Here is a 56,720-nt window from a genome sequence, read left to right on the forward strand (position 1 = left end):
TGGCGGACTGCCTCCCTTGCGGAGGGCGTGAATTGAAACCGGACCGTGTTTGTCGGGACCAAGGGCCTGATGCGTCGTCTCCCCCGCCGAGGCGTGGATCGAAACGCTACCAACGATGAACGGACGGCAAAGCGCGTCTGTCGCCTCCGGCACGGGGGCGTGGATAGAAACCCGACGGCGGCAGCGACTTCGGCGTCCGAGAGCGTCGCTTTCCTCGCGCCGGCGTGGAACGGCGCGGATCGATCCGCCCGGACGGGGACCCGGTTTCCGCCGGCGGATCGGCAGTGCCGGAAAGGCGTCCGCCGGTCCCTTGCCGCAAGCGGGGAAGGGACCGGCAGGGCGGATGAGGGGCGGGCGCCTTAGCCGAAGCGTCCCGCCGCGTGCGCCAGCATGGTGTAGACCTTGCCGGTGTCGGAGGTGAGGTAGGTCTGGGTCATCACCTTGTCGCGGTCGTTGCGGGCGACATCGGCGAGCAGCTTCTCGAAGTCGGAGATGTAGCGGTCGACGGCGGTGCGGAACTCCGGCTCCCGCTCGTACTTGCGCTTGATCTCGTCGAAGGTCTGCTGGCCCTTCAGCGTGTAGAGGCGGCGGGTGAAGACGTCGCGCTCGCCGCGCTGGTAGCGCCGCCACAGGTCGACGGAGGCGTCGTGGTCGATGGCGCGGGCGATGTCGACCGACAGCGAGTTCAGCGATTCGACCACGTGGCGCGGGTTGCGGCTGTCGGCCGGGCGGGTCGCCTGGGCCTCGCCGCGCGGCTGGCCGAACTGGCTCTCCTCGCGCGAGGCGCCGCGCAGGAGGTCGCGCATCCAGCCGCCCTCGCCGGAGGAGGGACGGGCCTCGGCCTCGGCGGGAAGGGGCTGCGGGTGCGGCGGCTGCTGCGGCACGACCGTCGCCGCGGCGGCGCGCTCGAGGCCGAGGCTGCCGCGCAGCGGCAGGCTTTCCTCGCGGCGCGGCTCGGCACGCGTCTCCTGCGCCGCCGCCGGGCGGATGACCGGCTGGGCGGCGGGGCGGGCGACCTCGAGGGCGGCCGAGGACTTGCCGATGATGTCGGAGAGGTCCTGCAGCGCCTTGATCTGCTCGCTGACGGCGCGGCGCATCTGCGCGGCGTTCTCCTTGGCCTCCTCGGGCAGGTCGAAGGCGCCGCGCTTCAGCTCGCCGCGCGTGGCGTCGAGCTCGCGGCGGATCTCCGCGGCGGCGCGGCGGATCTCCTCGGTCGCGCCGGCGAACTTGCCGACCGCTTCCTCGACGGCGCCGCGCAGCGCCTCGCGCATGACGAGGGTCGCCTCCTCCGACTTCTTGCCGGATTCGCCGAGCATGCGGTCGACGTCGGAGAGCGAGGCGCCGACGCTGCCGCGCAGCCGGTTCGCCACTTCCTTCGTGCGCTCCTCGGCGCGGGTGAAGGCGCCCTCGACCGACTGGCCCGCCTCCTCGCCGGCCTTCACCAGCGATTCACGCAGCGTGCCGGCGGCGACTTCCGCGCGCTTCTCGGTCTCGCTCAGGATGCGGCCGACGTCTGCGAAGGCGCTCTGCAGGCCGCCGCGCAGATTGCCGGCGATCTGGCCCGAGCGCTCCTCGGCGCGGGCGAAGACGCCCTCGACCATGCCTTCGAGCGAGCGCATCGTCTTCTCGATCTCCTCCGAGCGCTGGACGAGGCCGACGGAGAGCGCGCGCAGCGCGTCCTGCCGTTCCTCGAGCGTCGAGGCGAGGTTGGACTGGGCGGCCGAGAGCAGGTCGGAGGCCTGCGCCAGGATGCGCGAATGGTCCTCGAAGCGGCCGACGATGCCGCCGATCTGCGACAGCGTGCCGGCCGAGATGTCGGCCAGGCGGTCGACCTTGCCCTCGAGCAGGCGCGACGAGGTCGAGACCATGTCGGCGGCGCGCTCGGCGGCGGTGGAGAAGCGCTCGCTGGTCTGCGACAGGCTCTGGTCGACGGCCGAGAGCGTGCGGCTCGCCTCGTCGACGAGGCCGGCGATCGCGCCGTTGCTCTGCGACAGGCGCGAGACGAGGCTCATGACGCTCGCCTGCAGGCCGTTCTCGATGTCGCGCATCACGCCGGCCGCCTCTTCCGTGCGGCCGGAGATCGCCGCCAGCGTGTCGGCCGTGCGGGCGGAGATGGCGTCGATCAGCGCGGTGTTCTCGCTGCGCAGCCGTTCGGCGCTTTCGCGCGCGGCGGCGCCGATGCGCTCGGCGGCCTCGCGGCCGGTCGCCGCATAGCGGTCGACGACGGGGCGGGCCTGCTCGTCGATGAGGCGCGAAAGCTCCTCGGTGCGGCTGGCGAGCATCGAGTTCAGCTCGCGCGTGCGCTCGTCGAGGGCCGCGCGGATCGAGCTGCCGCGGGCTTCCAGCGCCTTCTCGACGTCGCCGGCACCGGCCTTGATGGCTTCGGCCTGCGACTGCAGCCGGCCTTCGGTCTCCGCGAAGCGGGCGGCGGCGGCCTCGGTCGTCTCGGCGACCGTGCGGGCGAAGGCCTCGTTGCGGGCGCTGATGCTGCCTGCGAACTCCTCGCCGGTGCGGGCGAGGACCTCTGCCGCACGCTGCGCCTCGGCGCCCATCTCCTCGGCCGCGCGCGACACGGCGCCGCGCAGCGACTTGCTGAGATGGGTGAATTCCTCGCCGGTGCGGGCGATCGACTGGGCCGAGCGGATCGCCTCGGCGTCGAGGTCCTGCGCGGCCTGCGAGACCGCCTCGCGCAGCGTCTGGGCGAGGCCTGCGGCCTTGCCGTCGATCGTGCGGTTGACGCTGTCGAGGCCGACGGTCAGCGCCCGGTCCATGGTGCCGAGGCGCTCCTCGATGCGGCCGGTGCGTTCGTCGATGGTGGCGGCGATGCGTTCGGCGGCCTCGCCGGTGACGCGCTCGATGTCGCCGACGCGGCCCGACAGCACGGCCTCGATGCGGCTCGCGGCCCCCGTGCTCACGCGCTCGATCTCCTCGGCGCGGCCGGTCAGCGCCCCGTCGATGCGGCGGCTCGCTTCCTCGGTGACGCGCTCGATGTCGCCGACGCGGTCGCTGAGCGTGCCGTCGATGCGGCGGCTCGCCTCGTCGGCCATGCGTTCGAAGTCGCCGACGCGGCCGGCGAGTGCGGCGGCGATGCGCGCCGTCGCCTCGTCGCCGATGCGGTCGACCTCGGCCGCCGGGCGCGCCATGGCCTCGGCGATGCGGGAGGAAACGTCGTTGCCGACCCGGTCGAGATCGGCGAGCCGGTCGGCGAGCGTGTCGGAAATGCGCGCGGCGGCGGTGTCGACGATGCCCGAGACGGTGCCCAGGCTGTCCTCGACGCGCTGCTCCAGCCGGCCGAGGTTCTCCCCGATGCGGTTGCCGGTGGCGTCGAGGCGGATGCCGACGCCGTCGATCGTCTGCTCGATGCGGCTGCCGAAGGAATCGGCGGTGGCGGCGATGCGCGCGGAGGTCTCGCCGAAGCGCTCGGCCACGGCGCCGACGCTTTCGCGCACGCGCTGGTCGAGGGCGGCGGCGCTGCCGTCGATGGCGCGGCTCAGCGCCTCCTCGTGCTGCTCGAGCGTCATCTCCAGCATGCCGGCGCTGGTGGCGATCGACGTGCCGATGCTCGTCACCTGGTCGTTCAGCGTGTCGTCGAGCTGGCGGCGGCCGTCGGCGATGGCGAGATTGATGGCGTCGATGCGGTCGTCCAGCGTGGCGCGGATCTGCTCCTGGGTGGAGATGAGGGAGCCCGCGAGCTCCGCGGCGCGGCCGGACAGCGCCTCGGCGATGCTCGCGGCACGGCCGGAGAAGGCGTCGGCGAATTCGGCGGCCTGGCCCTGCAGCACGCCGCCGAGCTCGCGGCTGCCTTCCGACAGCGCGGTCTCGACCCGGTCGGCGGCGGCGTCGATCGCCGAGCGCATGGCGCCGGTGCTTTCGGTGAGGGCGGCGGCGAGGCCGGAGGTGCGGTCGGTCACGACCTCGTCGATGCGGCTTGCCGCCTCGTCGAGCGCGCTCTCGACGCGCCGGGCGGCGGAGCCGACCGACTGCTCGAGCCGGCCGCCGGTCTCGTCGAGCATGGTGGCGATGGCCGCCGTGCGCTCGGACAGCGCGCCGTCGATGCGGCTGTGGCCGGCGGCGAGCACCGAGCCGATCTCCCCGGCGCGGGCGCCGAGCGCCTCTTCCATGCGGGTCTGCGCGGCCTCCAGGCCGGAGGCGATCGCCGTGCCGTGATGGTCGAGCGCGCCGGTGAGGCGGCGCTCGCTGCCGGTGATCGTCTCGGCGAGCGCGTCGGCGCGGGCGCCGAAGCCGGTCTCGATGCGGTTCTGCACGTCGGCGAGGCCGCCGAGCAGGGCGGCGGACTTGTCCGTGAGCACCGAGCCGATGCGCTCGTGCGCGCCGCTGACGGCGGCGGCGATCGCGTCGGCATGGCCGGCGACGGCGCTTTCGAGCACTTCCTGGCCCGTGCCGAGCGTGGTGGCGAGCGCCAGCGACTGGTCGGTCAGCGTGCTGCCGATGCGCTCGATGCTGGTCGTCAGGATGCCGTCGATCGCCTCGCGGCCGCCGGCGACGGTCTCGTTGATGCGGGCGAGGCTCTCCATCAGCTTGGAATCGAGCGAGCCGGCGCGCCGGTCGAAGGCCTCGGCGAATTCCTCCACGCGCTGGTCGAAGGCGCCACCGATGCGGTCGACCGTCGCCTGCATGCGCTCGTCGAAGAAGCCGGAGCGCAGGTCGAGGTCCATGATCGTGTCGTCGACCGCGTTCTTGAGGCTCTGGCGGAAGGCGGCACCCTTCTCGTCGAGGGCGGCGTTCATCGACTGGAGCACGCCGTCGAGGCCGCCGGTGACGGCCTGCTGGCCGACGCTCAGGCTCTCGCTGATCTCGCGCGTGCGGGCGATCAGCGTCTCGTTGAGCTGGCGGGCGCGGTCGTTGAGGGCGGCGTTGAGCTTCTCGGTGTTGGAATCGAGCGTCGAGGCGCGCGTCTCGAACTGCTGGAGCAGGGCGCGGCCGCGGCTGTCGAGCGTGCCGGCGAGCTCCTCCAGCCGCGTGTCGAACTCGGTGGCGAGCGCGAGGCTCGAGGCGTTGAGCGTGGAGAGCAGGCTGTCGGCGCGGGCCGACAGCATGGCGCCGATCGTCTGCGTGGCGCTGTCGGATTTCTCCATCAGCATGGCCGCGCGCGTGTCGAGCATGGAGGCGAAGGCCTCGCCGGAGGTGGCGATGCGGCTGGCGATGCTCTCGCCGGCGCTGGAAAGCTCGTCCTTCAGCTGCTCGTGCGCGCCGGAGATGGAGGAGCGGATGCGCTCGGCATGGCTGACGATCGCCTCGCGCTCGGCGCCGAGCTCCTGGACGAGCGTGCGCACGCGCAGCTCGTTGTCGGCATAGCTGCGCTCGAGCGCGTTCACCTCGGAGTGGACGAGCGTCTCCAGCTCGGTGGCGCGCGCGATCGTGCGCTCGATGCCCTCGTTCATCGCCGAGACCTCGCGGCGCACGGCCTGGCCGACGGACATGATGCGGTCGGCGGCGACCGTCTCCGGCTCGGAGAGGCGCAGCGCCACCTCGGCCATCGAGCGGGCGGCGTTGCGCAGCTCGTGGGCGCGCGAGATCATCACCGCGAAGGCGAAGAACAGCATGATCGGCATGACGATGGCGACGACCATGCCGATGGCGCCGGGCAGCGCCACGAGGTCGGCGACCGAGCGGATCTGCCAGATGCCCGGCGCGTAGAGGAGGTTGGCTACGCCGAGGCCGCCGATCACCCACAGGATGGAGACGAGGATCGCCATGCGGATCGAGCCGCGGCCGGAGCGCATGTCGAGCGACTTCAGGATGGCGGCCGGCGACTTGCGCGAGGCGTCGTTGGCGGGGGCGAAGACGGGAGCCTTGGGCGCCGGCTCCGGGCCGAGGCTGCGCGGCGGGGCGTCGGCGGCGGCCGTCTGGCGGGCGGACGCCTTGTCCTTGCCGGCGGCGTTGGTCTCCGCGGCGTCCTTCCTGACGGGCGTTTCCGGAGCCAGATCGTCGAAGTCGATTTTGAGAGCCTCTTCCAGGGCCCGGAAGGCCTTGTCGTCGATAGACTCGGTGGACTTGTTCGTCGCCATGCGGATACGCCTCGTTACCATGTCCGGAGCCGGTTCCACGCGTCCTGCCGCTGCTCAGGCGAGTGCGAACCGTCTCGGTCGGCGTCCGGTCTTGCCGCGGACCCTCATGGTGCGCGGCGTCCGGGGTCGCCCTTCATTCCAAATTCGCTCCATAAGCTGCAACCGGCGAGCGGAATATCTCCGGAAACGGCTTATCCACCGGGGAAACTCCCGGCCGTACCGTAGTGACACATTAGCCGGTATCACACAATTGATTGCGATCTCCCTTCCGGCGAAACTTAACAGGAAGTTAATGTCGGGCCTGCCGGTATCGTGATGGAATAGCTGCAAAAACGGCAATTTTTCAGCCGTTAACCATAGTTTGCGATTCATGCCCCGATTGCGCCGCCTTTTAAGCCGATAGGCGCCGGGCGCGGCGCAGACTGGCGCCCCGGCCGGCCTGCGGGCGCCGGGACAGGCGTGCGTCACAACGAAACAACGAAAACGGCCACAGGACAAGGAAGACGACGATGGCAGCGCTCAGTATCGCATTCGAGGCGCCGGACAATTCGGGCGGGCAGGGCAACGGCCCGGCACGGCCGATCGACCTCGTGCACCTCGCCCGCCAGACCATGGGCGACAAGATGCTCGAGCTGGAGGTGCTGCAGATGTTCGCGCGCCAGGCGCGGCAGGGCATGAAGGAACTGGCCCAGGCCGAGGGCGAGGCGCGCTCCGCCGTGGCGCACCGGCTGAAGGGCTCCGCCCGGTCCGTCGGCGCCGTCGCCGTCGCCCATGCGGCCGAGACGCTGGAAGCCGCGCCGGCCGACGCGGCGGCGCTGGCCGCCGTCGCCGCGGCGGTGGTCGAGGCGGAGAACTTCATCCTCGGCCTCTGCCGCTGAGCAGCGCGCCGGGACGGCGGCCGGGGGCGAGTTGACTGCGCGGGGCTTTTGTTGGAAGTAACCCGCAGGACCCGGCAGCCCGGCCTTTCCTCGGGCGCCGGCCGGTCATTCGCCCCTTGCCGGGCTGCCCACAGGAATCCGGACTATATCATGAGCAAACTCACCATCGTCGCCTTCGACGGCACGCGCCACGAGCTTGACGTCGCCAACGGCTCCACGGTCATGGAAAACGCCGTGCGCAACTCCGTGCCCGGCATCGAGGCCGAGTGCGGCGGCGCCTGTGCCTGCGCGACCTGTCACGTCTATGTCGACGACGCCTGGAGCGCGGCCGTCGGCCCGCCGGAGGCGATGGAGGAGGACATGCTCGACTTTGCCTACGACGTCCGCCCGACGTCGAGGCTCTCCTGTCAGATCAAGATGTCGGACGCGCTGGACGGGCTCGTGGTGCACGTGCCCGAGCGGCAGGCCTGACATCTTCGTTTGTTTTTTCGCAATTCGCGGCAGGCAGAACCGCTGCACGCTTTTGCTGGAATCGCCTTGAGGAGCGCGTGATGGAGGACGGCGACGCGGACGTGGTTCTGGTCGGCGCCGGCCCGGCGGCGCTCTTCGCCGTCTTCCAGCTCGGGCTCTACGGTCTGAAATGCCGCTTGGTCGACAGCCTCGACCGGGCGGGCGGCCAGTGCGCCGTGCTCTATCCCGACAAGCCGATCCACGACGTGCCGGGCTTTCCTTCGATCGACGGGCTGGCGCTGACGGCGCGCCTGCTCGAACAGATCGCCCCCTTCTCGCCGGCCTTCAGCTTCGGCCGCACGGTGCTCGCCGTCGCGCAGCGGCCGGACGGTCGCTTCGCGATCCCGCTCGACGGCGGCGGGACGCTCTCGGCGAGCGTCGTCGTCGTCGCGACGGGCCTCGGCCGGTTCGGCGCGGACGGCGCGCTGGAGGCGGGGCCGGCGGCGGACTGGCCGTTCGAGCGGGCGGGCGACGCCTTCCGCGTCGACGCCGAGACCTTCGAGACCTCGCAGCCGGGCGTCTTCGCCATCGGCGACGCCTGCCGCTATCCGGGCAAGCTGCGGCTCATCCTGTCCGGCTTCCACGAGGCGGCGCTGATGACGCAGGCGGTGCGGCGCATCTGCTTTCCGGGCGGCCGCACGGCGCTCGAATACACGACCTCGTCCTCCCGCCTCAAGAAGAGAATCGGCAAGGCGGCGGCACCGCAAGAATAGACGGACAAAAAAAGAGCCTCGCCGGTCGGTCAGGACGAGCGAGGCCAGGAGGGCGCATCGCAGGCAGGAGAGGGAGGAAACACCTGCTGCTTGAACGAGGACGCGCCAGGAGAACCTGTTACAAACCGTTTCATGCTGCTCCGGGAAGGAAAAACCGTCTTCCCGTTCATCGTTGGACTCAGAATATGACAATTCGCATGTCCGCGCCATCGCTAGAATTCGTGAGTAATTTTCTGGGTCCGGACGGCCCCGCGGCGGCGCCATCGGCGGATTCATTAACGAAACGGCAGGAAATACATGATCGCGCCCGCGGAAACGGCGCGGCTATTGCGTCCGGCTCTTCAGCCGGTGGGTGAGGAGCCGCATCATGCGCGCGTTGAAGTTCTTCGCCTCGACGCGGTCGAAACGGGCCTGGTCGGCGTCGTGGGCGGCGACGGCATCGGCCGTCGCCCGGTCGACGCGGGCCTGCATGCGCTCGCAGTCGGCCTCCGGCCGCAGCTTCGTCAGCGTGCGCTCGAGGCCGCGGGCGTGGTTGCGGGCGATCTCGGCATGGCGCTCCTCGTGGCGCTTGATGTCGGCGCTCAGCGTGTCCCAGATCAGGGCGAGCGAGGCGGGCGCGCGCTTGCGGTTCTTCCAGCGCGGCAGGATGATCTGGGTGGAGAGCGTCACCTTCGCCTCGCCGACGGCGCAGCCCTTGCCGCGCCGGACATAGGTGACGGAGCCGCCCCACTTGATCTTCGTGGCGCCCGGATGGCGCGCGCCGCTGTGCTTCATCAGCGGCCCGTGCTTGGCGAGCTCGGCGTCGAGCTCGGCGGCGGTGCGCCCGCCGACCGGGAAATAGGAGAAGGTCTTCGTCGTGATCGTCTCGGCCTGCGCCGGACAGGGAAGGGTTGCGGCAAGGGCGGCAAGGACGGCGAGGCGCATCACGGTCTTCATTCGGTCCAGCATTCCTTTCGCCGCCGCCGGTCGAACCGGCCGGTTGCACTCGCCCCAACCTTGGGGCATAGCCACGCCGAGCGCAACACCCTTTCCCGCCGCGGAGGATACCGCCGATGTTTTCCCCCTTCGACCCGTTCCGCTGGACGCTCGCCCACGGCCGCGACCTGGAGCTCGGGCCGCGCGGCATCCTGATGGCGATCGTCAACGTCACGCCGGACTCCTTTTCCGACGGCGGCCGCTTCGACAGCGCCGACCGGGCGGTGGCGCAGGCGATCCTCTGTCTGGAGGCGGGGGCGGAGATCGTCGACATCGGCGGGGAATCGACCCGGCCCGGGGCCACCCCCGTCAGCGCGGCGGAGGAGCAGGCGCGCATCCTGCCGGTGATCGAGGCGCTGGCGAAGACGACCGACGCGATCCTCTCCGTCGACACCTGGCGCGCCGAGACGGCGCGGCTCGCGGTTGCCGCCGGCGCGCATATCGTCAACGACGTGCACGGCCTGCAGCGCGAGCCGGACCTCGCCCGGGTCGCCGCCGAGACCGGCGCCGGGCTCTGCATCATGCATACCGGCCGCGACCGGCAGAAGCTTCCCGACGTGGTGGAGGACCACTATCTCTTCCTCGGCCGCTCGCTGGAGATCGCGCGTGCGGCGAGAGTGCCGGAGACGGCGATGGTGCTCGATCCCGGCTTCGGCTTCGCCAAGGACACGGAGGAGAACCTGGAGCTGATGGCGCGCTTCGGCGAGCTCTACGGCTTTTCGAAGCCCCTCGTCGCCGGCACGTCGCGCAAGCGCTTCGTCGGCGCGGTGACGGGCCGCGAGGCGGACGACCGCGACGTCGCCACCGCGGCGACGACGGCGCTCCTGCGCATGGCCGGCGCGGCGGTCTTCAGGGTGCACGATGTCGCAATCAACAGGGATGCGCTCGCCATGGCGGATGCTATGCTGGCCGCCGGGCGCAGGGCCCGCGCGTGCCATTGAGCGGAAACAGGACGGGACGATGACGACCACCTACACGATCTTGCTGAAGAACTGTGCCTTCTTCGCCCGGCACGGCCTGCACGACGCCGAGGAATTCCTGGGCCAGCGCTTCTTCGTCGACGCGGAGCTGGAGGTGAAGCCGCTGAAGCCGCTCACCGACGACGAGATCGATTCGACGGTCGACTACGGCATCGCCTTCCAGGAGATCGAGAAGATCGTCACCGGCCGCCGCCGCTATCTGATCGAGGCGCTGGCGCAGGAGATCGCGGCCGTCCTTTGCGCGCGCTTCCCGCAGATTTCGCGGGCGCGCATCACCGTGCGCAAGCCCAACGCGCCGGTCCCCGGCGTGCTCGACTACGTGCAGGTGACGGTCGACCATGTCGTCTGACGGCTTCCGCCGCGCCGCGCTCGGCCTCGGCGGCAATGTCGGCGATCCGGTCCGGGCGATGGCGGAGGCGCTGCGCGCGCTCGATGCGCGGGCCGACTGCCGCGTCGTCGCGGTCTCGCGCCTCTACCGCACGCCGCCCTGGGGCAAGACCGACCAGGACTGGTTCTTCAACGCCTGTGCCCTGGTCGACACCCGGCTTCGCCCCGAGGCGCTGCTCGACGCCTGCCTCGGCATCGAGAAGGCGATGAAGCGGGAACGCAGGGAGCGCTGGGGGCCGCGCACGATCGACATCGACGTGCTTGCCTACGAGGACGTGGAGCAGGCGGGCGGGCGGCTCGAGCTGCCGCATCCGCGCATGACCGGGCGCGGCTTCGTGCTGATGCCGCTCGCCGACATCGCGCCGGACCTCGTGGTCTCGGGGCGGACGGTCGAGGACTGGCTCGGGGCGGCGGACGTCGCGGGCATCGAGCCGGCGGGCGCCGGCCCGGACTGGTGGCGGGAAGGTCTTACTTGATCGCGCCGACGGCGGCGGTGTCCATGTCGCGGTTGAGCGACATGCCGATCACCGGGACCATGCGGTTTTCGACCTTCACCGAGATGGTGATGTTCATCGTGTTCTCGCCTTCGAGGCGGGCGATCATCGCGCCGTTCAGCTTCTGGCGGTTGATGCCGACGACGACCTTGTTGCCGGAGACCTGGCCGTGCGTGATGTCGAGGCCCTTGCCGGCGGCGCCGTCGAGGAACTTGCCCTTGTAGCCGCTGCCGGCCTGGGTGATCAGCGCCGACATCGGCTGCTTGAAGACGCCGACGCGGCAGAAGCCGTCGAGCTTGATGCCGGCCGCCTTGGCCTCCGGCGTGTCGCCGGTCAGGTTGCAGTTGAACTTGGTGCCCTTGTACTTGCCGGCGACGATCTCGCCGCGCCCCTGCCAGACGCCGGCGACCTGCTGGAAGAAGGCCTTGTCGCCGGCCTTCCTGGACGCGGGGCCGGCGGACGCGGGGCCGGCAAAGGCGGCGGCGAGGAGGGCCGCTGCGGAAACGCGGACGATCAAAGAGGTGCGCGGATACATGAACGTTCCTTGATGGCTTCGGCCGAGGGCCTGCTTGGTTGCAAGCAGGTTTGCGCGAAAATGGTTAATGGACGGTTTCCGGAACGCTGCAATCCCGGTGATTCACGTCTCTTCGCGGCGGCCGGCGCCCGGAGAAAGGTCGCCGATGAAGTCGCCGATGCCGGGCCGGCGCAGCGCCCGGAAGGGCATGGGCCGGCAGAGGTCCATCGCGGCGATGCCGATCCGCGCCGTCATCAGCCCGTTGACGACGCCCTCGCCGAGGCGGGCGGAGAGTTTTGAGGCGAGCCCGTGGCCGAGCACCTGCTGCACCAGCCCGTCGCCCATCGCGATGGAGCCGGTGACGGCGAGATGGGCGATTACGTCGCGCATCAGCCGCAGCATGCCGATGCGGCCGGGCCGTCCGCCGTAGAGCTCGGCGACGGCGCGGATCATCCGGCTGCTCTCGTAGACGACGTAGCCGATGTCGACCAGCGCGCGGGGGCTGACCGCCGTGACGATGGAGACGCGCTTGGCGGACCCCAGGATCAGCGCGCGCGCCTCGCGGTCGAGCGGCGCCATCAGCTCGCGTTCGGCAAGCGCGATCAGGTGGGCGGCGTCGATGATCTCGCCCTCGGTCTCCTTGAGCCGCGCGCGGCCGCGCGCCGTCTGCGGCCGGAGGGCGACGAGGTGGACGAGCCGGGCGACGATGGCGCGGCCGGCGGCGGGCACGGGCGAGAGCGCCGCCTCGGCGACGTCATGCTTCAAGTCCTGCACGGCGGCGAGGCGGCGAAGCCCGATCATTTCCCGCAGCACGATGGCGAGGAGCGCCAGGACGGCGATCGCCGCGGCCGCCATCGCCAGGTAGCCGAGCCAGTCGGCGCGGGAAAACAGGTCGCGGATCAGCGCGTCGACCCAGAGGCCGAGAGCGAGCGAGACGAGGAGGCCGAGCGCGCCCATGGCGATGCGGCCGAGGGTGAGGCGGCGCGGGCGCGGGGCGGCGACGGGCGGCGTGAGCTCCGGCAGATCGGCGGTGGTGGCGATGAACGGGTCCTCGGCGTCCGGCGTCAGCGTCACGGCGCCGTCGAAGGCGGCGGGCCTGCGCGGCGTCTTCGGCGGCTGCGGCGCGGCGTCGGCGGGGAGCGGGAAGGCGGCGGGCCTGCGCGGGCGGTCGTTCATGCGAGCCGGTCTCCGATCAGATATTGCAGCGCGCGGTCGAGGCGGATGTGCGGGACGGAAAGCTTCAGCCCGCCGCCCGTCTCCTCGATATGCGGCGGGCGGAAGCGCACGAAGTTGAGGGTGTGGCGGGAATCCGATTCAGGATCCTCGAAAAGCGAATCCGGATCCTCCGGCAAGTCCCCGGGAAATATGGCGGTTTTCCGTTCGCCGTCGAAGGTCTCGCCGTCGATCGTCTCGCCGGCCATCGGCGTGCCGACGATCACCGGCAGATCGTGACCGTCGTGCTTCACGGTCGCCTCGCGTGTGGCGCGCACGGAGGCGAGCGCCATCACCTCGATGCCGGCGCCGGAAAGGCCGATGCGCTCGATCGCGCGCTCCACCAGCCGGCGCGTGACGGCCTCGAGGCGCGGGTGGCTCTCGTGGTGCAGGTGGTCGGCCTTGGTGGCGGCGATGACGACGCGGTCGATGCGGCGCGTGACGAGCGAGGAGAGGAAGCCGTTGGTACCGGAGCGGAAGCAGGCGAGCACGTCGCCGAGCGCGCGTTCCAGGTCGCGCACGGCCTCCGGGCCGCGGTTGATCGCCTGCAGCGCGTCGATCAGCACGATCTGCCGGTCGAGGCGGGCGAAGTGCTCGCGGAAGAAGGGGCGCACCACGTGGGTCTTGTAGGCCTCGTAGCGGCGCTCCATCATCGCGGCGAGCGAGCCCTTTTCCAGCCGCCCCTCGGGCAGGCCGGGGAGCGGCGCGAAGGTCAGCGCCGGCGAGCCTTCGAGGTCGCCCGGCATCAGGAAGCGGCCGGGCGGGAGCGTCGAGAGCGAGCGCTCGTCAGCCTTGCAGGCGCGCAGATAGGCGGTGAAGGCCTCCGAAAGGGAGCGCGCCGTCGCCTCCTGCGCGTCCGCCGCCGGATCGACGGTGGCCGACAGCGCCAGCCAGTCGCGCGCGAGCTCGGCGCGGATGCCGGAGCGCGCCAGCGCGACCGTCGTCTCGCTGAAGGCGCGGAAATCCTGGGAGAGGAGCGGCAGGTCGAGCAGCCATTCGCCGGGATAGTCGACGATGTCGATGGAAAGCCGGCCCGGCGAGAACAGCCGGCCCCAGCCGCTCGCGCTCTCGTAGTCGAGGGTGATGCGCAGCTGCGAGATCGCCCGCGTCGACTCCGGCCAGACCCGGTCGGCGACGAGCGCGCGGATATGGTCCTCGTACTGGAAGCGCGGCACGGCGTCGTCCGGCTGCGGCTCCAGCCTGATCTTCGAGACGCGGCCGGAGCGGACGGCCTCGAACAGCGGCAGGCGGCCGCCGTTCAGGAGATTGTGGACGAGCGAGGAGATGAACACCGTCTTGCCGGCGCGCGAGAGGCCGGTGACGCCGAGGCGGACCGACGGGTTGACGAGGCCCGCGGCACGGCCGGCGAGCGTGTCGAGCGCGAGCAGCGCTTCGTCGGTGAGGGTGGTCAGGCTAGGCGGCACGATCTCTTTCCAGCATCGGGGGCGATATAGGGAGCGGATGCGGCCGGGAAAAGAGGTGGCGGCCTCAGGCGGCCGGCCGCGGCGTGACGAAGCCGGCGAGGCAGGCGACGCCCTGGCGCTCCTCGGTCGGCCGGTCGTCGAAGTCGAGGATGGCGAGCCCCGCCGTCGGATAGCCGAAGGGGGCGGCGGTCTCGGCGATCTCCTTGCCGACGAGGCGGTGGAAGAATTCCTCGATCATCGGGTTGTGGCCGACGATCATCACCGAGGTCTCGGGGCGGGCCGCGAAGGCGATCTCGGCATAGGTGTCGACGCCGCCGGAATAGAGCGAATCGGCATAGTCGATATCGAGCTCCTCGCTGATCGTGCGGCGGAAGGGCTCGGCCGTCTGCCGGCAGCGCGCGGCGGTCGACGAGATGACGAGGCCCGGCCGGTAGCCCTGGTCGGCGGCCTCCTCCGCGATCACCTCGGCCTCGGCGAAACCCTCGTCGTCGAGCACGCGCTCGAAATCGGTCTGGCCGGGGGAGGCCCAGGCGGCGCGCGCGTGGCGCAGCAGATAGAGGCGGAATGCCGGAATGCCGAGAGATGCCAAATCGATCCTCCCCTGGGGCGCTGCGCGTCTGCCGATCTTCTTGTCTTCCCCGCGCGCAAAGATCAACCGGTTTTGCGCGCTGCTTTCGTCGCATCCGCCGGCAGGCTATGGCGGGAAAGCGTCTCCTCCAGCGTCTGCGGCCGTGCGAAATAGTAACCCTGCATCATGCGGCAGCCGAGGCGGCGCAGCGCCAGCACCTGCTCGTGCGTCTCCATGCCCTCCACCACGCAGACGCAGCCGACGTTGCGGGAAAGGTCGACGATGGTGCGCACGATGCTGCGGGAAAGCTCGTTGGTGGCGATGTCGACGATGAAGCTGCGGTCGATCTTGATCTTGGTGAGCGGCAGCTTGTGCACGTAGTTGAGGCTCGAATGGCCGGTGCCGAAGTCGTCGAGCGCGATGCCGATGCCGCGCGCCTTGAAGCGCATGAGGTTCTCGCGGGCCAGCTCGAAATTGCGCATGACGGCGGTCTCCGTCACCTCGATGTCGAGGCGGGCGGGGTCGACGCCGCTCTCGGCGATGATGTCGAGGAGGCCGTCCACCGTGCGGTTGGAGACGATGTCGCGCGTCGACAGGTTGATCGACAGGCGCACGTCGTCCGGCCAGGCATGGGCGGCCGCGAGCGCCTTGCGCATCAGCACCTCCGTCAGCCGGCCGATCAGGCCGGAACGCTCGGCCGCGCGGATGAAGGCGCCCGGCGGCACCGCGCCGACCAGCGGGCTTTCCCAGCGGGCGAGCGCCTCGTAGCCGGAGACGCGGCCGGTATCGGCGTCGACCTGCGGCTGGAACACCAGCGACATCTCCGCCTCCAGGTCGGCGGCGCGCAGCGCCTGCTGGATGCGGCCCTGCTCGTTGATCTCCGCCTCGTGCTCGGCGGAGAAGACGACGGTCGTGCCGCGGAAGTTCTGCTTGGCGAGGTAGAGCGCGAAGTCGGCGCGGTCGAACAGGCGGTCGGCGGTCGTGCCGGCCTCGCCGAGGATCGACACGCCGAGCGAGCCGGAGATGCGCGCCGTGAGCCCATTTAAGATATAGGGCTCGGCAAGCACGAGGCAGATCTCCTCGCCGAGCGCGCGCAGCCGCTCGGGGCAGCCGCAGCCGAGGATGATCAGGCCGAACTCGTCGCCGCCGAGGCGGGCAGGGAAGATGCCGCGGCCGGAGAAGGCCGAGAGCCGTTCGCCGACCTCCATCAGCAGCCTGTCGCCGACGCCGTGGCCGAAGGTGTCGTTGACCGGCTTGAAGCCGTCGAGGTCGACGAGGCCGAGCGCCACGGCGGTGCCGTCGGCCTCCGCCTCGGCGAGGCGCCGCTCCAGCTCGGTGCGGAACTGCCGGCGGTTCGGCAGGTTCGTCAGGCTGTCCAGGTTGGCGAGGCGGTGGTTCTCGTCGCTGAGCCGCTGGGTCTCCGCCTGGCGCGCCGTCAGCTCCTTCTGCGAGCGGATGAGCGCCTCGAAGTCGCGGTAGTAGGTGAAGAGGATGAACACCATGGCGACCGCGACCAGCGCGACGTTGAGGGCGAGCGCGATGAAGACCGGATTGCCGGTGGCGCTGAAGAAGACGGTGAAGGGGACGAGCACGATCGCCGTCAGCATGAGGGCCGCCGCGCGCAGGTGCATCAGGCAGAAGATGCAGCCGATCACCGTGTTGGCGACGTAGAAGGCGACATGCGCGCGCTGCAGCGCGTCGCCATAGGGATAGAGGCTGATCGACCAGGCGAAGAACACCGCGCCGAGCACGACGGTCAGGCGCTGCGTCGCGCGCAGCTTGGCGACGGCCTGCCCGTGCCTGTGCAGGCGGTTGCGGCTGAGCCGCCAGTTGACGAGCCTGAGCACGCAGACCGCGTAGAGGATGCCGGGAACGCCGAGCGTCAGCAGGGCGGGCGCCGTGTCGAAATGCGTGGCCGTGAGCGCGACCGTGTTCGTCACGAGGATGAAATAGAGCAGGGGAACCTGCTTCGTGAAGGCGGCAAGCTGCGCCTGGACGAGCTCCGGATTGTCGGATTCGATCGATAGGATGCTTTTCAGACTGCCAAACATCAAGACGTGCCCCTGACCCCGGGTCAACAAAACACGATTTGCTGAAATAAATCTGAATCGGCGCCGGCGGCTGCAACAATGTGCGCATCCGGGCCGTTTCCCCCGAGGCCGGATCTGCCCGCTTTCGCGGCAGCGGCGGGGACGGGAGAAAAGCCCGGGCGCCCGCCGCGCGCCGCTTCGGCGGGCCCGTCCGGGCGGTCTTCGCCATCCCGTTGTAATCCTGATGAAATATTAGTCTGACAAAGGTCAGGAAAGCGGCATCGGCAAAAACCGCCGGCATGCCGCGGAAGGCTTGAATCGGGTTTTCCGTGGGGATATACAGCGCCCCTTGAGATGTTCTTCAGGAGAATCGCGTTGAGTGAGAAGATCGATCTTAGTACTTTCGTCCTCGACGAGGGCGAGGAGTTCATGAACGCCAACCAGCGGGCTTATTTTCGAGCGAAGCTGAACGCCTGGAAAGAGGATATCCTGCGGGAAGCGCGCGAAACCCTTGACCACCTGGCGGAAGAAAGCGCCAACCATCCGGACCTCGCGGACCGGGCCTCCTCCGAGACGGATCGTGCCATCGAGCTTCGGGCGCGGGATCGCCAGCGCAAGCTGATCGCCAAGATCGATGCCGCGCTCCAGCGCCTCGACGAGGGGACCTACGGCTACTGCGAGGAGACCGGCGAGCCGATCGGCCTCAAGCGTCTCGACGCCCGGCCGATCGCCACGCTTTCGATCGAGGCGCAGGAGCGCCACGAACGCCGGGAAAAGGTCTATCGCGACGAGTGACGACGCCGGTGCGGGCGAGGAGGTCCGCATCCGCCGGAAATGACCGCGGACGGTCCGCTGCCGAGTGATCGGGGCGGCCGCGGGAAAGGAGCGGGCCGGCACAGGACCCGCGCCCTGAAAAAAAGCCGCTCGGCCCCGGCCGGACGGCTTTTTTCTTGCCGGGATTCAGGGAACGGGCGCGTCAGCCCTTGCGGTTGGCGGCGATCTCGCCGAGCAGGCGGGCCATTTCCGCCTCCGCCTCCTCGCGGGTCTTCGTGGCCGGCTGGCCGGTCGCCGTCAGCGGCACGGCCTGGCCGGCGGTCTGTACGGCCTGCGGTGCCGCGCGCACCGTGCCGGTCGCCGCCGCGCTCGTCATCTCGGCCTCCAGGAGCTTCTCGAACTCGCTGACGACGGCCGGATTGTCTGCCGCGTTCGCGGCGGGGCGCGCCGCCGGCACGGGGTTCGCCGGCCGCTGGGCGGCCGCGGCGGGATTGGCCTGGCTGAGATTGGCCTGAGCGAGATTGGCCTGAGCGAGATTGGCCTGGGGCGTCGCCAGCACGCGCTGGCGCGCCTGGTCGAGCATCGCTTCCGCGCGGCGCTCGGGCATGCGCTGCGGCGTCTCGGCGACCGGGCGGACCGCCTCGGCCTGGCGGACCGCCTCGGTCTGGCGGATGGTGGCGGCGGGCTGTGCGGCGCCGCGCATCGCGGTCGCGCGCGCCGCGGCGTCGTCCTCGGCGGCATAGAGCACCTTGCCCATGGCCGACACGCCGTCCGGCGTCGCCGCCGGGCGGCGCTCGGCCGCGACCGCTGCCGCCGCGCTGCGGGCGGCGGCGGGCGTCTCCTCGGCCCTCGCCGCGACGGGCTCGGCCCGGGCGACGGGCTCGGCCTTCGCGGCGGCCTGCGGCGCCTCGGCCGCCTGGGCGCCGACGATGCGGCTCTCGATGACGATGTCGGTCGGCCCGCCGATCATCACCAGGTGCTCGACGTCGTCGCGGCGCACCAGCACCAGCCGGCGCCGGGTGTCGATCGCCGCCGCGTCGAGCACGGCAAGCCGCGGCGTGCGGTTGCGCCCGCCGCGGATGAAGGGGGAGGAGGGGCGGCCGCGCACGATCCACAGCACGAGCGCGAGGCAGGCGAGGCCGAGCAGGACGACGATCGCCGCGACGATGAACTTCGTGCCGTTTTCTGCAAGAATGTCTTCGAACATGGGCGGTCACTCCTTTTCGGCACGATGGGGGCATTTGACGGCTTTTTTCGGGCTGGTACAAGGCTGGCGGGCCGGTTGTCCAGCGGCGATTTCGACCGCTGGCGGGCCGGCCCGCGCGGGCGCGGGAATATTCCCTGTGAATTCGCGGTCTTGCTTCCCCTCGGCGGCTTTTTGCGCTTCCCTCGGGCGGATAAACATGATTCTGGGTCCTGCGAGCGGACTCTTGCGCACGAGGGATCGATGTCGAACATCAGGCGGCCAGGCGAGGATTACCTGCCGATCGTGGACCGGGGCGTCCGCTCGGCGGTGGTGCTCCGCGTCGTGCTGCTCGCCCTCGTGCTGGCGGCCTCGGCCGCCGCCTTCATCGTCTTCAAGAACCAGCTCGACAACGAGCTGGTCCTCGGCGTCCTCGGCGTGCTCGCCATGGCGGGCATCTTCTTCGTCGTCTCGGCGCTGATCGGCTTCGTCGAGTTCATGCCGCAGGCGGCGCGCTCGGACGAGCTTTCCCGCGCCTTCCTCGATTCCCACCCGGACGGCACGCTGATCACCGACCGCAAGGGCCGCATCGTCTATGCCAACGCCGCCTACGGCGCGCTGACCGGGGCGGCCGGCGAGGCGGAGGTGCAGACGCTGGAGACGCTGCTGTCGCGCAACCGCGATTCGACGGAGGCCGTCTACCGGCTGACGAACGGGCTGCACGAGGGCAAGGAGGGGGCGGAGGAGTTCCGCCTGATGAAGCCGCTCAACCCGGGCGCCGGCGGCCCCGCCGGCGCGCACTGGTACCGTCTCAAGGCGCGCGTGCTGCCGGGCGGGCAGAAGGGCCTGCCGCTCTATATCTGGCAGATCTCCGACATCACATCGGAACGCGACGACCAGGAGCGCTTCTTCAAGGAGTTGCAGAACGCCATCGACTATCTCGACCACGCCCCGGCCGGTTTCTTCTCCGCCGGCCGCAAGGGCGAGATCGTCTATCTCAACGCCACGCTCGCCGAATGGCTCGGCCTCGACCTCACCAAGTTCCATCCCGGCGCGATGACGATCGCCGACCTCGTCGCCGGCGAGGGGCTGGCGCTCATCCAGTCGGTGCAGGCCGAGCCCGGGCTGATGAAGACCGGCACGCTCGACCTCGACCTGCGCAGGGCGAACGGCCAGAGCCTGCCCGTCCGCCTCGTCCACCGCGTCTCCTCCATGCGCGACGGGGCGCCGGGCGAGAGCCGGACGATCGTGCTCGCACGCGAGGGGCGGGGCGAGAACGATCCGTCCGCCTCCGTCGCCTCGATGCGCTTCACGCGCTTCTTCAACAACACGCCGATGGCGATCGCCTCCGTCGACGGCGACGGCCGCATCCTCAGCACCAACGCGCCGTTCCTGAAGCTCTTCTCCGGCGTCGTCACGCGCGACGACATCGACCGCGGCGTCCGGCTCGAGACCATCGTGCACGCCGCCGACCGCGGCCGCCTCCAGGCGGCGCTCGAGGCGGCGCGCGACCGGCAGGGCGACATCGCGCCGATCGATTCGCTGCATCCGGCCGACGACGGCCGGCATTTCCGCTTCTACGTCAACGCCGTGATCGACCAGAGCGAGGAGGCGCCGGAGGAGGCGGCCATCGTCTACGCCGTCGAGATCACCGAGCAGAAGGCGCTCGAGACGCAGATGGCGCAGACGCAGAAGATGAACGCGGTCGGCACGCTCGCCGGCGGCATCGCCCACGACTTCAACAACGTGCTGACGGCGATCCTGCTCTCCTCCGACCACCTGCTGCTCTCGGCGCGCCCCTCGGACGCGAGCTTCGCCGACCTGATGGAGATCAAGCGCAACGCCAACCGCGCCGCCGTGCTGGTGCGCCAGCTCCTCGCCTTCTCGCGCAAGCAGACGATGCGCCCGACCGTGCTCAACCTCACCGACGTCATCGGCGACCTGCGCATGCTGGTCGACCGCATGACCGGCACCAATGTCAGGATCGACGTCGAGTACGGCCGCGACCTCTGGCCGGTGAAGACGGATCTCGGCCAGTTCGAGCAGGTGCTGATCAACCTCGCCGTCAACGCGCGCGACGCGATGCCGGAGGGCGGCACCATCACCTTCCGCACCCGCAACGTGCCGGCCGGGGAGGCGGCTGCCCGCAACCTGCGCGACCTGCCGGCGGGCGACTATGTCGAGGTCGAGGTGGCCGACGAGGGCACCGGCATTCCGCCGGAGATCATCGACAAGATCTTCGAGCCCTTCTTCACCACCAAGGAGGTCGGCAAGGGCACCGGCCTCGGCCTGTCGATGGTCTACGGCATCGTCCGGCAGTCGGGCGGCTACATCTATCTCGATTCCGAGGTCGGCAAGGGCACGACCTTCCGCATCCTCATGCCGCGCCACATCGAGGAGGCGGCACCGGCGGAGGTCGAGGCGGGCGCCGGCGGCGGGCAGCAACCGGCGGCAGCCGCCGCGCAGGCGGCGGAGAAGGAACCGCGCGACCTCACCGGCGGCTCGGCGGTCGTCCTGCTCGTCGAGGACGAGGAGGCGGTGCGGCGCGGCGGCAAGCGCATGCTGGAGACGCGCGGCTACACCGTCCACGAGGCGGGCTCCGGCGTCGAGGCGCTCGACATCATGGAGGAGCTCGGCGGCGCGGTCGACATCGTCGTCTCCGACGTGGTGATGCCGGAGATGGACGGGCCGTCGCTGCTGCGCGAGCTGCGCAAGTCCTATCCGGACCTCAAGTTCATCTTCGTCTCCGGCTATGCCGAGGACGCCTTCGCCCGCAATCTGCCGGCCGACGCCAAGTTCGGCTTCCTGCCGAAGCCGTTCTCGCTGAAGCAGCTGGCGGAAGCGGTGCGGGAAATGCTGGATTCGTAGGGCTTGCGGTAGCCCCTCATCCGGCTGCCGCCACCTTCTCCCCGCAGGCGGGGAGAAGGGGAAAACGGCGCGCCCATCGTTCCTCGCCCCGCTTGCGGGGAGAGGATGCCGGCAGGCAGGTGAGGGGCACCTATCGATTCTCCGTCAACCTATCCAACCCCGTCACCCTCACCACGAAGTCGGCGACGGCGGTCGTGTCGTCGAGGCCGAAGACGGGAAGCGCGGTGTCGGGAACCGGGTGGTCGGCGGCGATCGCCACGATGTGCGGATCCTCGGGGGCGAGCGGCGTGCGCTTTGCCGCCTCCAGCCGGCGCGCCTCGATCTTCGGGATCGGCTCGCGCTTGTAGCCCTCGATCAGCACGAGGTCGCAGGGGGCGAGCCGGGCGAGGATCTCCTCGAAGGAGGGCTCGGGCGCGCCGCGCAGCTCGTGCATGACGGCGTAGCGCGTGCCGGAGACGATCGCCACCTCGTGGGCGCCGGCCTGGCGGTGGCGGAAGCTGTCGGCGCCGACCTTGTCGATGTCGAAGTCGTGATGGGCGTGCTTGACGGTCGACACCCGGTAGCCGCGCGCGGTGAGCTCGGCGACGAGGCGCACCGCAAGCCCGGTCTTGCCGGAGTTCTTCCAGCCGGCGATGCCGAAGATCTTCGCGCGCGTCATCGTTCCAGCACCCAGAGCCAGTTCTCCGCCGCGTCGAGGTCGGCCGGCGTGTTGATGTTGAAGAAGGGATCGAAGCTGCCGCGCGCGGTCTCCACCGGCGGGAAGGTGACCTCGCGGGCCTGGTGGCGCTCCAGGTAGCTGCGCACGCGCAGCGCCCCGCCGCCGGCGAGCCAGGCCGCGAGGTCCCCGGCGAGCGCGACCGGCCAGAGCGCGAAGACCGGGTGCAGCCCGGCCTCCGAGCGGGCGACGGCGATGCGCTCGGGGCCGTCGACCGCGCGGGCGAGCCGCGCCACCAGGTCCTCCGGGAAGAAGGGGCTGTCGGTCGGCACCGTCGCGACATGGCTCGCCTCGGGCTGCGTGCGCCGCGTATGGTCGAGGGCGGCGAGCACGCCGCTGAGCGGACCGGCGCGGGCGGCGTCGAGATCGGCAAAGACCGGCAGTTCCTCGCCCTCGCCGAAGAGCACCGGGCCGTTGGCGTTGACGGCGAGCGTCGAGACCTGCGGGCGCAGCCGCCGCGCGGCCCGGTCGAGGAGGGATGCGCCGCCGAGCCGGATGCGCGCCTTGTCCTGCCCCATGCGGGAGGAAAGGCCGCCCGCCAGGATCACGCCGGGTATCGCCGCCGCCAGTGCCATCTCTCTCCCGTCCGTTTCGCCGTGTCCGGTCTAGCCACTGGCGCCGGCGGTCGCAACCCCTTGCGGCCTCACGGCGGCTCCGGCCGCGATTCCTGCGCCACCGCCTTCGCCTTGCGGCGGTTCTCGCGGTAGAAGGTGTAGAGGCCCGAGGCGACGATGATCGAGACGCCGACGGTCATCCACAGGTCCGGCACCTCGGCGAAGAAGAAGACGCCGATGAGGATCGCCCAGAGGAGGCTCGTGTAGCGGAACGGGGCGATGAAGGAGATCTCGCCGTGCCGCATGGCGAGCACGATCGTCTGGTAGCCGACGAGGAGCAGCACGCTGGCGCCGGCGAGCTTGGCGAAGGCCGCCGCCGACATCGGCTGCCAGCCGCCCATGGGGCCGATCAGCGCCGCGGCGGTGATCGTGATCGAGACGGCGGTGAAGACGCTGATGGCGAGCGAGGGCACGTCGTCGCTGATGCGCCGCGTACAGAGGTCGCGGATCGCCGCGCCGACCACCGAGGCGATGACGTAGACCGCCGCCGGCGAGAACCCGTCCGGTCCCGGCCGGATGACGATCAGCACCCCGACGAAGCCGGCGAAGATCGCAAGCCAGCGCCGCCAGCCCACCGTCTCGCCGAGGAAGAGGGCGGCGCCGAGCGTGACGGCGAGCGGCAGGGCCTGCAGAATCGCCGCGGTGTTGGCGAGCGGCATGGCGCCGAGCGCAGAGACATAGGCGAGCGAGGCCAGGATCTCCGCCACCACCCGCAGCGCCACCGCCGGCTGCAAGAGCACCCGCAGCGGCACCAGCACGCCCATCCAGCGGGCGATGACGACGACCAGCACCGTCGTCATCAGGCCGCGCACGAACATGATCTGCGCGACGCTCATCTCCGCCGTCACCGCCTTGACGAGGGCGTCGTTGCAGGTGAAGCCCGCCATGGCGATGACCATGAACAGGGCGCCCCTGCCGTTTCCTGTCGCATTCATGGGAATGATTCCGGCTTCTTCTGCTCCCTTAATAGGCAGAACCGCCGCCTCGCGCCATCGTGAGTTTTAAAGGGGGGCGATGCGGATGAAGAGAGGTGCGGCAGCCTGATTTCCAGCCGTTTCCCCTAAGGGTTTCGTTAAGCTTCGGCTTCTATCGTCTCGCCATCCCGATCACTTTCGCATGATGCGACGGGCAGAGACCGGCGATGCGGCAACGGGAAGCCGCAGGCGCCCGGATCGATCGCCGGCCACGCTCCGATAGAGCGTCGCGGCCGTTCCGCGCCGCGCGCGCACCCGACGGGAGCTTGGCTGCAAAGAACCGGGGAACACCATGTCTTTCATCGATCGTCTCCTCCAGCAGCGCCGAATCGTCACCAAGGTGCTGCTGTTCGTCGTCCCCCTCGTCGCGCTGATCGCGGGCATCGGCCTCGTCGGCTATTTCACCGCGAGCACGCTGAACGGCCACATGACCGTGACGCGCGAGACGATCAACAGCCTGTCGCACTTCCAGAACCTGCGCACGGGCCTGCAGGATTTCGTGGACCGGCCGGACGCCGCCACGCGCGACGCGCTCGTCGCCCGCATCGACGAGCAGGAGGCCGGCATCCGCGACCTCGACGGCCTGCTGTCGGACGCCGCCGACAGGGCGAAGATCGCCCCGGTCGTGGCGCTCGCCGAAAAGATGCGCGCGCAGACGTCGGCGCTCTGGGCGATCAACGAGGAGCGCAACGCCGTCACCGCCGAGCTGGAGGGCGCGCTGTCGGCGATGACCCGCGACGGCGAGTTCGCCGAAAAGCAGATCGGCGTCATCCGCGACGAATCGGGCGAGAAGGAGAAGTTCGCCAAGACGCTGCTCTTCGACGCGGCCGCCTACCAGGGCCTCGCCGAGCGTATCGGCAAGTTCCGCAAGCCGGTGGCGCTCGCCATGAAGGCCGAGGACAAGGTCAAGGCGGCGGAGACCTACCTGCCGCATCTCCTCAAGCAGCTCGCCGAATCCAAGGCGATCGCCTCGCCGAAGGCGCTGGAGCAGATCAAGCCCTTCGAGGCCGAGATCGCCACGATCCAGGCGATCCTCGCCGGCGGGGAGGACGCCGATGCGAAGAAGGCGAAATTCGTTCCGGTGCTCACCAAGCTCACCAAGTTCGACGCCGACTTCCTGAAGGAGGCCGCCGCCAATTCCGACACGGCCGCCCGCCGCTTCGTCGGCATGGACGCGGAGATCGCGCTCATGAAGACGCTGATCGCGCTGATGGGCGACACCTTCAAGGGCATCGACGAGACGCGCCTGCACATCAGCGAGCTGCACCGCAGGCTCGACCAGGACAGCCGCGACGCCGTGCTCGCCGACATCCGCACGGTGGCGGCCAGCGCCGCCGAACTGTCGAAGCTCGGCGGCAAGAACGCCGCGCTGCGCGGGCTCGCCGAGAAGCTCGGGCCGTCGCTTGCCAGCATCGAGAAGGGCTCGCAGGACCTGATCGCCGTCGGCGGGAAATGGCAGGCCGCCCGCGCCGAGGCCTATGTGCACGTGGCGGACGCCAGCCAGACGCTGGAAAGCTTCGTCTCCAGCGCCCAGGAAGCCGGCAAGAAGGACAGCCAGCGCTCCGCCAACGTCTCGATCATCGCCATGGTCGCCGGCACGCTGCTTGCCATCGTCGGCGGGCTGATGCTGGTGGAGACGCTGCGCGGGCCGCTGAAGCGCGTCACCGAGGCGATGTCGCGGCTGGCCAGCGGCGACCTCGACATCAGCATCGACGGCCGCAACCGCGGCGACGAGATCGGCGACATGGTGCGCTCGGTCGCCGTCTTCCGCGACGCGGCGCTGGAGAACATCCGCCTCGAGCAGGAGGCGGAGGCGCAGCGGCGCACCAGCGCCGAGGAGGAGGCGCGCCGCGCCGCCGAGCGCGCCCGCATCGAGGCCGAGCAGACCGAGGCGCTGACCGCGCTCTCCGAGGTGCTGGGCAAGCTCGCCGCCGGCGACCTGGAGGAGAGCATGACCGAGGCGCTGGCGGCCGAGTACGTCGCCATGGCCCGCACCTACAACAACGCCGTCGAGGCGCTGCGCACCACGCTTTCCGACGTGCGCAACGCGACGGCCGAGATCAACGGCGGCACCGGCAACCTCGCCGTCTCCGCCGACGACCTCGCCCGCCGCACCGAGCAGCAGGCGGCAGCGCTCGAGGAAAGCTCGCGCGCGCTCGGCCAGCTCACCGAGATCGTCCGCTCGACCGCCGAGAGCGCCCAGCGCACCGCGGCCTCCGTCGACGAGACGCATGCCTATGCCGTGCGCTCCGGCGAGGTCGTCTCGCGCGCCGTCGAGGCGATGGACGAGATCAAGCGCTCCTCGGAGAAGATCGGCACGATCATCGGCGTCATCGACGAGATCGCCTTCCAGACCAACCTGCTCGCGCTCAATGCCGGCGTCGAGGCGGCGCGGGCGGGCGAGGCGGGCCGCGGCTTCGCCGTCGTCGCGCAGGAGGTGCGCGAGCTCGCGCAGCGCTGCGCGGGCGCCGCCCGCGAGATCAAGGGCCTGATCTCCGACAGCTCCGCGCAGGTGCGGAACGGCGTGGCGCTGGTGACGGAGACCGGCGAGGCGCTGACGGTGATCAACGACCACATCTCCTCGATCCACGAGCTCGTCGGCCGGATCGAGGCGGCGGCGGCCGAGCAGTACCGGGGCCTGAGCGAGGTCAACCAGGCCGTCCACCAGGTCGAGCTCATCACGCAGCAGAACGCCGCGATGGTGGAGGAGAACACCGCCGAGATCCACGGCCTGCGCCGCCGCGTCGAGGACCTCAACCGCAAGATCGACCACTTCAAGACCCGCGACCTCGACAACCGCGCGAGCGACGCCGTCTACCACGGGGGCCGCTTCGTCGCCTGAGGCAACCTCTTGCCACCCCCTCGGCGGCAGCGCTATCGCATGGGGATGCGGCGTTGCCGCTTCCTTCCCCTTCTCCCCGCCGGGGAGAAGGTGGCCCGAAGGGCCGGATGAGGGGGCAAGCGCGCCGCATCTGGCCCGCGGCATCCCCTCATCCCGCTGCCGCGACCTTCTTCCCGGCGGGAAGAAGGGGCAGGACGCACCCTCGTCATTCCATGGGACAGCCCTGCCTCGACGCGGCGGGCGTCGCCTTCAGCGGCTGTTTCTCAATCCGCCAGCGCCACGGCGATCTCGGCGGCGAGCCTGGCGTTGTTCTCCACCAGCGCGATGTTGGTCGCGAGGCTGCGGCCGTCCGTCAGGCGGAAGATCGTGTCGAGCAGGTAGGGGGTGACCGCCTTGCCGGCGATCTCGTCGCGCTCGGCATTGTCGAGCGCGCGGGCGATGTAGATCTCCATCTCCTCGCGGGCAATCTCGTTCTCCTCCGGCACGGGATTGGCGACGAGCATGCCGCCGTCGACGCCGAGCTGGTCGCGCACGGCCTGGAAATTGGCGATCGCCGCCGGGCTGTTCAGCATCAGCGGGCTCTTCAGCCCCGAATCGCGCGACCAGAAGGCCGGGAAAGCCTCGCTGTCATAGGTGACGACCGGCACGCCGCGCGTCTCCAGCACCTCCAGCGTCTTCGGGATGTCGAGGATCGCCTTGGCGCCGGCGCAGACGACGATGACGCCGGTGCGCGACAGCTCCTCGAGGTCGGCGGAGATGTCGAAGGTCTCCTCCGCCCCGCGGTGCACGCCGCCGATGCCGCCGGTGGCGAAGACGCGGATGCCGGCGCGGGCGGCGGCGATCATCGTCGCGGCGACCGTCGTCGCCCCGGTGCGCCGCTCGGCGATGGCGAAGGCGAGGTCGGCGCGCGAGAGCTTCATCGCGCCCTGCGTCTGCGCCAGCGCTTCCAGCCGCGCGTCGTCGAGGCCGATGTGCAGCACGCCGTCGATGACGGCGATGGTGGCCGGGACGGCGCCCTCGGCGCGGATGATCCGCTCGACGCTCAGCGCCATCTCCAGGTTGCCGGGATAGGGCATGCCGTGGGTGATGATGGTCGATTCGAGGGCGACGATCGGCGCGCCGCGCGCCTTGGCGGCGGCGACCTCGTCCGAATATTGCATCGGCAGGAAGGGGGAGGCGGGTCTGGTCATGCGCGGGTCCTTGCGGAAAACATCTGAAGAAGCCTCATGACAGGATTTCGGCCTCCGGCACAAGGGCGAGGGCGGCGGCGAGCGTCTCCGGCGCCATCTCGGCCGCCACGGCATGCGGCGAGCGCACGGTGATCGCCGCCGCCGCCACGCCGCGGCGCAGCGCCTCGCCGAGTGCGGCGCCGGAAAGCCGGGCGTCGAGGAAGCCGGCGGCGAGCGCGTCGCCCGCCCCGGTCACGTCGCCCAGCGCCGGAAGGCGCGGCGGCTCGACGCGGACCGCCTGCCTGCCGTCGAAGGCGACGGCGCTGCCGCCGCCGCGCGTGACGACGCCGGCCGCAAGGCCCGCCCGCTGCAGCGCCTGCGGCCAGCCGTCGGGACGGTCGGCCCCCGTCAGCGCGCGCGCCTCCGCCTCGTTCATGAAGAGCAGGGAAAGGCCGGGCAGGGCCGCGCGGAAACGCACGACCTTCGCCGGCGAGATGGCGATGCCCGCGACCGGCACGCCGGCCGCGGACGCGGCGGCCGCGAGGGCGGAAAGCGTCTCGGCCGGCAGGTTGGCGTCGGTGAGCACGAGGCCGGCCGAAGCGACCGCCTCGCGCAGCGCGCGCTGGCGCAGCCGGCGCGGCGAGAACAGGTCGTAGAGCCCCATGTCGGCGAGCGCCACGACGAGGTTGCCGTCGCGTTCCAGAATCGCCGTATAGCTCGGCGTCGCGCGGTCGAGGAAGACGAAGGGCGTGTCCTCGACGCCGGCGGCCTCCGCGGCGGCGGCGACCAGCTCCCCCTCCGCGTCGCCGCCGCGCGGCGAGACGAGGCGCACCGCATGGCCGAGCCGGGCGAGGTTGCGCGCCGCGTTGAAGCCGCCGCCGCCGGCCTCGACGAACCAGGCGCCGGGGTTGCTCGCACCCGGCGCCGTCTCGCCGGCGATGCGCCCGCGCCTGTCCACATGGGCGCCGCCCACCATCAGTATCGTCCTGCCCGTCATCGCCCGTCCCTGCCGCAAGATGCGCCGATTCGTCCGCGAAATGCCCGCGTGCGGCCCCGTTTTTCCCCGTTCCGGCATGCCGGACGGCCGATGGAAACGAAAATAGAACATTCATCCGATTCATAAAACGATTCAAATGGATGAACGGCTCTTGCCAAATGAGAACAAAATGTGTACATAACCCGTGTCGGCGGCTTCGTTGCCTGTCTTGCTTCAATAACCTAAAGGTGGTCCCAATGGCACAGAACTCTTTGCGGCTCGTAGAGGATAAATCAGTGGACAAAAGCAAGGCACTCGAAGCGGCACTCTCCCAGATCGAGCGCTCCTTCGGCAAGGGCTCGATCATGAAGCTGGGCTCGAAGGACAGCGTCGTCGAGATCGAGACGATCCCGACCGGCTCGCTCAGCCTCGACATCGCGCTCGGCGTCGGCGGCCTGCCCAAGGGCCGCATCATCGAGATCTACGGGCCGGAAAGCTCGGGCAAGACGACGCTGGCGCTGCAGACGATCGCGGAAGCCCAGAAGAAGGGCGGCATCTGCGCCTTCGTCGACGCCGAGCACGCGCTCGACCCGGTCTATGCCCGCAAGCTCGGCGTCGACCTCGAGAACCTGCTCATCTCCCAGCCCGACACCGGCGAGCAGGCGCTGGAGATCACCGACACGCTGGTGCGCTCGGGCGCGATCGACGTGCTCGTCGTCGACTCGGTCGCGGCGCTGACGCCGCGCGCCGAGATCGAGGGCGAGATGGGCGACAGCCTGCCCGGCCTGCAGGCGCGGCTGATGAGCCAGGCGCTGCGCAAGCTGACGGCCTCGATCTCCAAGTCGAACTGCATGGTGATCTTCATCAACCAGATCCGCATGAAGATCGGCGTCATGTTCGGCTCGCCGGAAACGACGACGGGCGGCAACGCGCTGAAGTTCTACGCCTCCGTCCGCCTCGACATCCGCCGCATCGGCGCGGTCAAGGAGCGCGACGAGGTGATCGGCAACCAGACCCGCGTCAAGGTCGTCAAGAACAAGATGGCGCCGCCCTTCAAGCAGGTCGAGTTCGACATCATGTACGGCGAGGGCGTCTCCAAGACCGGCGAGCTGATCGACCTCGGCGTCAAGGCCGGCATCGTCGAGAAGTCGGGCGCCTGGTTCTCCTACAACAGCCAGCGCCTCGGCCAGGGCCGCGAGAACGCGAAGATCTTCCTGCGCGACAATCCGGACCTCGCCCGCGAGATCGAGATGGCGCTGCGCCAGAACGCCGGCCTCATCGCCGACCGTTTCCTGGAGAACGGCGGGCCGGACCCGAACGAGGGCGACGACGTCGCGGAAATGTAGGATCGCTTCCCTAGGGACGATCGACCGGAGCCGGCCTTTCCGTCGCGGAAGGCCGGTTTTTCGTGTCTGGACAGCGGGCGAGGCGAACGATAAAAGCCTTTGGTTCTCGCGCGCCCGGGCAGGGGCTTGCCTCGGGCGGAGGCGCAGGGGCGCGCAATTTCGACGGAATTCGCTGGAAGGACGGCCCCGGGCCGGCCGGGCGGGCACTCCGGCCTGCGGGCGGTCTCGCCCGTTGCCGGTGCGATGGATGGACGGGGCGCCGGCCTGCGGCGCCCGCAGGGCAGATATGAAGGACGCAAGATGAGCGGCGTGAATGAAATCCGGTCGACCTTCCTCGACTATTTCCGAAAGAACGGGCACGAGGTCGTGCCCTCCAGCCCGCTCGTGCCGCGCAACGACCCGACGCTGATGTTCACCAACGCCGGCATGGTGCAGTTCAAGAACGTCTTCACGGGCCTCGAGAGCCGCCCCTATTCGACGGCGGCGACGGCGCAGAAATGCGTGCGCGCCGGCGGCAAGCACAACGACCTCGACAATGTCGGCTATACTGCGCGCCACCACACCTTCTTCGAGATGCTCGGCAACTTTTCCTTCGGCGACTATTTCAAGGAGCGGGCGATCGAGCTCGCCTGGAACCTGATCACCAAGGAATTCGGCATCGACCGGAACCGGCTGCTCGTCACCGTCTATCACACCGACGACCAGGCCTTCGACCTCTGGAAGAAGATCGCCGGCTTTTCCGACGACCGCATCATCCGCATCCCGACCAGCGACAATTTCTGGGCGATGGGCGATACCGGCCCCTGCGGCCCCTGTTCGGAGATCTTCTACGACCACGGCGACCACATCTGGGGCGGCCCGCCCGGCTCGCCGGAAGAGGACGGCGACCGCTTCATCGAGATCTGGAACCTCGTCTTCATGCAGTTCGAGCAGCTGTCGAAGGAGGAGCGCGTCGCGCTGCCGCGCCCGTCGATCGACACCGGCATGGGCCTGGAGCGCATCGCAGCGCTGCTACAGGGCAAGCACGACAATTACGACATCGACCTGTTCCAGGCGCTGATCAACGCTTCCGTCGAGGCGACCGGCGTTCCGGCCGAAGGCGAGGCGCGCGCCAGCCACCGCGTCATCGCCGATCACCTGCGCTCCTCCGCCTTCCTGATCGCCGACGGCGTGCTGCCGGCCAAGGACGGCCGCGGCTACGTGCTGCGCCGCATCATGCGCCGCGCCATGCGCCATGCCCAGCTTCTCGGCGCGAAGGAGCCGCTGATGTGGAAGCTGCTGCCCGTCCTCGTCGGCGAGATGGGCCGCGCCTATCCCGAGCTTTCCCGCGCCGAGGCGCTGATCTCCGAGACGCTGAAGCTCGAGGAGACCCGCTTCCGCACCACGCTGGAGCGCGGCCTGAGCCTGCTGTCCGACGCCACCGCGACGCTCCACAAGGGCGACACGCTCGACGGCGAGACCGCCTTCAAGCTCTACGACACCTACGGCTTCCCGCTCGATCTCACGCAGGATGCGCTGCGCGGCCGCGGCATCGGCGTCGACCTCACGGGCTTCACCGACGCGATGGAGCGCCAGAAGGCCGAGGCCCGCGCCCACTGGGCGGGTTCCGGCGAGGCGGCGACGGAGACCGTCTGGTTCGAGCTGCGCGAGAAGGTCGGCGCGACCGAGTTTCTCGGCTACGACACCGAGAGCGCCGAGGGCGTCGTCCAGGCGATCGTGCGCGACGGCAAGGCGGTGGAGAGTGCGACGGCCGGCGAGACCGTCCAGCTCGTCTTGAACCAGACGCCGTTCTACGGCGAATCCGGCGGCCAGATGGGCGACACCGGCGTCATCTCCACCGACACGGCCCGCCTTTCCGTCACCGACACGCAGAAGAAGGGCGACGGCCTCTTCGTGCACGGCGCCGTGGTCGAGGACGGCACGATCCGGGTCGGCGACGCCGCGACGCTTGCCGTCGACCACGCCCGCCGGTCGCGGCTTCGCGCCAACCATTCGGCGACCCACCTCCTGCACGAGGCGCTGCGCGAGGTGCTCGGCACCCATGTCGCGCAGAAGGGCTCGCTGGTGGCGCCCGAGCGCCTGCGTTTCGACGTCTCCCATCCGAAGCCGATGACGGCCGACGAGCTGCGCGTCATCGAGGACATGGCCAACGAGATCGTCGTGCAGAACGCGCCGGTGACGACGCGGCTGATGACCGTCGACGACGCGATCGCGGAGGGCGCGATGGCGCTCTTCGGCGAGAAGTACGGCGACGAGGTGCGCGTCGTCTCGATGGGCACCGGCCTGCGCGGCGCCAAGGCCGGCCGGCCCTATTCGGTGGAGCTGTGCGGCGGCACGCATGTCGCGGCGACCGGCGAGATCGGCCTCGTCCGCATCCTTTCCGAAAGCGCCGTCGGCTCGGGCGTGCGCCGCCTCGAAGCCGTGACCGGCGAGGCGGCCCGCGCCTATCTCGCCGAGCAGGACGAGCGGGTGAAGACGCTCGCCAGCGCGCTGAAGGTGCAGCCGTCGGAGGTGCTCTCCCGCGTCGAGGCGCTGGTCGACGAGCGCCGCAAGCTGGAGCGCGAGCTGACCGAGGCGCGCCGCAAGCTGGCGCTCGGCGGCGGCTCGGCCGGCACGGACGGCGACGTGCGCGAGGTCGCGGGCCTGAAATTCCTCGGCAAGGTCGTCACCGGCGTCGAGCCGAAGGACCTGAAGAGCCTTGCCGACGAGGGCAAGAAGAGCCTCGGCTCCGGCGTCGTCGCCTTCGTCGGGGTCTCGCCGGACGGCAAGGCGAGCGCGGTCGTGGCGGTGACGGACGATCTGACGGCCCGCGTCAGCGCCGTCGACCTCGTCCGCCGCGCCTCCGAGGCGCTCGGCGGCAAGGGCGGCGGCGGCCGCCCCGACATGGCGCAGGCCGGCGGTCCGGACGGGGCGAAGGCGGCCGAGGCGATCGCCGCGGTCGCGGGCGCCATCGCCGGCTGAAACCGTCCCGAAACGGTACGCATTTTCCGGCGGCGGGCCCCGGTCCGCCGTTTCGTTTGCGAAGTCTTCAGCCTTGTCCCCTAGCATCCCCGCCCGTGCGGAGTGTTTGCCTTGCTTGAAGAACTGATAAGCATCTCGACCCTGATGATCTGTACGCTGCTGGCGACCTCGGTCATCGGGATATTCCTGTTCCAGCTCTGGCTCACCGACCGGCGCCATGCGGCGGCCGCCTACTGGTGCCTGTCGATGTGGGCGGGCACGCTCTGCACGGCGCTGCTGGCGCTGCGGTCCGTCGGGCCGCCGCTGCTGACCACCGGGCTCGGCAACGCGCTCGCCGCGCTCGCCTATGCGCTGATGTGGGCGGGCTTCCGCGTCTTCGACCGCCTGCCGGTGCGCCGCTGGGTGATCGCCGCCGGCCCGCTGCTCTGGGCCGTCGCCTATCTCGGCGTGCCGGTGGTCGCCGAAGACGTGAACGCCCGCATCATCGTCACCTCGGCCATCATTCCCGTCTATTCGCTGTGGATGGGCGTGGACATGTGGCGCGGCCGCCGGGTCGAGCCGCTGCCGACGCGTGCGATCGCCGCCGTCTTCTTCATCACCCACGGCATCATCTACTCGCTGCGCATCCCGGCGGCGATCCTCTCGCCCGCGCCGCTCGGCCACGGCACGGCCTATTCGGCCTGGTTCGCGCTGTTCTCGCTCGAGGTCTTCGCCCACACGATCCTCGCCGCCGTCGCCATCCTCGTCCTCATCAAGGAGCGCGGCGAGGCGCTCTACCGCCAGGCCGCGCGCACGGACGCGCTGACCGGCATCGCCAATCGCGGCTCCTTCATCGAGGACATCGCGCCGCATCTCGACGGCCGGGGGAAGGGCACGCTGATGCTCTTCGACATCGACCGCTTCAAGTCGGTCAACGACACCTACGGCCATGTCGCCGGCGATGCCGTGCTGAAGGCCTTCTCGGCCTGCATTTCCGCGCGGCTGGAGCCCGGCATGCTGTTCTGCCGCTTCGGCGGCGAGGAGTTCGCGCTCTTCGCGCCCGGCTGCGACATCGGCCGCGCGGCCGGGGTGGCCGAGGACCTGCGCCGGGCCGTCGGCGAGACGATCGTCTTCTTCCAGGGGCGCAGGATCGCCGTCTCGGTGAGCATCGGCCTTGCCGACGTCGCGACCTTCGGCGCGGATTTCGACCGCCTGCATTCGGCTGCCGACGATGCGCTCTACGCCGCCAAGGCGGCCGGGCGCAACCGCGCGGTCACCGCCACGCCGTCCTCCGGCCTGTCGGGGCTTGTCGAGCGCATGCGCGGCGTCGCGGCACCGCCCTCCGCCTCCGTCGCGGGCTAGGCGGCGGCGATCGCCGCCATCGCCTCCTCGGTCGTCGCGGCGAAGGTCACGCGCGGTGCGTGGATGTCGTGCGCCTCCAGGAGCCGGCGCATGTCCGGCCGGAGCCCGGCGATGAAGATGCGCACGCCCGAGCGCTCCGCCTTGCGCGCCAGCCCTTCGACGATGCTCGCCGCCGTCGAATCGAGGAAGGGCACCTCCGAGCAGTCGAGCACGAAGTTGCGCCGCTGGTCGGCGATGCGGTCGAGCACGGCGCCGACGCTTGCCGCCGCGCCGAAGAAGAAGACGCCGCTGATGCGGTAGATCACGGTGTCCGGATCGTCGGCGACGAGCGGGCGCTCCGGCAGGCCGCTGTCCTCGGACGCGTCCTCGATCGCCCGCACGGCGCGCGGCACGTTCTCCTCGCGGATGTTCACGGCCTTGCCCATGCGGTCGATGAAGAGCACGGCGCCGATCAGGAAGCCGACGACGATGCCCTCCGTCAGGTCGCGGAAGACGACGAGCAGGAAGGTGACGGCGAGGATGACCGCGTCGCCGCGCGAGGAGCGCACCAGCGCGGCGATCGCCGGCCGCTCGACCATGTTGAAGGAGACGACGGCAAGCACGCCGGCGAGCGCCGCGAGCGGGATGTAGCTTGCGAGCGGCGCGGCGATCAGCATGAAGGCGAGCAGGAAGGCCGAATGCAGCATGCCGGAGATCGGGCTGGTGGCGCCCGAGCGCACGTTCGTCGCCGTGCGGGCGATCGTGCCGGTGACGCAGATGCCGCCGAACAGCGCCGAGCCGATATTGGCGGCCCCTTGGGCGATCAGCTCCATGCTGGAGCGGTGGCGCCGGCCGGTCATGCCGTCGGCGACGACGGCCGACAGCAGCGATTCGATCGCGCCGAGCAGCGTGAAGGCGACGGCGTCCGGCAGCACGGCGAGGACCAGCTCCGGCGAGAAGGACGGCAGCGACGGCACCGGCAGGCCGCGCGGGATGCCGCCGAAGCGCGAGCCGATCGTGTCGGCAGGCAGCGCGAGGAGGGCGGTGGCGAGCGAGGCGGCGGCGACGCCGATCAGCAGGTTCGGCCAGGCGGGGCGGAAGCGCCGCAGCAGCAGGATGACGGCGACGGTGAGGCCGGCGACGCCGAGGGCGGCCGGATTGAAGGTGGGCCGCGCCTCCCAGAGGGCGGCGAGCTTCTCCAGGATCGGCCCGGGTTCGCCGCCCTCGAGCCGGAGGCCGAAGAGCTCGCCGATCTGGCTTGCGAAGATGATGACGGCGATGCCGGCCGTGAAGCCGACCGTCACGGGATAGGGGATGAGCTTGATGTACTTGCCGAGCCGCAGGTAGCCAGCGAGCGCCAGCATGACGCCGGAAAGCAGGGTCGCGAGCAGCAGGCCCTCGACGCCGTGGCGCGAGACGGTCGCGGCGACCAGCACGATGAAGGCGCCGGCCGGCCCGCCCACCTGGAAGCGGCTGCCGCCGAGCGCGGAGACGAGGAAGCCGCCGACGATGGCCGTGTAGAGGCCGCGGTCCGGCGTGACGCCGGAGGCGATGGCGATCGCCATGGAGAGCGGCAGGGCGACGATGGCGACGGTGAGGCCGGAGAGCATGTCGGCCTTGAGCCGCGCCGGCGCATAGCCTTCGGCGATAACGCTCACGAGCTTCGGCGTCAATATTTCTGTCATGGGAGCCTCGAACGGGCCGGCGGACGGAGCGAAAGCTGGCCGGCGCGGGCATCTCACCCCGAGTCGCCCGTTTTTGCAATGGCACCGGAAGAAGGGTTGCAGAAATTGCAGGGCGGTTGGGCGCGGACATGAAAAAACCCGGGCGCGGGCGCCGGGTCGGATCGTCGTCAGGCGGGTGCGCACCCGACCTCTCTTTGATGGTGGCGCGCGCGGCGCAGCGGCGGGCTGGGGTGATTTGCCGACGTCGAGCCTGACGCATCACCCCACCCGGATCTCCGGTCCGACCCTCTCCGCCGAGGGAAGGGTGAGGCGCTTGCCGCTTCGTCTCAGGCCGCCATTAACGACGTGGCGGCCGCGCCCCGGCATGAAAAGCCCGGCGCGGGCGCCGGGTCGGTTCTTCGTCAGGCGGGTGCGCACTCTACCTTCTCCTTGATGGTTGGGGGGCGCGGCGCAGCGGCGGGCTGGGGTGATTTGCCGACGTCGAGCCTGCCGCATCACCCCACCCCGGACCTGCGGTCCGACCCTTCCCATCGAGGGGAGGGTGAGGCGCATGCGGCTCCAGCCCGGGCCGCCATTGACGGCGGGGCGGCGGCGTCCCGGCATGAAAAACCCGGCGCGGGCGCCGGGTTGGTTCGTCGTCAGGCGATTGCGCACTCGACCTCCTCCCTGAAGGGAGAGGTCGCCGCAGCGGCGGGCGGGGTGATCTGCCGGCGGTTCGAGGTGCCGCGTCATCCCGCCCCCGACCTGCGGTCCGGCCCTCCCCATCGAGGGAGGGTGAGGCGCTTGCCGCTTCGTCTCAGGCCGCCATGGCCTTGCGGAGGTTCTCGTCGATCTTGTCGAGGAAGCCGGTGGTCGACAGCCAGGGCTGGTCGGGGCCGATGAGCAGCGCCAGGTCCTTGGTCATGAAGCCGGCCTCGACGGTCTCGACGCAGACGCGCTCCAGCGTGTCGGCGAATTTCGCGAGCTCCGCGTTGCCGTCGAGCTTGGCGCGGTGGGCGAGCCCGCGCGTCCAGGCGAAGATCGAGGCGATCGAGTTGGTCGAGGTCTCCTCGCCCTTCTGGTGCTGGCGGTAGTGGCGCGTCACCGTGCCGTGCGCGGCCTCGGCTTCGACCGTCCGGCCGTCCGGCGTCATCAGCACCGAGGTCATCAGGCCGAGCGAGCCGAAGCCCTGCGCGACGATGTCGGACTGCACGTCGCCGTCGTAGTTCTTGCAGGCCCAGACGTAGCCGCCCGACCACTTCAGCGCGGAGGCGACCATGTCGTCGATCAGGCGGTGCTCGTACCAGAGCTTCTCGGCCTTGAACCTGTCGGCGAATTCCTCGTCGAACACCTTCTGGAACAGGTCCTTGAAGCGGCCGTCATAGGCCTTGAGGATGGTGTTCTTGGTGGAGAGGTAGACCGGCACCTTGCGCTGCAGGCCGTAGTTGAAGGAGGCGCGGGCGAACTCGGTGATCGATTCGTCCAGGTTGTACATCGCCATGGCGACGCCGGCGCCGGGGGCGTCGTAGACGTCGTGCTCGATCGTCTGGCCGTCGTCGCCGACGAACTTGATCGACAGCTTGCCCTTGCCGGGGAACTTGAAGTCGGTGGCGCGGTACTGGTCGCCGAAGGCGTGGCGGCCGACGATGATCGGCTTCGTCCAGCCGGGCACGAGGCGCGGCACGTTCTTGCAGATGATCGGCTCGCGGAAGATGACGCCGCCGAGGATGTTGCGGATCGTGCCGTTCGGCGACTTCCACATCTTCTTCAGCTTGAACTCCTCGACGCGCGCCTCGTCCGGGGTGATCGTCGCGCACTTGACGCCGACGCCGTGCTTCTTGATGGCGTTGGCCGCGTCGACCGTCACCTGGTCGTCGGTGGCGTCGCGGTTCTCCATGCCGAGGTCGTAATATTCGAGGTCGATGTCCAGGTAGGGATGGATCAGCTTGTCCTTGATGAACTGCCAGATGATGCGCGTCATCTCGTCGCCGTCGAGCTCGACGACCGGATTGGCGACCTTGATCTTTGCCATGGAGAGCCTCGTGTCTTGTAGGGCGGAGCGCCCGGATCGTGGGACTGTTAGAACCGACTGGCCCTATAGCACCGCGCGCCCGCAAGGCAAAGCCGACCAAGGACGGAGACGGTTTATTTTCGCGGGGCGCCGCATTAGGGTCGCGCATCGCTTCGCTTCGCCATCGGGAGATCCTCCATGCCGCGTTCCGGCCTCGTCGCGCTCGCTTTCCTCCTGCCCCTTCCGGCGCTCGCCGCCGACGTGCGGGCGCCCGTCGCCGAGATCATGGCGGCGGCCGAGGCCAACTGGCGCGACATGGGCACCGAGAGCGACGAGCCGCCGCCCTATGTCGACTATTTCGGCGAGGATTTCCTCGCCCGCCTCTACAGCCGCGACTTCGTGGCGAAATACCGCGAGGCGGCGAAATATCCCGCCTATGACGACGGCGGCTCGCCCTTCGACTACGACCCGATCATCGGCGGGCAGGACGGCTGCGCACTGAAGGACCTGACGATCGGCGAGGGCAGGCCCGCGGACGGCGGCGCCGAGACGGTGACCGTGACCTTCGACAATTCCCACTGCTTCGGCGAGCGCGCGCTGGACTGGACGCCGGAGACGCTGGTCTTCCGGATCGTCGAGGAGGACGGCCGCGCCGTCGTCGACGACATCGAGCGCCCCGATTTCGAGGAGGACGCGTCGCTGAAGAAGGAGATGGTGGATATCGCCGACTACGGCGCGAAGGACGCCGCCGCCGGCGGTGAGCCCGCCGAATAGCGGTTGCGCTTTTCATTTTCCGCCGATTGTGCCACTGAGGCGCGCGCCGATCGGTCGCCGAGGCCGCCGATCGCGCCACCGAGGCCCGCGCCGGCTGGTCGCCGCGGCCGCGACCCCTTGAAGGACGGAAAGAGCATGGCAGGCACGAACAGCGAGCGCACGCTGATCGCCGAGGGACCGGCGATCATCCTCGTTCACCCCCAGCTCGGCGAGAACATCGGCATGGTGGCGCGCGCCATGGCCAATTTCGGCCTGGCCGAGCTGCGCCTCGTCAACCCGCGCGACGGCTGGCCGAGCGAGAAGGCCGTCTCGGCGGCGAGCAAGGCCGACCACGTGATCGCCGCGGCCGAGGTCTATCCCTCGCTGGAGGCCGCCGTCGCCGACCTCGAATTCGTCTACGCGACGACGGCGCGCGACCGCTACGGCTACAAGGCGGTCCGCTCGCCGGTCGTCGCCGCCGGGGACCTGCTGACGCGGTTCCGGGCGGGGCAGAGGACCGGCATCCTGTTCGGCCGCGAGCGCACCGGGCTCACCAACGAGGAGATCGCGCTTGCCGACGAGCTCGTGACCTTCCCGGTCAACCCGGCCTTCGCCTCGCTGAACCTCGCCCAGGCCGTGCTTCTGATGAGCTACGAGTGGATGAAGAGCGGGCTTGCCTCCGTCGAGACGACGCCCTTTTCCGCCCTGCCGCAGCGGCCGGCGAAGAAGGACGAGCTGCAGGGCCTGTTCGACCACGTCGAGGAGGCGCTGGAGGCGCGCGGCTACTTCCGCCCCGCCGACAAGAAGCCGAAGCTGGTGGAGAACCTGCGCACCATCCTCACCCGGCCCTCCTTCACCGGCTCGGAAATCCAGGTCCTGCGCGGCGTCGTCTCCTGCCTCGATCGTTTCACGCGGGAATCGCCGCGCGGCGCGGCGGCCCCCAACCGCACGCGCAACCGCCGGCCGAAGGTGCCCCGTGACGGCGTCTAGCGCGAAGCCCGTCCTCGTCTTCGACAGCGGCATCGGCGGGCTGACGGTGCTGCGCGAGGCGCGCGTGCTGATGCCGGAGCGCCATTTCACCTATGTCGCCGACGATGCCGGCTTCCCCTACGGCGGCTGGGAGGAGGGCGCGCTGAAGGCGCGCCTCATCGACCTCTTCGGCAGGCTTTTGGCGAAACACGACCCGGAAATCTGCGTCGTCGCCTGCAACACCGCCTTCACGCTCGCGGGCAGCGACCTGCGTGCGGCCTTTCCCGACATGCGCTTCGTCGGCACCGTCCCGGCGATCAAGCCGGCGGCCGAGCGCACGCGCTCCGGCCTCGTCTCGGTGCTGGCGACCCCCGGTACGGTGAGGCGCGCCTATACGCGCGACCTGATCCATTCCTTCGCCCGCCGCTGCGAGGTCAACCTCGTCGGCTCGGAGAAGCTCGCGCGCATGGCGGAGGCCTATATCCGCGGCGAGCCCGTCGCCGACGCGGCGGTGCGCGGCGAGATCGCCCCCTGCTTCGTCGAGGAAGACGGCCGCAGGACCGACATCGTCGTGCTCGCCTGCACGCACTATCCCTTCATGGCGAACGTCTTCCGCCGGCTCGCGCCCTGGCCCGTCGACTGGCTCGACCCGGCCGAGGCCATCGCCCGCCAGGCCCGCCGCCTCGTGCCGCCGCTCGACGGCGTCGCGCCCGGCGAGGACATCGCCGTCTTCACCTCCGCCGGTCCCGATTTCGCTACCTGCCGGCTGATGCAGAGTTTCGGGCTCAGGGTGGTTTGAAACGCCATTCCTGTGGGTTACGCAAAAGGCGCGCGTGACGGCGGGCGATTCGATGCTATGGCTTGCCGGATTCACGAAATGCAACGAGGAACGAGATGAAGGTCGGCATCGACATGGGAACGGTGCAGGGCGGTGCACCGGCCAGGCTCGATATCGAGGAACTGCTGGCGACGCGCCTGCTCGTGCAGGGCAATTCCGGCTCGGGCAAGTCGCATCTCTTGAGGCGCCTGCTCGAGCAGTCGGCCGAATGGGTGCAGCAGGTCATCATCGATCCCGAGGGCGACTTCGTCACGCTGTCGGACCGCTTCGGCCATGTCGTCGTCGACGGCGAGCGCACCGAGGCCGAGCTCGTCGGCATCGCCAGCCGCATCCGCCAGCACCGCGTCTCCTGCGTGCTCTCGCTCGAAGGGCTGGAGGCCGAGGAGCAGATGCGCGCCGCCGGCATCTTCCTCAACGCGCTCTTCGACGCCGACCGCGACCACTGGTATCCGGTGCTCGTCGTCGTCGACGAGGCGCAGCTCTTCGCCCCGTCGGTCGCCGGCGAGGTGTCCGAAGAGGCGCGAAAACTGTCGCTGGGCGCGATGACCAACCTGATGTGCCGCGGCCGCAAGCGCGGCCTTGCCGGCGTCATCGCCACGCAGCGGCTCGCCAAGCTCGCCAAGAACGTCGCGGCCGAGGCCTCCAACTTCCTGATGGGCCGCACCTTCCTCGACATCGACATGGCGCGCGCCGCCGACCTCCTCGGCATGGACCGGCGCCAGGCGGAGATGTTCCGCGACCTGCAGCGCGGCTCCTTCGTGGCGCTGGGGCCGGCGCTGTCGCGCCGGCCGCTGCCGGTGACGATCGGCCCGGTCGAGACCTCGGCGCGCTCCATGAGCCCGAAGCTGATGCCGCTGCCGGACAAGCCCGAGGACGTGGAGGACCTGATCTTCACGCCCGACCCGGAGGAGTTTTCCCGGCCGCTCGTGCGCCGCGCCCCGCCGGCGCCGCGCCCGACGACCGACATCCTCGCCGAACTGTCGCGCGCCCGGCCGGAGCCCGCGGCCGAGCCGGCGAGGCCGTCCGCGCCGGAGATATCGGCGGAGGAACGGGAAAGCCTCATCGACCGGGCGCTCGCCGAAATCCTCGACAATCCGGGCGCCGCCTTCCGGCCCGACGCCGAGCTGTTCCAGGACTTCCTCGTGCGCTGCCGCATCCGCCGCGTGCCGGGGGCGCCCTTGTCGCTTTCAGCCTTCCGCCGCAAGATGGCCGTCGCCCGTTCCGGCGTCGACGCCGGGACGGCGGCGACGGAGACCTGGGCGAAGGCGCTCGATCTTTCCCGCGGCGTGAGCGAGGACCTGCAGGGCGTGTTCCTGCTCGTGGCGCAGGCGGCCGTGCGCGGCCTTGCCTGCCCGTCGGACGCGATGATCGCGCGCGCCTACGGCACCCATTCGACCCGCCGCGCCCGCCGCCTCATCGGCTATTTCGAGGAGCAGGGGCTCGTCGTCGTCCACAGCGACCTCGCCGGCCACCGCATCGTCGCCTTCCCGGACCTCGGCTGCGAGACGCTGCCGGGCGACGCGAACGGGCCGGATCTCTCCGAAAGCCCGCGGGATGCGGCGGAATGAGCGGGATTTCCCGCATTCGCGCGTTGACAAAGCGATGAAATCCCCTTACTCACCCCGCCAGCGCCGGGCAGAAATGTCCGGTGTTTCATTTGACATGTCCCGTGGATTCTCCGGTCGCGATCGGAAGAAGCCTGTCAGGACCTCCCGAAAAGGGGTTCAGAGGAGGGCGTGTTTCCTTCAACCGGTCTGGCAACGGACCGGTCCAACCTGTTGACAAGGAAATGCGATGAGCAAGCGCGCTGCATCCAAGTACAAAATCGATCGCCGCATGGGCGAAAACATCTGGGGCCGTCCGAAGTCCCCGGTCAACCGCCGCGAATACGGCCCCGGCCAGCACGGCCAGCGCCGCAAGTCCAAGCTCTCCGACTTCGGCGTGCAGCTGCGCGCCAAGCAGAAGCTGAAGGGCTACTACGGCGACATCCGCGAAAAGCAGTTCCGCACGATCTACGAGGAAGCCAACCGCCGCAAGGGCGACACCGGCGAGAACCTGATCGGCCTGCTCGAATCGCGCCTCGACGCCATCGTCTACCGCGCCAAGTTCGTTCCGACGGTCTTCGCCGCCCGCCAGTTCATCAACCACGGCCACGTCAAGGTGAACGGCGTTCGCGTCAACGTCGGTTCCTACCGCTGCAAGGCCGGCGACGTCATCGAGGTGCGCGAGAAGTCCAAGCAGCTCGTCTCGGTGCTGGAATCCGTCCAGCTCGCCGAACGCGACGTTCCGGACTACATCGACGCCGACCACAACAAGATGGTCGCGACCTTCGTCCGCGTTCCCGCGCTGTCCGACGTTCCGTACCCGGTCATCATGGAACCGAACCTGGTCGTCGAATTCTATTCGCGCTAAGCGCGACGACACCTTGCCAAAAGCCGAGAAGCCGCCCACAACCGGGCGGCTTTTTCGTTTGGAGGGCAGGGATATGGCGGACCTTCAGGCCATCGTCGAGGAGATCCATGCGGCGCTTTCGCCCCGGCGCGGCGAGGGCAGGGTGGCCGACTACATCCCGCAGCTCGCCCATGTCGATCCCAAGAAGTTCGGCGTCGCCGTCGTCACGGTCGACGGCGCGGTGCATCTGGCGGGCGACGCGCAGGAACCCTTCTCCATCCAGAGCATCTCCAAGGTCTTCACGCTGACGCTGGCGCTCGGCAAGCACGGCGAGGCGCTGTGGAAGCGGGTGGGGCGCGAGCCCTCGGGCTCGGCCTTCAACTCCATCGTCCAGCTCGAGCGCGAGGAGGGCCTGCCGCGCAATCCCTTCATCAATGCCGGCGCGATCGCCGTCACCGACCTGGTGCTCGCCGGCCATACGCCCAAGGAGGCGATCGGCGAGATCGTCCGCTTCCTGCGCTATCTCGCCGACGAGGACGACATCATCGTCGACCAGGCCGTGGCGCGCTCGGAGCAGGCGACGGGCTTCCGCAACTACGCGCTCGCCCATTTCATGCGCTCCTTCGGACGGCTCGACCACCCGGCCGAGCTGGTGCTCGGCGTCTATTTCCACCAGTGCGCGCTCGCCATGAGCTGCCGGCAGCTCGCGAGGGCCGGCCTGTTCCTGGCCGCCAACGGCACCAACCCGCTGACCGGCCACCGCGTCGTGCCGCATCTGAGAGCCCGGCGCATCAACGCGCTGATGCTGACCTGCGGCCATTACGACGGCTCCGGCGACTTCGCCTACCGCGTCGGCCTGCCGGGAAAGAGCGGCGTCGGCGGCGGCATCCTGGCGGTCGCGCCGGGCAAGGCCTCCGTCGCGGTCTGGTCTCCGGGGCTCAACGACAGCGGCAATTCGCTCCTCGGGTCGCTCGCGCTGGAAATGCTCGCCGCGAGGACCGGCTGGTCGGTGTTCGGGGCTTGATTGTGGACCCGGTTCGGGGCATTGCAGGCGCGGACAGGACGATGGACAGGCCGGGATGACGCTCGCATTCACCGAAGCGGACGACGACAGCACGGAAGACGGCGGCGCGCGCCACCCGCTCTTTTCCGACGCGCCGTCGAGCGTGTCGTTCAACAAGCTGCGCAAGCGGCTCCTGCGCCAGGTGCGTCAGGCGATCGACGATTTCGCCATGCTCAAGGGCCAGAGGCGCTGGCTGGTCGGGCTCTCCGGCGGCAAGGACAGCTACGGCCTGCTCGCGCTGCTGATGGACCTCAAATGGCGCGGCCTGCTGCCGGTGGAGCTCGTCGCCTGCAACCTCGACCAGGGCCAGCCGAATTTCCCCAAGCACGTGCTGCCGGCCTATCTCGAATCGATCGGCGTCCGGCACCGCATCGAGTATCGCGACACCTATTCCATCGTCACGGAGAAGGTGCCGGCCGGTGCCACCTATTGCTCGCTCTGCTCGCGGCTCAGGCGCGGCAACCTCTATCGCATCGCCCGCGAGGAGGGCTGCGACGCGCTGGTGCTCGGTCACCACCGGGAAGACATCCTCGAGACCTTCTTCATGAACTTCTTCCATGGCGGGCGGCTCGCCGCCATGCCGCCGAAGCTGCTCAACGACGAGGGCGACCTGATGGTGCTGCGCCCACTCGCCTATGCGGCGGAGGACGACCTTGCGAAATTCGCCGCCGCCATGCGCTTCCCGATCATCCCCTGCGATCTCTGCGGCTCGCAGGACGGGCTGCAGCGCAACGCCATGAAGGCGATGCTCGCCGAGATCGAGGCGCGCATGCCGGGCCGCAAGGACGCGATGCTGCGCGCGCTCGGCCACGCCAACCCCTCGCATCTCCTCGATCCGAAACTCTTCGATTTCTCCTCCCTCGAAAGGGTCCAGACAGAATGACGACGACGATTGACATCAATGCGCTGGCGCTCGTGCTCGCGCAGGCCGCCGAGGCCGAGATCCGCCCGCGCTTCCGCGCGCTCGGCACGGGCGACATCCGCACCAAGGCGGATGCCAACGACCTGGTGACGGAAGCCGACGAGGCGGCCGAGCGCTTCATCAAGCGCGAGGTGGCCGCCCAGTTTCCCGAGGCGCTGTTCGTCGGCGAGGAATCGGTGGCGGCCGATCCGGCGCTCCTGCCGAAGCTCGCCGGGGCCGAACTCGCCATCGTCGTCGACCCGATCGACGGCACGTTCAACTTCGCCTCCGGCGTGCCGCTCTTCGGCGTGATGGCGGCGATCGTCTCCGGCGGCGAGACGGTCGGCGGCATCATCTACGATCCGATGGGCGACGATTTCGTGATCGCCGAGAAGGGCGGCGGCGCCTGGCAGACCGGCGGCCACGAGCCCGCGAAGCGGCTCAGGGCGCGCGGCGGCGCGACGCTGGAGGAGATGACGGGCATGGCCTCGACGAGCTTCATCGAGCGCGACCGGCGCGCCCGCGTGCTCGCCAACCTCGCCAAGGTCGCCTTCGTCGCCAACTACCGCTGCGCCGCGCACGAATACCGCTCGCTCGCCGGCGGCAACGTGCACTACCTCATGTACAACAAGCTGATGCCCTGGGACCATCTCGCCGGCACGCTGATCGCCCAGGAGGCCGGCGCCCACGCCGCGCGCCTCGACGGCTCGCCCTACGAGCCGCGCCATGTCGAGGGCGGGCTGCTGGTCGCGCCGGACCGGGAGAGCTGGGACCTGCTGCGCCGCGAAGTCTTCGTGGATTGAGGAGGGGCCGGCCATGTCACGCGACGGCCGCGGATACCCCTCATCCGGTCCTTCGGGCCACCTTCTCCCCGGCGGGGAGAAGGAGTTGGCCGCGACGTCCCGTTTTCCCCTTCTTCCCGGCGGGGAGAAGGTGCCGGCAGGCGGTTGAGGGGGCTTTTCAGATAGGCGGATTGTGCGGCGTGAACAGCCGCCCCCGCTCGGCGACGAGCACGAAGACGAGGCCGACGGCGGAGACGGCGAAGAAGCCCGCCACCAGCGGCAGCGCCGTGCCGTCGAAGGCCTGGCCGATCGCCGCGCCGATCGCCGTGCCGCCGGCCGTGCCCATGAAGCCGAGCACGGAGGAGGCGGTGCCGGCGACATGGCCGAGCGGCTCCATGGCGAGCGAGTTGAAGTTCGAGCCGATCCAGCCGAACTGGAACATCGCCAGCGCGAACAGCACGATGAAGATCGCGAAGGGCAGGTGGCCCGACCAGGAGAGCGTCAGCACCAGCCAGAGCGCGTTGATGCCGAGGAAGCCGAGAAGCGCCCCGTGCGACAGCTGCCGCATGCCGAAGCGGCCGACGAGCCGGGCGTTGACGAAGGACGACAGCGCCATGAAGGTCGCCACCCCGGCGAAGGCGACCGGGAACCAGACGCCGAGCCCGTAGATGCCGACATAGATCTGCTGGGCGGAGTTGATGAAGCCGAACAGCGCGCCGAAGATGAAGGTGCTCGCCAGCGTGTAGCAGAGCGCCACGCGGTCGGTGAGCACGATGCGAAAGCCCGCGACGACCGAGCGGACCGTGAAGGGCCGCACGTCCTCGGGCGCCAGCGTCTCCGGCATGCGCAGATACATCCAGGCGGCGACGGCGGCGGCCATCACGGCCATGAAGATGAAGATCAGGTGCCAGTCGCCGAAGAACATGATCACCTGGCCCGTGCCGGGGGCGAGCACGGGCACGATCATGAAGACCATCATGATCAGCGACATGATCTCGGCCATCGCCCGGCCGCCGAAGACGTCGCGGACGATCGAGACGGTAATGACGCGCATCGCCGCCGAGCCGATGCCCTGCACGAAGCGCAGCGCCAGCAGGATGGCGAAGGTCGGCGCCAGCACCGCGGCGAGCGAGGAGACGACGTAGATGCCGAGGCCGAAGAACATCGGCGCGCGCCGGCCGAAGCGGTCGGAGATCGGGCCGTAGACGAGCTGGGCGAAGGCGAAGCCGATCAGGTAGGCGGAGATCACGTATTGCCGGTGATTCTCGTTCTCGACGCCGAGGCTCGCGCCGATCTCCTGCAGGCCGGGCAGCATGATGTCGATCGCCAGCGCGTTGAGCGCCATCAGCAGGGCCATCAGGGCGATGAATTCGATCTTGCCCATGCCTTTGAGGCGCTGGGCCGACTCGGGGGAAAGTCCAGACATAGAATTTATTCCAAGAAAGAGAGAAGGCGCCGGTGTGAAGCGGCGCCTTTTTGAAAAGCGTTTCCGGCCTTGGAGCCGGAGGGCGTCAGGCCGCGCCCTTGACGGAAATGCCGCGCTCCTGGAGGTGCGACTGCAGTTCGCCCGACTGGAACATCTCGCGCACGATGTCGCACCCGCCGATGAACTCGCCCTTCACGTAGAGCTGCGGGATCGTCGGCCAGTTGGAATAGTCCTTGATGCCCTGGCGGATGTCGGCGTCGGCGAGCACGTTGATGCCCTTGTAGTCGACGCCCACATAGTCGAGGATCTGCGCGACCTGGCCGGAGAAGCCACACTGCGGGAATTCCGGCGTGCCCTTCATGAACAGGACGACGTCGTTCGTCTTCACTTCGTTGTCGATGAAATCGTGGATGCCACTCATTGCGATAGTCCTTGGCAAGCCGGCGTCAAGGGCCGGTGCAGTGAAACGTCCGTCCTAGATAGCAACGTGGTCCGGCAAATGCCAGAGGTCCCTCAGAAAAAGTGCGGTCTTTCGCCCGGTCCGGACGAGCGCGGCCGACGGTTTCGCGCGCGCCTACCGCCTCGCTTCCGTGGCCATGCGGACGGCGAGGCCGGCCAGGACCGTGCCCATCAGCCACCTCTGCACGACGAGCCAGGTCGGGCGGCGGGCGAGGAAGGCCGCGATCGTGCCCGCGGCGATCGCGATCACCGCGTTGACGCTCACGCTGACGGCGATCTGGGTAAAGCCGAGGACCAGCGACTGGGCCAGCACGCTGCCGTGGTCCGGGTTCACGAACTGCGGCAGCAGCGACAGATACATGACGGCGATCTTGGGGTTGAGAAGATTGGTGAGGAATCCCATCGTAAACAGCTTGCGCGGGCTGTCCTCCGGCAGGTCCTTCACCTGGAACGGGGACCGCCCGCCCGGCTTCACCGCCTGCCAGGCGAGATAGAGCAGGTAGAGCGCTCCGCCGAAACGCAGCGCGTCATAGGCATAGGGAACGGCCATGACGATCGCGGTGATCCCGAACGCCGCGCACATCATGTAGAAGACGAAGCCGAGCGCGACGCCGCCGAGGGACACCAGCCCGGCCGCGCGCCCCTGGCAGATGGACCGGGAAATCAGGTAGACCATGTTCGGGCCCGGCGTCAGCACCATGCCGAGCGCGATGACCGCAAAGGCGACGAGGCCCGTGATGTCCGGCATCGGCAATCCCCCCGTTTTGTATTCTCGCCACAAAAGAGCCGGCGCGGCCGGACACCGTCGCGGTCTCCGGCGGCGAACCGCCGGAACAGCCGTGGTGCGCACGTCCGCACGGCTCGGTTTCCGCCTTCAGCCCCGACGCGTCTTCTTCTTCGCCGCGGCTGCCGCAGTCCGCTTGGCCGGTTTCTTCGCGGCGCTGCCGCGCGCCGGCTTGGCGGCGGTCTTCTTCTCCGGGGCCAGCGCGGCATCGAGGATATCGGACAGAAGGCCGCCGGAGGCCTTCTTGCGGGTCCTCGCCGTGCCGGCCGCCGTCCTGCCGATGCCGACCTTCCTCAGCACCTCCTTCACGGCCGCGTCGACCACGCCGTCGACGAGTTGCTTGATGAGGCCGGCCATGGGTCCGCTACTCCGGGACGGAGGTCTGGAGGGCGAGGGCGTGCAGGATGCCGCCCATGTTGCCCTTCAGCGCGTCGTAGACCATCTGGTGCTGCTGGACGCGGGTCTTGCCGCGGAAGGCCTCGGCGACGACCTCCGCGGCATAGTGGTCCCCGTCGCCGGCAAGATCGCGGATGACCACCCTCGCGCCGGGAATGCCGGCCTTGATCAGGTCTTCGATATCGCCGGGTGACATAGGCATGTGAACTGCTCCCTTATCGTTATTCCGCGGCGGCAGCGGCGGTGCCGTTGCCGTCCATGAACTCAGGGAACCACGATTCATGGGTCCGGCGCAATTGCTCAATGGGCAGCGACAGCAGGCCGTCCACGACGAGCCTGTCGCCGCCGACCGTGCCGATGCGGCGGAAGGGCACGCCGGCGCCTTCCGCATTGGCGCAGACGAAATTGGCGAGGTCGGCCGGAACGGCGACGACGTAGCGCGCCTGGTCCTCGCCGAAGAGGAGCGCGTGCGCCGGGCCCTGGGCCTCGGAGAGATCGACGGACGCGCCCTTGCCGGAGGCCATCGCCATCTCGGCGAGCGCGACCGCGAGCCCGCCGGAGGAGATGTCGTGGCAGGCCGTCACCTGGCCGTTGCGGATCGCCGAGCGGATGAAGTCGCCGTTGCGGCGCTCGGCGTGGAGGTCGACCTCCGGCGCGGGACCGTCGACGATGCCGAGCACGTCGCGCAGATAGACCGACTGGCCGAGATGGCTGCCGTCGCCGCCGATCACGACGAGCTGGTCGCCGTCCCTGGCGCCGCCGATGCGGGCCATATGCTTCCAGTCGGGCAGCAGGCCGACGCCGGCGATCGTCGGGGTCGGCAGGATGGCGACGCCGTTCGTCTCATTGTAGAGCGAGACGTTGCCGGAGACGATCGGGAAGTCGAGCGCTCGGCAGGCTTCGCCGATGCCCTCGATCGCCTTGACGAACTGGCCCATGATCTCCGGCTTTTCCGGATTGCCGAAATTGAGGTTGTCGGTGGCGGCGAGCGGCTCGGCTCCCGTCGCGGTGATGTTGCGCCAGCATTCGGCGACGGCCTGCTTGCCGCCCTCGAACGGATCGGCCTCGACATAGCGCGGCGTCACGTCGGAGGAGAAGGCGAGCGCCTTCGACGGATGGCCCTCGACGCGCACGACGCCGGCATCGCCGCCCGGAAGCTGCAGCGAATTGCCCTGGATCAGCGTGTCGTACTGCTCGTAGACCCAGCGGCGGCTCGACTGGTTGGGCGAGCCGACGAGCTTCAGGAGCGCCAGCCCGTAGTCGTTCGGCTCGGCGACGAGCGAGGCGGGAAGGGCGCCGGGCTTGCCGGGCTCGCGCCACGGCCGGTCGTATTCCGGCGCCTCGTCGCCGAGCTCCTTGATCGGCAGGTTCGCCACTTCCTCGCCCTGGTGCAGGATGCGGAAGCGCAGGTCGTCCGTCGTCTTGCCGACCACGGCGAAGTCGAGACCCCACTTGACGAAGATCGCCTTGGCTTCCTCTTCCTTCTCGGGCCTGAGCACCATGAGCATGCGCTCCTGGCTTTCCGACAGCATCATCTCGTAGGCCGTCATTCTCTCCTCGCGCACGGGCACGCGGTCGAGGTCGAGCTCGATGCCGAGGTCGCCCTTGGCGCCCATCTCGACGGCCGAGCAGGTGAGGCCGGCGGCCCCCATGTCCTGGATGGCGATGACGGCGCCGGTCTGCATCAGTTCGAGGCAGGCCTCCAGCAGGCATTTTTCCGTGAAGGGGTCGCCGACCTGCACGGTCGGGCGCTTCTCCTCGATCGATTCGTCGAATTCGGCAGACGCCATGGTGGCGCCGCCCACACCGTCACGGCCGGTCTTGGCGCCGAGATAGACGACCGGCAGGCCGACGCCCTCCGCCTTGGAGTAGAAGATCGCGTCGGACTTGGCGAGGCCGGCGGCGAAGGCGTTGACGAGGATGTTGCCGTTGTAGCGGGCGTCGAACTCGACTTCCCCGCCGACCGTCGGCACGCCGAAGGAATTGCCGTAGCCGCCCACGCCGGCGACGACGCCGGAGACGAGGTGGCGGGTCTTCGGATGGTCCGGCTCGCCGAAGCGCAGCGCGTTCATCGCCGCGACGGGGCGCGCGCCCATGGTGAAGACGTCGCGCAGGATGCCGCCGACGCCCGTTGCCGCCCCCTGGTAGGGCTCGATATAGGAGGGGTGGTTGTGGCTCTCCATCTTGAAGACGACGCAGTCGCCGTCGTCGATGTCGACCACGCCGGCATTCTCGCCCGGACCCTGGATGACGCGCGGCCCCTTGGTCGGCAGCGTGCGCAGCCACCGCTTCGAGGACTTGTAGGAGCAGTGCTCGTTCCACATGGCGGAAAAAATGCCGAGCTCGGTGAAGGTCGGCTCGCGGCCGATCAGCGCGAGGATGCGGTCGTATTCATCCGGCTTCAGCCCGTGGGCGGCAATCAGCTCCGGGGTGATCGGGCGGGTGTTCGAAAGGGTCATCGTCGCTCGTCTCGTGGTCGGCGGGGAGGCTTTGCGGTCTCTTTAGCCCATGCGGCCGGACGGTGCGACAGGAAAATGCCGCCGTCAACATGGGGCAGGGCTCAGAGGATGTCGAGCACGCGTTCCTTGGGGCGGCAGAGACGCACGCCCTTCTCGGTGATGACGATCGGCCGTTCGATCAGCCGCGGATTTTCGAGGAGCGCGTCGAGCAGGTCGCGGTCGTGGAGCGCGGGATCGAGCAGGCCGAGCTCGGCGGCGAGCGGTTCCCTTGCGCGCAGGATGTCGCGCGGCGAGGCCTCCATCGCCACCAGCATGGCGACCATGTCCTCGCGGGTCGGCGGCGTTTCGAGATAGGCGACGATCTCCGGTTCGATTCCGGCCGCGCGGACCATGTCCAGCACCGCACGGGAGGTGGAGCAGGCCGGATTGTGCAGGATGCGCGCCTTCATCTCCGGTCTCCGTCCCTTCAGCAGCCCTTGCCGCCGGCTGCCCAGCGTTTCACGTCGGTGGCGATGCGGGTGCCGACCGGCTCGCCCATCAGCGGCCCGAAGGCGTCGAGCCTGGCGGGGCTTCCCTCCGCCTGCACGACGAGCAGCGGCCGCGCCTCCGGCGACTGGCGATGGACGACGAGGATGCGCGGCCGGCCGGAGAAGGAGTTCAGCTCCGGCGCCAGCCGGTAGGCCTTGAAGGCGGGGTCGCCGGCCTTGAACCAGCAGGCGTTCGCGCCGAGCGCGACGCGCTCCATCGTCGGCAGCGCGGCCGAGCCCGCGCTCGGCGCCGGCGTCTTCGACTGGCAGGCGGCGACGAGGAGCGCGGCGGCGAGCGGCGGCAGCAGTTTCACGATCTGGCAGGGACGCATGGCGGGGCTTTCTGAAAGGGACATGCGCCCCTGTCTAGCGGGAACCGGTTAAGCGGCGATGACGTCGAGCGCCGAGGCGAAGAGGCCGCGGCCGTCCGTGCCGCCGTGGGCGGCCTCGATGAGGTTTTCCGGATGCGGCATCAGGCCGAGCACGTTGCCGCTGGCGTTGATCACGCCGGCGATGTCGTTGATCGAGCCGTTCGGGTTGGTGCCCTCGGCATAGCGGAAGACGACCTGGCCGTTGCCCTCGATCGCCGCCAGCGTCTCGGCGTCGGCGAAATAGTTGCCGTCGTGATGGGCGACCGGGCAGCGGATGATCTGGCCCTTCTCGTAGGCGCGGGTGAAGGCCGTCTCGGCGTTGACGACCTCAAGCCTGATCTCGCGGCAGACGAATTTCAGCGAAGCGTTGCGCATCAGCGCGCCGGGCAGCAGGCCCGCCTCCAGCAGGATCTGGAAGCCGTTGCAGACGCCGAGCACCTTCACGCCGGCCTCGGCCTTCGCCTTGATCGCCTGCATCACCGGCATGCGCGCGGCGATCGCCCCGCAGCGCAGGTAGTCGCCGTAGGAGAAGCCGCCGGGGATGACGATGAGGTCGACGTCCGGCAGCTCCGTCTCGGTCTGCCAGACAGTGACCGGCGCATGGCCGCAGATTTTCGTCAGCGCCGCGATCATGTCGCGGTCGCGGTTGAGGCCGGGAAGCTGGACGACGGCGGATTTCATGGGTGTGGCTCAAACCTTGCCTGGGCCTCGGCGAGTTCACGCAGTTCGAGGCGGTTTTCGATACGGTCGAGGCGATCCTCATGCCGGCTCAGAACACTGTAGATATTCTGGATGTCCTTTTGCATCGAAATCACCGTGCCGCGGAGCGCATTGATCTCCGCGCGTATTTCGGATTGCCCCTGCTTCAGGCTTTGCGTGTCGGCCTGAATCTTCTTCAGAAGCTCGAACATCAATTCCTGGGTAACCTTGGACATATGCCACCCTTTCAACCATCAGGCGAGGGCGATAGTATAGTTCTCGATAACGGTGTTGGCCAGCAGCTTCTCGCACATCGCCTTGAGGTCGGCTTCGGCCTTCGCGCGGTCGGCGGTCTCGAGCTCGAGGTCGAAGACCTTGCCCTGGCGGACCTGGCCGACGCCGTCGAAGCCGAGGCTGCCGAGCGCGCCCTCGATCGCCTTGCCCTGCGGGTCGAGCACACCGTTCTTGAGCGTGACCGTTACGCGTGCCTTGATCATGTGCCTGTTCTCTTCCAATCCTATTTCACGAGCACGGGGCCGGTGCCGCGCACGGGCTCGTTCTCGTTGATGATGCCGAGGCGGCGGGCCACTTCCTGGTAGGCCTCGACGAGGCCGCCCATGTCGCGGCGGAAGCGGTCCTTGTCCATCTTCTCCTGGGTGGCGATGTCCCAGAGGCGGCAGCTGTCGGGCGAGATCTCGTCGGCGATGATGATGCGCATCATGTCGCCCTCGTAGAGGCGGCCGCACTCGATCTTGAAGTCGACGAGCTGGATGCCGACGCCGAGGAAGAGGCCGGAGAGGAAGTCGTTGACGCGGATGGCGAGCGCCATGATGTCGTCGAGCTCCTGCGGGCTCGCCCAGCCGAAGGCGGTGATGTGCTCCTCGGAGACCATCGGGTCGTCGAGCGCGTCGGCCTTGAAGTAGAACTCGATGATCGAGCGCGGCAGCACGGTGCCTTCCTCGATGCCGAGGCGCTTGGACAGCGAGCCGGCGGCGACGTTGCGCACGACCACTTCCAGCGGGATGATCTCCACTTCCTTGATCAGCTGCTCGCGCATGTTCATGCGGCGGATGAAATGGGTCGGGATGCCCATCTTGTTGAGCTGCGTGAAGATGTATTCGGAGATCCGGTTGTTCAGCACGCCCTTGCCGTCGATGACATCGTGCTTCTTCTTGTTGAAGGCGGTGGCATCGTCCTTGAAGAACTGGATCAGGGTGCCCGGCTCAGGACCCTCGTAGAGAATCTTGGCCTTGCCCTCGTAGATACGGCGGCGACGGTTCATGGATTTTATCTCTGTTGTTGGCGCGCTTGGGGCTCGCGCAGGTGTCGTTCGTTCCGGGCTCCATAAACGAAATGCCGCGCTTTCACAATCGGCGTCTCGAGCGATCCCCCTTTTTCCGGACTGCGGCGCGGTAACGAAAGTTCGCATTGCACTTTTGCCGGTGTTTTGATTAATGGGCGGGAAAGCCCATATGGAAGAGAATCTGACGGGAGCCATAGATGACCAGCATACAGGATCGGCAGAAGGCCTTCGAGGCCAAGTTCGCGCTGGACGAGGAACTGCGTTTCAAGGCCGAGGCGCGCCGCGCCAAGCTGGTGGGCCTGTGGGCCGCCGGCCTTCTCGGCAAGACCGACGCGGAGGCCGACGCCTATGCGAAGGACGTGGTCGCCGTGGACTTCGAGGAAGCCGGCCAGGAAGACATCGTGCGCAAGATCAAGGCCGATTTCGACGCGGCCGGCGTCGCCCGCAGCGAGGACGACATCCGGGTGCAGCTCGTCGAGCTGCTCGCCGTGGCGGTGGCGCAGGTCGAGGCCGGCTGACCGCTCCGTTCCTTTGCTGCTTGAACCGAAGGCCGCCCCTGGGCGGCCTTTTTCGCGCCTAGCGGGCGACGGAGCGGCGCAGCTCCGCCTGGATGTCGCAGACGTTGCCGGCGGCGGAACGCCATTCCTGCCGGGCGACGAAATCCGGAATGGCCGCGGCCGGGATCGGCCGGGCGAGCGCATAGCCCTGCAGCACGTCGCAACCGAGGTCGCGCAGGATCGCGACATGGCTCGGCGTCTCCACGCCTTCCGCCACCACCTCGATGTTGAGCGAGCGGCCGATCTCGATGATCGTGCCGACCAGCTTGCGCTGCCCCGGCGAGCGGTTGACCGGCTTGACGATCTCGCGGTCGATCTTCAGCCGGCGCGGGCTGAGCTTGAGCAGGCTGACGATGGAGGCGTGGCCGGTGCCGAAGTCGTCGATCTCGATGTCGATGCCGAGCCGGCGCATCTCCGCGAGGTTCTCCAGGACGACGCGGTCGCAGTCGTCGAGGAAGATCGATTCCAGGAGCTCGAAGGAGACCGACTTCGGCTGGATGTCGAGCGAGCGCAGCGAGCGGGCGAGATCCGGGTCGTGCAGGCGCTTGGAGGAGACGTTGGCCGAGATCTTATTAATACCGAGCCCGAGCGCCTTCCATTCGGCGAAGTCGGAAAGCGATCTTTCCAGCACGATGCGGTCGATCGTCGCCACGCAGCCGAGGTCCTCGGCGATCTTGAGGAAGGCGTCGGGCGCGAGGATGCCGCGCGTCGGGTGATCCCAGCGGGCGAGCGTCTCGACGCCGACGATGTCGAGCGTGCGGGCGCAGAACTGCGGCTGGTACCAGGGCAGGAAGCGGCGCTGCTCGATGCCGGTGAGGATCTCGTCGGCCGTCTGCTTGTTGACGATGATCTGCGCCTGGATGTCGCTGGTGAAGAATTCGTGGCGGCTGCGGCCGCGGTTCTTGGCGCGGTAGAGCGCGAGGTCGGCATTGACGAGGAGCTGGCGCGGGTCGATCGTCGCGCCGGACTGGCTGGCGATGCCGACGCTGGCGCCGAAGCGGCAGACGTGACCCTCGAACAGCACCGGCTTGCGCATCGCCTCGACGATCTCCTCGGCGAGCGTGGCGAGGTTGCGCCCGCCCGAGCCCTGCGAGAGGAAGACGAACTCGTCGCCGCCGATGCGGGCGACGAAGTCGGACGGACCCTTCAGCGCATTGAGCACGCCCGCCGCATGCATGAGCATGCGGTCGCCGGCGAGATGGCCGAGCGTGTCGTTGATCTCCTTGAAGCGGTCGAGGTCGATGTGGAGCACGGCGAGCCGGTCGCCGTTCTCGCGTGCCCTGACCGCCGCCGCCTCGATCGTCTCGTCGAGGAAGCGCCGGTTCGGCAGGCCGGTCAGATGGTCGTGCAGCGCGGTGTACTCGATGCGCTCCTTCGCCGCCTCGAGCTCGCGGTTGCGCGCCTCGGCCAGCACCTTGGCGCGCTGCAGCTCCTCCTGCAGGCGCACGTCCTCCGTCACGTCCCAGTTGGCGCCGATCAGCCGCGGCACGCCGGCGAGGTCGACGTAATAGGCGGCGCGGCCGCGGATGTGGCGGATTTCGCCGTCGCCGCGCACGATGCGGAACTCATTGGCGAAGTCGCGGCGCTGGGCGACGGCCTGCGCCACCCGCTCGCGCGCCCGCGCGCGGTCCTCCGGATGCAGCGCCGCCTCCCAGGCGTCGTCGTCGGGCGTCGCCGCGAAGCCGTACATCTCGATCATCCGGTCGTCCCACTTCGACTCGCCGGTCCTGAGGTTGACCTCGAAGACGCCGATGTTGGAGATGCCGAGGGCGAGCTCCAGCCGGCGCGACATGTGGGCGAGGCGTTCCTCCGCCTCCTTGCGCTCGGTGATGTCGGTGTCCGTGCCGGCGATGCGGCTCGGCTTGCCGTCCGGGCCGTATTCGACGACGGCGCCGCGGCTCTCGATCCAGA

The 56,720-nt window shown here is 69.5% G+C and carries 49 protein-coding genes (1 of these 49 only partly in view); 21 read left to right on the top strand and 28 right to left on the bottom strand.

Annotated features, from left to right (window positions below):
* Window positions 1–359: 359 nt before the first annotated feature.
* The gene (locus NNZ72_RS06640; RefSeq protein ID WP_257314332.1) at window positions 360–6,029 is read right to left on the bottom strand and encodes an apolipoprotein A-IV repeat region-like domain-containing protein; all 5,670 of its coding nucleotides are present in this window, start codon (window positions 6,027–6,029) and stop codon (window positions 360–362) included.
* A gap of 509 nt (window positions 6,030–6,538) precedes the next feature.
* Between NNZ72_RS06640 and NNZ72_RS06645 the strand changes: the two genes are divergently transcribed.
* From NNZ72_RS06645 to NNZ72_RS06655, 3 genes are all read left to right on the top strand, one after another.
* Complete coding sequence (locus NNZ72_RS06645; RefSeq protein ID WP_257314333.1) at window positions 6,539–6,907, top strand: Hpt domain-containing protein; 369 nt, start codon at window positions 6,539–6,541, stop codon at window positions 6,905–6,907.
* Between the two features lie 150 nt (window positions 6,908–7,057).
* Window positions 7,058–7,378, top strand: a complete 321-nt coding sequence (locus NNZ72_RS06650) for a 2Fe-2S iron-sulfur cluster-binding protein (RefSeq protein ID WP_257314335.1) — start codon at window positions 7,058–7,060, stop codon at window positions 7,376–7,378.
* Between the two features lie 80 nt (window positions 7,379–7,458).
* Entirely contained in the window at window positions 7,459–8,130 is a 672-nt protein-coding gene (locus tag NNZ72_RS06655) for an NAD(P)/FAD-dependent oxidoreductase (protein WP_257314337.1), read from the top strand.
* Between the two features lie 324 nt (window positions 8,131–8,454).
* Here the strand turns inward: NNZ72_RS06655 and NNZ72_RS06660 are convergent, their stop codons facing one another.
* Window positions 8,455–9,075 carry a DUF922 domain-containing Zn-dependent protease gene (locus tag NNZ72_RS06660; RefSeq protein WP_371747730.1) on the bottom strand — a complete coding sequence of 207 codons (621 nt, stop codon included), beginning with the start codon at window positions 9,073–9,075 and terminating at the stop codon, window positions 8,455–8,457.
* A gap of 107 nt (window positions 9,076–9,182) precedes the next feature.
* On the opposite strand from NNZ72_RS06660, the gene folP reads away from it, so the two are divergent.
* The 3 genes from folP to folK are packed head-to-tail and all read left to right on the top strand — an operon-like array spanning window position 9,183 to window position 10,948.
* On the top strand, window positions 9,183–10,046 hold the full coding sequence (gene folP / locus NNZ72_RS06665; protein ID WP_257314339.1) for a dihydropteroate synthase: 864 nt from the start codon (window positions 9,183–9,185) through the stop codon (window positions 10,044–10,046).
* Window positions 10,047–10,065: 19 nt separating this feature from the next.
* Window positions 10,066–10,434: a dihydroneopterin aldolase gene (gene folB, locus NNZ72_RS06670; protein WP_257314340.1), complete on the top strand. Its 369-nt coding sequence runs from the start codon at window positions 10,066–10,068 to the stop codon at window positions 10,432–10,434.
* The gene (gene folK, locus NNZ72_RS06675) at window positions 10,424–10,948 is read left to right on the top strand and encodes a 2-amino-4-hydroxy-6-hydroxymethyldihydropteridine diphosphokinase (RefSeq protein ID WP_257314342.1); all 525 of its coding nucleotides are present in this window, start codon (window positions 10,424–10,426) and stop codon (window positions 10,946–10,948) included. The genes folB and folK overlap by 11 nt, the downstream gene beginning before the upstream one ends.
* On the opposite strand, the gene NNZ72_RS06680 is transcribed toward folK, so the two are convergent.
* The 5 genes from NNZ72_RS06680 to NNZ72_RS06700 form a co-directional block, all read right to left on the bottom strand.
* Window positions 10,941–11,501 (bottom strand): hypothetical protein, encoded by a 561-nt coding sequence (locus tag NNZ72_RS06680; RefSeq protein ID WP_257314343.1) that lies wholly within the window; start codon window positions 11,499–11,501, stop codon window positions 10,941–10,943. The genes folK and NNZ72_RS06680 overlap by 8 nt on opposite strands.
* Before the next feature lie 102 nt (window positions 11,502–11,603).
* Window positions 11,604–12,656: a YcjF family protein gene (locus NNZ72_RS06685; protein WP_257314345.1), complete on the bottom strand. Its 1,053-nt coding sequence runs from the start codon at window positions 12,654–12,656 to the stop codon at window positions 11,604–11,606.
* A complete protein-coding gene (locus NNZ72_RS06690) occupies window positions 12,653–14,116 on the bottom strand; it encodes a YcjX family GTP-binding protein (RefSeq protein ID WP_257314347.1) in 1,464 nt (487 codons plus the stop codon). The genes NNZ72_RS06685 and NNZ72_RS06690 overlap by 4 nt, the downstream gene beginning before the upstream one ends.
* 64 nt (window positions 14,117–14,180) lie before the next feature.
* Window positions 14,181–14,705: a SixA phosphatase family protein gene (locus tag NNZ72_RS06695; RefSeq protein WP_257314349.1), complete on the bottom strand. Its 525-nt coding sequence runs from the start codon at window positions 14,703–14,705 to the stop codon at window positions 14,181–14,183.
* A 62-nt stretch (window positions 14,706–14,767) separates the two neighbouring features.
* Complete coding sequence (locus NNZ72_RS06700) at window positions 14,768–16,735, bottom strand: putative bifunctional diguanylate cyclase/phosphodiesterase (protein ID WP_257314351.1); 1,968 nt, start codon at window positions 16,733–16,735, stop codon at window positions 14,768–14,770.
* 354 nt (window positions 16,736–17,089) lie between these two features.
* Here NNZ72_RS06700 and dksA point away from each other — a divergent pair, with 354 nt between their 5' ends.
* The gene (gene dksA / locus NNZ72_RS06705) at window positions 17,090–17,509 is read left to right on the top strand and encodes an RNA polymerase-binding protein DksA (RefSeq protein WP_257314352.1); all 420 of its coding nucleotides are present in this window, start codon (window positions 17,090–17,092) and stop codon (window positions 17,507–17,509) included.
* A 181-nt stretch (window positions 17,510–17,690) separates the two neighbouring features.
* Here the strand turns inward: dksA and NNZ72_RS06710 are convergent, their stop codons facing one another.
* The gene (locus NNZ72_RS06710; protein ID WP_257314355.1) at window positions 17,691–18,695 is read right to left on the bottom strand and encodes a flagellar biosynthetic protein FliO; all 1,005 of its coding nucleotides are present in this window, start codon (window positions 18,693–18,695) and stop codon (window positions 17,691–17,693) included.
* 240 nt (window positions 18,696–18,935) lie between these two features.
* Between NNZ72_RS06710 and cckA the strand changes: the two genes are divergently transcribed.
* The gene (gene cckA / locus NNZ72_RS06715) at window positions 18,936–21,539 is read left to right on the top strand and encodes a cell cycle histidine kinase CckA (protein ID WP_257314357.1); all 2,604 of its coding nucleotides are present in this window, start codon (window positions 18,936–18,938) and stop codon (window positions 21,537–21,539) included.
* A 130-nt stretch (window positions 21,540–21,669) separates the two neighbouring features.
* On the opposite strand, the gene mobB is transcribed toward cckA, so the two are convergent.
* The 3 genes from mobB to NNZ72_RS06730 form a co-directional block, all read right to left on the bottom strand.
* Complete coding sequence (gene mobB / locus NNZ72_RS06720; protein ID WP_257314359.1) at window positions 21,670–22,197, bottom strand: molybdopterin-guanine dinucleotide biosynthesis protein B; 528 nt, start codon at window positions 22,195–22,197, stop codon at window positions 21,670–21,672.
* Window positions 22,194–22,829 (bottom strand): molybdenum cofactor guanylyltransferase MobA, encoded by a 636-nt coding sequence (gene mobA / locus NNZ72_RS06725; RefSeq protein ID WP_257314360.1) that lies wholly within the window; start codon window positions 22,827–22,829, stop codon window positions 22,194–22,196. Before mobA ends, mobB begins: the two co-directional genes overlap by 4 nt.
* Window positions 22,830–22,897: 68 nt before the next feature.
* Window positions 22,898–23,803 (bottom strand): DMT family transporter, encoded by a 906-nt coding sequence (locus NNZ72_RS06730; protein WP_257314361.1) that lies wholly within the window; start codon window positions 23,801–23,803, stop codon window positions 22,898–22,900.
* A 331-nt stretch (window positions 23,804–24,134) separates the two neighbouring features.
* Here NNZ72_RS06730 and NNZ72_RS06735 point away from each other — a divergent pair, with 331 nt between their 5' ends.
* The gene (locus NNZ72_RS06735; RefSeq protein ID WP_257314362.1) at window positions 24,135–26,684 is read left to right on the top strand and encodes a methyl-accepting chemotaxis protein; all 2,550 of its coding nucleotides are present in this window, start codon (window positions 24,135–24,137) and stop codon (window positions 26,682–26,684) included.
* Between the two features lie 263 nt (window positions 26,685–26,947).
* Here the strand turns inward: NNZ72_RS06735 and NNZ72_RS06740 are convergent, their stop codons facing one another.
* Window positions 26,948–27,874: a pseudouridine-5'-phosphate glycosidase gene (locus NNZ72_RS06740; protein ID WP_257314363.1), complete on the bottom strand. Its 927-nt coding sequence runs from the start codon at window positions 27,872–27,874 to the stop codon at window positions 26,948–26,950.
* A 34-nt stretch (window positions 27,875–27,908) separates the two neighbouring features.
* Window positions 27,909–28,850 (bottom strand): carbohydrate kinase family protein, encoded by a 942-nt coding sequence (locus tag NNZ72_RS06745; RefSeq protein WP_257314364.1) that lies wholly within the window; start codon window positions 28,848–28,850, stop codon window positions 27,909–27,911.
* Window positions 28,851–29,086: 236 nt separating this feature from the next.
* Between NNZ72_RS06745 and recA the strand changes: the two genes are divergently transcribed.
* The 3 genes from recA (at window position 29,087) to NNZ72_RS06760 (ending at window position 34,477) form a co-directional block, all read left to right on the top strand.
* Window positions 29,087–30,175 (top strand): recombinase RecA, encoded by a 1,089-nt coding sequence (gene recA, locus NNZ72_RS06750; RefSeq protein ID WP_257314365.1) that lies wholly within the window; start codon window positions 29,087–29,089, stop codon window positions 30,173–30,175.
* A 300-nt stretch (window positions 30,176–30,475) separates the two neighbouring features.
* Window positions 30,476–33,136 carry an alanine--tRNA ligase gene (gene alaS, locus NNZ72_RS06755; RefSeq protein ID WP_257314366.1) on the top strand — a complete coding sequence of 887 codons (2,661 nt, stop codon included), beginning with the start codon at window positions 30,476–30,478 and terminating at the stop codon, window positions 33,134–33,136.
* Window positions 33,137–33,247: 111 nt separating this feature from the next.
* On the top strand, window positions 33,248–34,477 hold the full coding sequence (locus NNZ72_RS06760) for a GGDEF domain-containing protein (RefSeq protein ID WP_257314367.1): 1,230 nt from the start codon (window positions 33,248–33,250) through the stop codon (window positions 34,475–34,477).
* Here the strand turns inward: NNZ72_RS06760 and NNZ72_RS06765 are convergent.
* Complete coding sequence (locus tag NNZ72_RS06765; RefSeq protein WP_257314369.1) at window positions 34,474–36,141, bottom strand: SulP family inorganic anion transporter; 1,668 nt, start codon at window positions 36,139–36,141, stop codon at window positions 34,474–34,476. The genes NNZ72_RS06760 and NNZ72_RS06765 overlap by 4 nt on opposite strands.
* A 796-nt stretch (window positions 36,142–36,937) precedes the next feature.
* Window positions 36,938–38,152: an NADP-dependent isocitrate dehydrogenase gene (locus NNZ72_RS06770; protein ID WP_257314370.1), complete on the bottom strand. Its 1,215-nt coding sequence runs from the start codon at window positions 38,150–38,152 to the stop codon at window positions 36,938–36,940.
* 177 nt (window positions 38,153–38,329) lie between these two features.
* Between NNZ72_RS06770 and NNZ72_RS06775 the strand changes: the two genes are divergently transcribed.
* The 8 genes from NNZ72_RS06775 (at window position 38,330) to NNZ72_RS06810 (ending at window position 45,849) form a co-directional block, all read left to right on the top strand.
* Window positions 38,330–38,905 carry a hypothetical protein gene (locus NNZ72_RS06775; protein ID WP_257314372.1) on the top strand — a complete coding sequence of 192 codons (576 nt, stop codon included), beginning with the start codon at window positions 38,330–38,332 and terminating at the stop codon, window positions 38,903–38,905.
* A gap of 135 nt (window positions 38,906–39,040) precedes the next feature.
* On the top strand, window positions 39,041–39,874 hold the full coding sequence (locus tag NNZ72_RS06780) for an RNA methyltransferase (protein WP_257314373.1): 834 nt from the start codon (window positions 39,041–39,043) through the stop codon (window positions 39,872–39,874).
* Window positions 39,861–40,652, top strand: a complete 792-nt coding sequence (gene murI, locus NNZ72_RS06785; protein ID WP_257314374.1) for a glutamate racemase — start codon at window positions 39,861–39,863, stop codon at window positions 40,650–40,652. The genes NNZ72_RS06780 and murI overlap by 14 nt, the downstream gene beginning before the upstream one ends.
* Before the next feature lie 95 nt (window positions 40,653–40,747).
* Entirely contained in the window at window positions 40,748–42,259 is a 1,512-nt protein-coding gene (locus NNZ72_RS06790) for a helicase HerA domain-containing protein (RefSeq protein WP_257314375.1), read from the top strand.
* 226 nt (window positions 42,260–42,485) lie between these two features.
* A complete protein-coding gene (gene rpsD, locus NNZ72_RS06795; protein ID WP_257314378.1) occupies window positions 42,486–43,103 on the top strand; it encodes a 30S ribosomal protein S4 in 618 nt (205 codons plus the stop codon).
* A gap of 73 nt (window positions 43,104–43,176) precedes the next feature.
* Window positions 43,177–44,106 carry a glutaminase gene (locus NNZ72_RS06800; protein ID WP_257314379.1) on the top strand — a complete coding sequence of 310 codons (930 nt, stop codon included), beginning with the start codon at window positions 43,177–43,179 and terminating at the stop codon, window positions 44,104–44,106.
* 55 nt (window positions 44,107–44,161) lie between these two features.
* Window positions 44,162–45,028 carry a tRNA 2-thiocytidine(32) synthetase TtcA gene (ttcA, locus tag NNZ72_RS06805; RefSeq protein WP_257314380.1) on the top strand — a complete coding sequence of 289 codons (867 nt, stop codon included), beginning with the start codon at window positions 44,162–44,164 and terminating at the stop codon, window positions 45,026–45,028.
* Window positions 45,025–45,849, top strand: coding sequence for an inositol monophosphatase family protein (locus NNZ72_RS06810; RefSeq protein WP_257314381.1), 825 nt, complete (start codon window positions 45,025–45,027; stop codon window positions 45,847–45,849). The genes ttcA and NNZ72_RS06810 overlap by 4 nt, the downstream gene beginning before the upstream one ends.
* Window positions 45,850–46,006: 157 nt before the next feature.
* Here NNZ72_RS06810 and NNZ72_RS06815 read toward each other — a convergent pair whose 3' ends face one another.
* From NNZ72_RS06815 to purC, 12 genes are all read right to left on the bottom strand, one after another.
* A complete protein-coding gene (locus NNZ72_RS06815; RefSeq protein WP_257314540.1) occupies window positions 46,007–47,212 on the bottom strand; it encodes a multidrug effflux MFS transporter in 1,206 nt (401 codons plus the stop codon).
* A gap of 127 nt (window positions 47,213–47,339) precedes the next feature.
* Window positions 47,340–47,675, bottom strand: coding sequence for a Grx4 family monothiol glutaredoxin (gene grxD / locus NNZ72_RS06820; RefSeq protein WP_257314382.1), 336 nt, complete (start codon window positions 47,673–47,675; stop codon window positions 47,340–47,342).
* Window positions 47,676–47,828: 153 nt separating this feature from the next.
* Entirely contained in the window at window positions 47,829–48,461 is a 633-nt protein-coding gene (locus NNZ72_RS06825; RefSeq protein WP_257314383.1) for a LysE family translocator, read from the bottom strand.
* Between the two features lie 126 nt (window positions 48,462–48,587).
* On the bottom strand, window positions 48,588–48,854 hold the full coding sequence (locus NNZ72_RS06830) for a hypothetical protein (protein WP_257314384.1): 267 nt from the start codon (window positions 48,852–48,854) through the stop codon (window positions 48,588–48,590).
* Window positions 48,855–48,861: 7 nt separating this feature from the next.
* A complete protein-coding gene (locus tag NNZ72_RS06835; RefSeq protein ID WP_257314386.1) occupies window positions 48,862–49,095 on the bottom strand; it encodes a BolA/IbaG family iron-sulfur metabolism protein in 234 nt (77 codons plus the stop codon).
* Between the two features lie 19 nt (window positions 49,096–49,114).
* On the bottom strand, window positions 49,115–51,352 hold the full coding sequence (purL, locus tag NNZ72_RS06840) for a phosphoribosylformylglycinamidine synthase subunit PurL (protein WP_257314387.1): 2,238 nt from the start codon (window positions 51,350–51,352) through the stop codon (window positions 49,115–49,117).
* Between the two features lie 101 nt (window positions 51,353–51,453).
* Window positions 51,454–51,801: an arsenate reductase (glutaredoxin) gene (arsC, locus tag NNZ72_RS06845; protein ID WP_257314389.1), complete on the bottom strand. Its 348-nt coding sequence runs from the start codon at window positions 51,799–51,801 to the stop codon at window positions 51,454–51,456.
* Between the two features lie 17 nt (window positions 51,802–51,818).
* Window positions 51,819–52,211 (bottom strand): hypothetical protein, encoded by a 393-nt coding sequence (locus NNZ72_RS06850; protein ID WP_257314541.1) that lies wholly within the window; start codon window positions 52,209–52,211, stop codon window positions 51,819–51,821.
* Window positions 52,212–52,259: 48 nt separating this feature from the next.
* On the bottom strand, window positions 52,260–52,931 hold the full coding sequence (gene purQ, locus NNZ72_RS06855; protein WP_257314390.1) for a phosphoribosylformylglycinamidine synthase subunit PurQ: 672 nt from the start codon (window positions 52,929–52,931) through the stop codon (window positions 52,260–52,262).
* Window positions 52,928–53,185, bottom strand: a complete 258-nt coding sequence (locus NNZ72_RS06860) for a hypothetical protein (protein ID WP_257314391.1) — start codon at window positions 53,183–53,185, stop codon at window positions 52,928–52,930. The genes purQ and NNZ72_RS06860 overlap by 4 nt, the downstream gene beginning before the upstream one ends.
* 18 nt (window positions 53,186–53,203) lie before the next feature.
* Window positions 53,204–53,446 (bottom strand): phosphoribosylformylglycinamidine synthase subunit PurS, encoded by a 243-nt coding sequence (gene purS, locus NNZ72_RS06865; RefSeq protein WP_160872458.1) that lies wholly within the window; start codon window positions 53,444–53,446, stop codon window positions 53,204–53,206.
* Between the two features lie 20 nt (window positions 53,447–53,466).
* The gene (gene purC / locus NNZ72_RS06870; RefSeq protein ID WP_257314394.1) at window positions 53,467–54,231 is read right to left on the bottom strand and encodes a phosphoribosylaminoimidazolesuccinocarboxamide synthase; all 765 of its coding nucleotides are present in this window, start codon (window positions 54,229–54,231) and stop codon (window positions 53,467–53,469) included.
* A gap of 218 nt (window positions 54,232–54,449) precedes the next feature.
* On the opposite strand from purC, the gene NNZ72_RS06875 reads away from it, so the two are divergent.
* Complete coding sequence (locus NNZ72_RS06875) at window positions 54,450–54,770, top strand: DUF1476 domain-containing protein (protein WP_257314395.1); 321 nt, start codon at window positions 54,450–54,452, stop codon at window positions 54,768–54,770.
* Between the two features lie 58 nt (window positions 54,771–54,828).
* On the opposite strand, the gene NNZ72_RS06880 is transcribed toward NNZ72_RS06875, so the two are convergent.
* Window positions 54,829–56,720, bottom strand: partial view of a bifunctional diguanylate cyclase/phosphodiesterase gene (locus NNZ72_RS06880; protein ID WP_257314396.1) — the 3' portion only. The gene runs 697 nt beyond the window's last position; 1,892 of the gene's 2,589 nt are visible here — the last part of the coding sequence; the start codon falls outside the window, past its right edge; the stop codon is at window positions 54,829–54,831.

It is taken from the genome of Shinella pollutisoli (genome assembly GCF_024609765.1).
GTDB classification, from domain to species: domain Bacteria; phylum Pseudomonadota; class Alphaproteobacteria; order Rhizobiales; family Rhizobiaceae; genus Shinella; species Shinella pollutisoli.

Coding starts and splice junctions, on each gene's coding strand:
- NNZ72_RS06640 (WP_257314332.1), bottom strand. CDS start 6,029: ATGGCGACGAACAAGTCCACCGAGTCTATCGACGACAAGGCCTTCCGG.
- NNZ72_RS06645 (WP_257314333.1), top strand. CDS start 6,539: ATGGCAGCGCTCAGTATCGCATTCGAGGCGCCGGACAATTCGGGCGGG.
- NNZ72_RS06650 (WP_257314335.1), top strand. CDS start 7,058: ATGAGCAAACTCACCATCGTCGCCTTCGACGGCACGCGCCACGAGCTT.
- NNZ72_RS06655 (WP_257314337.1), top strand. CDS start 7,459: ATGGAGGACGGCGACGCGGACGTGGTTCTGGTCGGCGCCGGCCCGGCG.
- folP (WP_257314339.1), top strand. CDS start 9,183: ATGTTTTCCCCCTTCGACCCGTTCCGCTGGACGCTCGCCCACGGCCGC.
- folB (WP_257314340.1), top strand. CDS start 10,066: ATGACGACCACCTACACGATCTTGCTGAAGAACTGTGCCTTCTTCGCC.
- folK (WP_257314342.1), top strand. CDS start 10,424: ATGTCGTCTGACGGCTTCCGCCGCGCCGCGCTCGGCCTCGGCGGCAAT.
- NNZ72_RS06680 (WP_257314343.1), bottom strand. CDS start 11,501: ATGTATCCGCGCACCTCTTTGATCGTCCGCGTTTCCGCAGCGGCCCTC.
- NNZ72_RS06685 (WP_257314345.1), bottom strand. CDS start 12,656: ATGAACGACCGCCCGCGCAGGCCCGCCGCCTTCCCGCTCCCCGCCGAC.
- NNZ72_RS06700 (WP_257314351.1), bottom strand. CDS start 16,735: ATGTTTGGCAGTCTGAAAAGCATCCTATCGATCGAATCCGACAATCCG.
- NNZ72_RS06710 (WP_257314355.1), bottom strand. CDS start 18,695: ATGTTCGAAGACATTCTTGCAGAAAACGGCACGAAGTTCATCGTCGCG.
- cckA (WP_257314357.1), top strand. CDS start 18,936: ATGTCGAACATCAGGCGGCCAGGCGAGGATTACCTGCCGATCGTGGAC.
- mobB (WP_257314359.1), bottom strand. CDS start 22,197: ATGACGCGCGCGAAGATCTTCGGCATCGCCGGCTGGAAGAACTCCGGC.
- mobA (WP_257314360.1), bottom strand. CDS start 22,829: ATGGCACTGGCGGCGGCGATACCCGGCGTGATCCTGGCGGGCGGCCTT.
- NNZ72_RS06730 (WP_257314361.1), bottom strand. CDS start 23,803: ATGAATGCGACAGGAAACGGCAGGGGCGCCCTGTTCATGGTCATCGCC.
- NNZ72_RS06735 (WP_257314362.1), top strand. CDS start 24,135: ATGTCTTTCATCGATCGTCTCCTCCAGCAGCGCCGAATCGTCACCAAG.
- NNZ72_RS06740 (WP_257314363.1), bottom strand. CDS start 27,874: ATGACCAGACCCGCCTCCCCCTTCCTGCCGATGCAATATTCGGACGAG.
- NNZ72_RS06745 (WP_257314364.1), bottom strand. CDS start 28,850: ATGACGGGCAGGACGATACTGATGGTGGGCGGCGCCCATGTGGACAGG.
- recA (WP_257314365.1), top strand. CDS start 29,087: ATGGCACAGAACTCTTTGCGGCTCGTAGAGGATAAATCAGTGGACAAA.
- alaS (WP_257314366.1), top strand. CDS start 30,476: ATGAGCGGCGTGAATGAAATCCGGTCGACCTTCCTCGACTATTTCCGA.
- NNZ72_RS06765 (WP_257314369.1), bottom strand. CDS start 36,141: ATGACAGAAATATTGACGCCGAAGCTCGTGAGCGTTATCGCCGAAGGC.
- NNZ72_RS06770 (WP_257314370.1), bottom strand. CDS start 38,152: ATGGCAAAGATCAAGGTCGCCAATCCGGTCGTCGAGCTCGACGGCGAC.
- NNZ72_RS06775 (WP_257314372.1), top strand. CDS start 38,330: ATGCCGCGTTCCGGCCTCGTCGCGCTCGCTTTCCTCCTGCCCCTTCCG.
- NNZ72_RS06780 (WP_257314373.1), top strand. CDS start 39,041: ATGGCAGGCACGAACAGCGAGCGCACGCTGATCGCCGAGGGACCGGCG.
- NNZ72_RS06790 (WP_257314375.1), top strand. CDS start 40,748: ATGAAGGTCGGCATCGACATGGGAACGGTGCAGGGCGGTGCACCGGCC.
- rpsD (WP_257314378.1), top strand. CDS start 42,486: ATGAGCAAGCGCGCTGCATCCAAGTACAAAATCGATCGCCGCATGGGC.
- NNZ72_RS06800 (WP_257314379.1), top strand. CDS start 43,177: ATGGCGGACCTTCAGGCCATCGTCGAGGAGATCCATGCGGCGCTTTCG.
- ttcA (WP_257314380.1), top strand. CDS start 44,162: ATGACGCTCGCATTCACCGAAGCGGACGACGACAGCACGGAAGACGGC.
- NNZ72_RS06810 (WP_257314381.1), top strand. CDS start 45,025: ATGACGACGACGATTGACATCAATGCGCTGGCGCTCGTGCTCGCGCAG.
- NNZ72_RS06815 (WP_257314540.1), bottom strand. CDS start 47,212: ATGGGCAAGATCGAATTCATCGCCCTGATGGCCCTGCTGATGGCGCTC.
- grxD (WP_257314382.1), bottom strand. CDS start 47,675: ATGAGTGGCATCCACGATTTCATCGACAACGAAGTGAAGACGAACGAC.
- NNZ72_RS06825 (WP_257314383.1), bottom strand. CDS start 48,461: ATGCCGGACATCACGGGCCTCGTCGCCTTTGCGGTCATCGCGCTCGGC.
- NNZ72_RS06830 (WP_257314384.1), bottom strand. CDS start 48,854: ATGGCCGGCCTCATCAAGCAACTCGTCGACGGCGTGGTCGACGCGGCC.
- NNZ72_RS06835 (WP_257314386.1), bottom strand. CDS start 49,095: ATGCCTATGTCACCCGGCGATATCGAAGACCTGATCAAGGCCGGCATT.
- purL (WP_257314387.1), bottom strand. CDS start 51,352: ATGACCCTTTCGAACACCCGCCCGATCACCCCGGAGCTGATTGCCGCC.
- arsC (WP_257314389.1), bottom strand. CDS start 51,801: ATGAAGGCGCGCATCCTGCACAATCCGGCCTGCTCCACCTCCCGTGCG.
- NNZ72_RS06850 (WP_257314541.1), bottom strand. CDS start 52,211: ATGCGTCCCTGCCAGATCGTGAAACTGCTGCCGCCGCTCGCCGCCGCG.
- purQ (WP_257314390.1), bottom strand. CDS start 52,931: ATGAAATCCGCCGTCGTCCAGCTTCCCGGCCTCAACCGCGACCGCGAC.
- NNZ72_RS06860 (WP_257314391.1), bottom strand. CDS start 53,185: ATGTCCAAGGTTACCCAGGAATTGATGTTCGAGCTTCTGAAGAAGATT.
- purS (WP_160872458.1), bottom strand. CDS start 53,446: ATGATCAAGGCACGCGTAACGGTCACGCTCAAGAACGGTGTGCTCGAC.
- purC (WP_257314394.1), bottom strand. CDS start 54,231: ATGAACCGTCGCCGCCGTATCTACGAGGGCAAGGCCAAGATTCTCTAC.
- NNZ72_RS06875 (WP_257314395.1), top strand. CDS start 54,450: ATGACCAGCATACAGGATCGGCAGAAGGCCTTCGAGGCCAAGTTCGCG.